The following is a 57,671-nucleotide window of genomic DNA, read 5'->3' as shown; positions in this document are numbered from 1 at the left end:
ATCGCCGACAGCGAACTGCAACTGCTGACCCCGGCCAGTCGCGACAGCAATGGCCGGTTGATCCACGAATGCGAGCAGCGCTTGTCCGATGGCCGGGTCCTGGAGATCCGCACGCATCCACTGCCTACCGGCGGCTACGTCAACACCTTCACCGACATCACCGAGCGCTACCAGCACGCCGAGGCCCTGAGCGAAAGCGAGCGCTGGATTCGCCTGATCACCGACCATGTGCCGGCGCTGATCGCTTATCTCAATGCCGACCTGGTCTACGAATTCACCAACAAGGTCTACGAGCAGTGGTATTGCTGGCCCCGTGGCGTGATGCTCGGCCAGAGCCTGCGCGAAGCCCACAGCGAACAGCATTACCAGCGCCTGGAAGCCTATGTGGCCCGGGCCTTGGCGGGTGAGAGCGTGACGTTCGAATTCGCCGAGACCAACATCAACAACCAGGAGCGTTACATGCTGCGCTCCTATGTACCGAACCGCTTGGCCAACGGTGAAGTGGTGGGGATCTTCGTGCTGATCCGCGATATCACCGAACGCCGTCGTACCGCCGAAGCGCTGCACCAGGCCTACCAGAACCTGGAGCAGCGGGTCCAGGAGCGCACGGCCGAACTGACCACCCTCAACGACCAGTTGCTGCGCGAGATCGACGAGCGCAGCCGGGTGGAGTTGCGCCTGCGCGAGGCCAAGCGCGAGGCCGAGCAGGCCAACCTGTCGAAGACCAAGTTCCTTGCCGCGGTCAGCCATGACCTGCTGCAACCGCTCAACGCCGCTCGGCTGTTCACCAGTGCGCTGCTGGAGCGCCGCGAGCCGGTGGCCAACGCGCAGTTGGTGCGCAACGTCAGCAATTCGCTGCAGGACGTTGAGAATCTGTTGGGCACCCTGGTGGACATATCCAAGCTGGACGCCGGGGTGATCAAGGCCGATGTCGCGCCATTCGGCCTCAGCGAGTTGCTCGACAATCTCGCCGCCGAGTACGTCCAGGTCGCCCGTAGCGAAGGGCTGGCGCTGCACTATGTCGGCTGTTCAGTGTTGGTGCGCAGCGACATGCAATTGCTCGCGCGGATCCTGCGCAATTTGCTGACCAATGCCATTCGCTATACCCCCAGCGGCCGTGTCGTGCTGGGCTGCCGGCGGCATCGCCAGAGCGTTTCGATCCAGGTCTGGGACAGCGGCATTGGTATTGCTGAAAACCGCCTGGAGGAAATATTCCAGGAGTTCAAGCGCGGCGATGTGCAGCGGCCGAATCAGGACCGTGGGTTGGGCCTGGGCCTGGCGATCGTCGAGAAGATCGCCGGGATCCTCGGGCACCGGATCCAGGTGCGCTCCTGGCCGGGCAAGGGCTCGATGTTCGCCGTCGAAGTCCCCTTGAGCGCCACCGCGCCCAAGCCGCTGCCGTGCCTGGACATGAGCGAGCCGATGCTCGAACGACTGCGCGGAGCGCGGGTCTGGGTGCTGGATAACGATGCGGCGATCTGCGCCGGCATGCGCACCTTGCTGGAAGGTTGGGGGTGTCGGGTGGTGACCGCGCTGTCAGAGCAAGACCTGGCGCGGCAGGTGGACAACTACCATGCCGAGGTCGACCTGCTGATCGCCGATTATCATCTGGACCACGATCAGAACGGCGTCGATGCCGTGGCCCGGATCAACGCCCGCCGGGGTTCACCGATCCCGGCGATGATGATCACCGCCAATTACAGCAACGAGCTCAAGCAGCAGATCCGCGAGCGCGGGCATACCCTGATGCACAAGCCGGTGCGGCCGATGAAGCTGAAGATTGCGATGAGTCATCTGTTGGGCCAGACCCAGGGCCATTGAACCAAACCATCGCTTTTTGTGGTGAGGAGATTTAGCGAAACGTCGCACCGCCCCGCTGGGGCGCGAAGCGGCCCTAAAAACTGACAACTCGATCTGCCTGGCGGGTCCAGGGGGCTGCTTCGCAGCCCAGCGGGGATAAATCCCCTCGCCACAGGGATATGTGTCAACCCCCTCGCCACAGGGATGTGTGTCAACGCCGCAGATAAGCCCCGAAATCAATATCCCCGGCACTGAGGATCGCCTGCACCCGGTTATGTACGTTGAGCTTGCGCAGGATCGCCGAGACGTGGGCCTTGACCGTGGTTTCGGCGATGTCCAGGGTGTAGGCGATCTGCTTGTTCGACTCGCCCTTGGTCATGCGTTCGAGTACCAGCAGTTGCTTGCGGGTCAGGGCCTGGAGCAGTTCCGGCGGGAACGCCGGGGTTTCGTTCAGGCGCCGGCCCATCGGGCTTTTTTGCGTGCGAATGATGTCGGGCGGCAGGTACACGTTGCCGTTGAGGATCTGCTCGATGGCGTCGGTCATCTGCGAGCGTGGCGAGGATTTGGTGATGAAGCCCACCGCGCCATAGGTGATGGCCTGCAGCACCACTTGCTTGTCCTGCTCGGCGGAGACGATCACCACCGGAATGGTGGGCGCCTCGTTGCGCAGGTTGATCAGGCCATTGAGCCCGTGCATGCCGGGCATGTTCAGGTCCAGCAGGATCAGGTCCAGGTCGTCGTGCTCGGCAGTCAATGCCAGGGCACTGTCCAGGTCGGCGGTCTCCATGACCTCGCTGCCAGGAAAACCGTCGCTGATGACGTTGTGGATGGCTTCGCGAAACAGTGGGTGATCGTCGGCTATCAGGATTTTATACATGGCCATTCACCTCGTTATTGTCGTGTGGGGCAGGGCAGTTGCAGGCACTTTTTTGCAAGATCATGGAAAGGGCTCGGGCCGGGCCGCTTGCAGGGGCAGGTTGGCCGCCTCCCAGGCATCGAGGCCATCGCGGTACCAATACACATGGTTATAGCCCATGGCCGCGGCGCGTTTTACCGCGTTCCAGCTCAGCCAGCAATCGGCGCGGCAATAAAAGACCAGCGGTAGATCCAGCCGCCCGCCGGTGGCAGTGCGCAGGTGATGGCTGAAGTAGGCCTGCCAGGTGGGGTCGAGATCGCCGTCACCGGTATTGGCCAGCCACAGGCTGCCGGGGAGGTTGGCATGGGGTTCGCTGTCGATGAAACGTCCCTGGACCCAGGGACGGCGATAGACGTCGATCAGGATCGGGGGTGAGGCTTGGTCGAGCAGGCGTTGCAGGGCCTGGGTGTCGAGGGTCTGGCCGCCGTCGACGGTGGCGGGCGTCGGGCTGCGGTATTGGGCGATGCGATAGCCCTGTGCTGAAAACAGCGCGGTATCGGCCTGCGCGACATTCAGCGCCAGGCCCAGCAGGAGGATCGGCAGCAAACGGGGCATAGGATTTATCCTTTTTGTTATGCGCCCATTACATGCCAGGGTCGAGGTCTTGTGAATGCGACCATAGACAGGAAAACCAGTACTAAAGTAGTAATTTGGCTTTAAAGACAAGCATGGTCGCGAAGTCATGCACAGCCTCTGTGGGAGCGAGCCTGCTCGCGATTGCGGTCTACCAGTCACATCTTTACTCGCTGAACCACCGCAATCGCGAGCAGGCTCGCTCCCACAGGGGAATCCACCCACAGGAGGATTTGCATGGGGCAGCCTCAACTGGCCTTGCGCAACGCCGCATGCTGCGGATTGAACGTCCACACTGCCAGCAGTGCGAACACCAGGGTCAACCCCACGCACACCACCATCGCCAGCAGGTTGAACCGCTCATACAGGGCAAAACGCACCAATTCCACGCCATGGGTGAACGGGCTGACTGCGCAGAGCCAGTACAGCCAGGGGCTGGCTTCCTGCATTTTCCACAGCGGGTACAGTGCCGAAGACAGGAAGAACAGCGGGAAAATCACGAAATTCATCACCCCGGCAAAGTTCTCCAGTTGCCGGATGGCATTGGACAGCAACAAGCCCAGGGCGCTGAGCATCAGCGCCACCAGCAGCAGCGCCGGCAGGGCCAGCAGCAGGCCCATGGCCGGCGGCTGGATGCCGTACAGCCAGGCGATGGCGAGGAAGGCATAGACCTGCAGCAGCGAAATCAGCGAGGTCGCCAGTAACTTGCTCGCCAGCAGGAACGCCCGGGGCAGGGGGCTGGTGAGCAGGACGCGCATGCTGCCCATTTCCCGGTCATAGACCATCGACAGCGAGCCCTGCATGCCGTTGAACAACAGGATCATGCAGGCCAGCCCCGGCACGATGTACACCTCGTAGGGGATGTAGGTGTCGTAGGGGGCGATGATGGCGATGCCCAGGGCCGCGCGAAAGCCGGCGGCGAACACCAGCAGCCACAGCAGTGGCCGTACCAGGGCGCTGAGTAGCCGTGTGCGTTGCAGCACGAAGCGCAGCCATTCGCGCGTCACGATGCCGCTGAAACAATACCAGTGCGCGCTCATGGGTGGACTCCCTTGGCGGTCAAGTGTGTGAAGGCTGAGCCGAGGCTGCCGCCGTGTTCCAGGCTCACGGCATCGGCGCGGCCACTGGCGACCAGGCGGCCTTGATGCACGATCAACAGGTCGTCGCTGGGCTGCACTTCGTCCAGCAGGTGAGTGGTCCAGAGCACGCTGATGCCTTGTTCGCTGCACAGTTGCCGGATGTGCAGGCCCAGGGCGAGGCGGCTAGCCGGATCGAGGCCGACGCTGGGTTCGTCGAGCAGCAACAGGCGCGGTTCATGGAGCAGGGCGCGGGCGATTTCCACTCGACGCCGATGGCCGCCATTGAGGTCGCGCACCCGCTCGTGGCGCCGCTCGGTCAGGTGCTGGCGGGTCAGTTCGGCGTCGATGCGGACGGCGCCCTGGCGTCGCGAGAAACCGTGCAGCGCCAGGTGATAGCGCAGGTTCTGTTCAATGCTCAGGTCCAGGTCCAGGGTGCTCTGTTGGAACACTACGCCCAACTGGCGCAAGGCCGGTCTTGGCGCTTTTCGCAAGGAGTGGCCGCCAACGCGGATATCGCCGTGTTGCAAGTCATACAGCCGGGTGAGCAGGGCGATCAGCGTCGACTTACCGGCCCCGTTGGGCCCCAGCAGCGCGGCGAACCGTCCGGCGGGCAGGCTGAAACTCATCTGCTTGAGGGCCTCGCGCGCCCCATAGGCGAAGCTCAGGTCGCTGACCTCCAGGGCGTTCATGGCGTGACCACCACGCCCCAAGGGTAGCGCCCGACTTTCACCGACTTGAGGACCTTGCGGCTCTCCACATCGATCACCGAGACGTCACCGCTGACGCCGTTTGTCGCCAACAGTTGCTTCTGGTCCGGGGTAAACGCCAGTTGCCAGACCCGCCGGCCCACCAGCAGGTAGTCCAGCACTTCGAAGGTCTTGGCGTCGATCACCGCCACATGGTTGGCCGGGCCCAGGGCGACGAACGCCAGCTTGCCGTCGGCACTGAGCTTGATGCCCACCGGCTGGACCTTGTCCGGATGCACGCCCTTGATCTGGAACGTCAGGGTCTTGAGGATTTTACGCGTAGCCACATCGAGCACGGTCAACGTGCCGCCGATCTCCGCCGAGGCCCAGAGCTGCGTACCGTCGCGATTGAACTCGACGAAACGCGGCCGCTGGTCCACCAGGGTGTTGTCGGCCAGGGTCTGGGTGCTGGTGTCGATCCAGTGCAGCATGTTGGTGGTTTCACTGGTGTTGACCGCCCATTTGCCGTCAGGGCTGACGGCCATGCCTTCGGGCTCGACACCCACGCCGATCTGGCCCAGCACTTCGGAGGTCTGGGTGTCGATCACGGTCACCAGCGCATCGTCTTCGTTGGACACGTACAGCCAACGGTCGTTGGGGTGCAGGGCGAATTGCTCGGGGTCCTTGCCGGAGGGCAGTTCCTTGATGATCTTGCGGGTGGCGACGTCCATCACCTGGACCCGGTCCGAATCGCTGGCGCAGATGTACAGCAGGCGATTGTCGTGGGACAGCAACAGGCCTCGGGGGCGCTGGCCCACCGGCAGGGTGTCGATGACTTCCAGGCTTTGCATGTCGATCAGGCTCAGGCTGTTGTCTTTCTCGTTGGAGACCCAGGCGATGCTGGCAACGGCAGGGCCAGCGGCCAGCAGGGCAGCGCCCAGGGCGAGGGCTTGGCAGAGCCGGGCCGGGTAAATCAGGGAGCGACGCATGGCGGTTTCCTTATTGTTGTTATCGATCAGGGGTAACGGCAGCTCACTTCGGGCTGGTCATAGCCCAGGCTGTCCATTTCATTGGTAGGGTGGAGGAAACCGTCCTGGGGCGAGGTACTGACCAGCGCCCGGGGCTGGACCAGGGGAATGGGTTGGCGCAACTGGCCGTTCCAGGGCCGATAACTGAGCTTGCGGCCTTTGAAACCGTCCAGGGGCAATTGGTCGCTGAGGGCCAGTTGGCGGATGGCGAGGGGGTCGTCCTGACGCAACTTGCTCACGGCGCTGGCGATGCTGCGCACGGCGATCCAGGCGGCGAAGTCGCGGTCGTTCATCCAGCGTCCGGCCAGGGCCTCGAAGCGCTTTTGCAACTGCGCCGCGCCGTAGGTTTCCACGGTCTTGTGCCAGCCAGTCGGCGTCAGCCCTTGAGTGCCGGCCACCGGGCGCGGGTACCAGGTCTGGTAGGGCAGGTATTCGCCGAAGTCGCCGCGCTCATCGGCCACCAGCACCACGTCGTATTCGGCGGTCTGGGTGAACAGCGGCATGTCGGCCTGGGCGCTGCGGCGCTGGTCGTTGTCGAACTGCCAGGTTTTCTCGGCGACGATCTTCATGCCGAAGCGTTTCATGGCCCGGCGCAGTGCGGCGGCATAGGCCTGGTCCTCGGGCGTCTGGCCGACGATCAACAAGGCCCGCTGCCATTTGCGCACGACGCTGAACTGCACCAGGGCATCGGCGAGCGTGGCGCGGTCGGGCAGGCTGTGCAGCACATTGCCCAGGCAGTCGGTGGTACGCAGGCTGTCGTCGGGGCTGCCGGCGTTGAACAGCAGGCTGTCGGGAAGGGCGGCGCTGAGCTGGCGCAGGCTAGCGGCCGGTGCGTTGACCACGAACAATCGCAGGCCCTGGTCGTGTTGGGCGCGGGCGGCCTGGAGCAGCGCTTCGGGAGTGTCGACTCTGGCGGTTTCCAGGCGGTAGTCGTGCTTGAGAAAACGTCCGGTGCTGTTGCTGTCGATGATCGCCAGTTCAGCACCGCGCAAGCCGGCATCGGCCGGTTCGGCAATGACGTTGGACAGCAGCGGGCCGGGGTCGGGGCGATAGCCAAGGTAGCCGATGCGCACTTGCAGCGGTGTGGCATCGCCAGCGTGAGCGGTTGCCGCTGCCAGCAGAGAAACCAAGGCGTAACTGACGAGCCGGCGCATGACATCCTCCATTGCGGGTAGCGCCAGCATAGGAAGCCAGGGGGCCTGGGGAAATATGTAGAAAGTACCGCCGGGGCAGTACCAAGGTAGTAACTCGCCTTGGCGGCCGGGGTTTTAGCATGCAAGGCATCGTCATTGACCAGGAGGGACAGACCATGCGGATTCTCAAAGCGCTGCTGCTGCCGTTTCTGCTGATCCTGAGCCTGGTTGGCGTTGACCGGCTGGCGGGTAAAAAAATCGGGTGCAATGGACATAAAAGCTGCGGCCACCCCGTAACCCCGGTGGGAGCGAGCCTGCTCGCGATAGCGGCCTCTCATCCAACATTATTGTCGACTGAACCGCCGCTATCGCGAGCAGGCTCGCTCCCACAAGGGATTTGTGTCCGGCGCGGATGTGAGTTCATCCCGGCAATGGGCCGCTAACCATGTCAGCCCTCTGGCGCATCAACCTCTGGGTGTCAGCCTTTTTCGCCCTGGTCACCCTGGCCTGTGCCGTCCTGTTGTTGCACCAAGCCACGACCGATGTGAAACGAGAGTTGCAATCGGCCGAGTCGGTGGTGCATTACCTGCGCGAAACCGCCGAGCGCGACCCGGCCAGTCTCCAGGTGCGCTTGACCGGTAGCTTGCGTCATGTGCGGGTCCACTGGTTGGCCCCTGGGGAGCTGTTTCCGGCGGATGAGAAAGGGATAAAGGCCTGGTTCGGGCGTCGACTCCTGGAGGACGGGCCCGCCGCCCAGGTGGTGGATTTGCCTGACGGTCGGCGGGCCTGGATTGCCGTCGATCCTCGGGATGAAATCGACGAGATTCTCGATTCATTGGTGCAACTGCTGGGCGTTTGCGCCCTGGCGCTGTTGCTCAGCCTGCTGGTGATCCGCTGGGCGGTGCGCCGGGGCATGCGTTTGCTCGATGAGTTGCTGCAGGCGCTGCGTCAGGTGTCTGCCGGAAACCTGCAGGTACGCCTGGGCACTGAGGGACTCCCGGAAGCGCAGCAACTGGCGGGGCACTTCAACCGCATGACCGCCGCCCTGGCCGAGGCCCAGGCTGACAACGCCCGGCTCACCCAGGCCTTGCTGGCGGTGCAGGAACAGGAACGCACCCGGCTGGCCCAGACCCTGCACGATGACCTGGGCCAATACGTGGCCGGCATTCGCGCTCACGCCTGCCTGTTGCGCCTGGTGACAAACCAGCCGCAAGCGCTGGAGCAGACCGTCAGCCAGCTCGAAGACCATTGCGAGCACTTGCAGCATGGCTTCCGGGCGCTGGTGCATGACTTGTACCCGGTGGTGTTGCAGCACTTGTCGTTGAGCGATGCCATAGGGGTGTTGGCGGGGCAATGGCAAAAGACCCAGGGCATTGCCTGCCGGGTGTCGATCGATGAGGTGTTGCCGCCGTTGTCCGGCGCCGACAAGACCCATCTGTATCGCTTGTTGCAGGAAGCCCTGACCAACGTCGCTCGCCATGCTGGTGCCAGCGAGGTGCGCATTCGCCTGCAACACCGTGCCGGACGCCTGCGTCTGCTGGTGCGTGACAACGGCCGTGGGGCCGCGCAACCGGCGCGTGCGGGCGTTGGTTTGCACTCGATGTCCGAGCGGGCCCGCAGCCTGGGAGGTGAGTTGCGTATCGTCAGCCAGCCTGGCGCCGGTTGGGCGCTGGCCTTGAATATTGCCTTGGAGGCTTGATGAACATTTTGTTGGTGGATGACCACGCGGTGGTACGGCAGGGCTATGCCAGCCTGCTGCGGGTGTTGATGCCGGACCTGCTGGTCCGCGAAGCGGCCACCGGAGAGGAGGCCTTGAGCCTGGTGCAGGAGCAGGTGCCGCACCTGGTGATCATGGACTTCGGCCTGCCCGGTATCAGCGGCCTGGAAACCACCCGGCGCTTGCGTCAGCGCCTGCCGCAACTGCGCGTGTTGTTCTTCAGTATGCACGATGAATTGCCATTGGTGCGCCAGGCGCTGGACGCCGGTGCTATGGGCTATCTGACCAAGAATTCGGCGCCCCAGGTGCTGGTGGAAGCGGTACGCCGGGTGCTGGCCGGCCATGCCTACATCGAGCAGTCCCTGGCCACGCAACTGGCCTGCGCCAGCTCCAGGCACGATGTCGACCCACGCCTGCAATGCATGACCCAACGGGAGTTGGAGATCTTCGTCATGCTCGCCAAGGGCACCCCCGCACGCACCATCGCCGAACAGCTGTGCATCAGTGCCAAGACCGTGTCCAACCACCTGACCCTGCTCAAGAGCAAGTTGCAGGTCAGCTCCCATGCCGAATTGGTGCACTTGGGGATCGACCTCGGAGTGGTGCGGGTGGCCGGTTGAAACCCTTATTTCCAGGCGATGACGATCAACTGTCGCGAGGGGATTTATCCCCGTTGGACTGCGCAGCAGCCCCAGTACATTCAATTGAGTGAATCTGACACTGTGAGGTGTTGGTCTTGGGGCTGCTGAGCAGCCCAGCGGGGATAAATCCCCTCGCCACAAGAACTGTGTGTAGCTGGAAATTTTACTGATCCCAGGACGCCGGGCACCCCGTGCAGCCCTGCATATTCGCATCCTGAAAATTCCCGTAATGCTGGCGAGAGCCACTGAGATTGGCCTGTTCCAGGTTGCTTTCGCCAAGCTTGGCTTCTTGCAGGTTGGCGTCACGCAGGTCAGCGCCCTTGAGGTCGGCCTTGCTCAGCCAGGCCATTTCCAGGTCAGCGGCTTGCAGGTTGGCCTCGTGCAGTCGCGCGCCGGACAAGCGAGCGAACTGAAGATAGGCGGCGGTCAGGTCGGCACGCTGGAACTGCGCACCCTGGGCGAACAGCCCCCAACCCTGGATCGCCTTGAGCGTCGCGCCAGTGAAGTCGGCCAGGCGCAGGTTGCTTTGTTGCAGGCTGGCACGGGTCAGGTTGGCGCCCTGTAGCTGGGCTTTTTCAAGGTTGGCCAGGTCCAGTCGCGAATGGCGCAGGTCGGCGTCGCGCAGGTCGGCACCGCTGAGGTTCATTTTGCGCAGGTCCTGGTTCGCCAGTTTTGCGCCACGCAGGTTGGCGCCGGGGCATTGACTGGCTTCGGCGATGAGGCAGCCGTTGATGGTCAGAGGTGTTTCGGTGTTGTCGGCGTTGGCATGGACGCAGATGAGCAGAAGCAGCAGAGGGAGAAATCTCATGGCAGTAAACTCGGTTGACTGTGGGAGCGAGCCTGCTCGCGATAGCGGCGGGACATTCAACATCACCGCTGACTGAACCATCGCTTTCGCGAGCAAGCCCGCTCCCACAAGGGATCTGCAGCGGACACAGATTTTGTGTCCGACAACCATCAACTGTGGGAGCGGGCTTGCTCGCGAAGCCGTCGGCACATTCAACATCACTGCCAACTGAACCACCGCCATCGCGAGCAGGCTCGCTCCCACAAGGGCTATTGGCGGGCCACCTTGTTATCCCAACTCGGAATCTTGAACACCCAGAACGACCCGCCCTGGGCCACCGGCTTGGTCAGTTCGGCCATGTCGCCACCCCACAACGGCACGGCGCCGCCGTAGCCGACGGTCACGCCGATGTACTGCTCGCCGTCCTGTTCCCAGGTGATGGGCGGGGAGACGATGCCGCTGCCGGTCTGGAATTTCCACAGCTCCTGGCCGGTCTTGGCGTCGAAGGCCTTGAAGAAACCGTCGCCGGTACCGGTGAACACCAGGTTGCCCTTGGTCGCCAGCACGCCGGCCCACAACGGCAATGCTTCCTTGTGCTCCCAGACCACTTTGCCGGTGGTGGGGTTCATCGCCCGCAGGCTGCCGACGTGATCGTCGTACATGCGCTTGATGCGAAAGCCCATGCCCAGGTAGGCCGAGCCCTTCTTGTAGTTCACTTCCTCGGTCCAGTACTCCTCTTTCCATTGGTTGCCGGGGACGTAGAACAGCCCGGTGTCCTGGCTGTAGGCCATGGGGTTCCAGTTCTTGCCGCCGAGAAACGGTGGCGAGACCTCCACCGGTTTGCCCTTGGTTTCACCCGGCAATGGCTTGGCCGGACGCTGGCCGGGGTTTTCCACTGGGCGACCGGTCTTCAGGTCGATGTGGCTGGCCCAGGTGATGTTGTCGACGAAGGGGAAGGCGTTCTGCAGCTTGCCGTTGTTGCGGTCCACCACGTAGAAGAAACCGTTGCGGTCCGCGTGGGCGGTGGCCTTGACCACCTTGCCGGCCTTGTCCTTGTAGTCGAACAGCACCAACTCGTTGTTGCCGGAGAAGTCCCAGGCATCGTTGGGCGTGTGTTGGTAGAACCACTTCACCTCGCCGGTGCTTGGGTCGACACCGACCTGGCCGGAGGTGTAGAGGCTGTCGTAATCGTGGGGGTTGCCATCCTTGGCCGTGCGCGCCCAGGTGTTCCACGGGCCGGGGTTGCCCGCGCCGACGATGATGGTGTTGGTCTCGGCGTCGAAACTGGCGCTCTGCCAAGGTGCACCGCCGCCGTGGCTCCAGGCTTCGACCTTGCCGGTTTCAGTGGTCTTGTCGTCGGGCCAGGACGGCGCCTTGACGTCGCCGGTCGGCGTGCTGTCCTTGCCGTTGAGGCGGCCCATGTGGCCTTCGACGAAGGGACGCATCCAGACTTCGTCACCGGTGTCCGGGTCGCGGGCGAACAGTTGCCCGACCACCCCGAACTCGTCGCCGGAACTGCCGTGGATGAGCAGCACCTTGCCACTGGTCTTGTCCTTGATCAGCACTGGAGCGCCGGTCATGGTATAGCCGCCGGCGTGGTCGCCGAACTTCTTGTTCCACACCACCTTGCCGGTGTTTTTATCCAGGGCGACCACCCGTGCGTCCAGGGTGCCGAAGTAGATCTTGTCGCCATAGATGGCCGCGCCGCGGTTGACCACGTCGCAGCACGGGCGAATGTTGTCCGGCAGCCGGTGGTTGTAGGTCCACAGGCGTTTACCGGTCTTGGCGTCGAGGGCGAACACCCGCGAGTACGAGCCGGTGACGTACACCACGCCGTCGCTGACGATAGCCTGGGACTCCTGGCCGCGCTGCTTCTCGTCGCCAAACGAGTAGGACCAGGCCGGGGTCAGTTTGAACACGTTCTTGTCGTTGACCTGGGCCAGCGGGCTCCAGCGCTGGGCGTTGGTGCCCATGCCGTATTGCAGCACGTCCTTGGTGGTCAGGTGATCGTTGGCGATGTCTTCCCAGGTGACGGCAGCGCTGGCCAAGGGGCTCAGCGACAGACTACCGGCCAGTAGCAAGGCAACGGTCAAGGAAGAGAGGGCGGGTAGCGTTTTTATTCTCATGGTGGCAGTTCCCAGTGAAAGGTTTTGGCCTGACTAGGGTGAGTCGTGCCACGACCTTGCCGATACGGAAAAAGTCCCGCCTTCGCCGGGAAGACTTCCCGAACCGCCTGTCTTTACGACCTGCGTCGGATGGCTTGCTACCAAGGAACTAGAACGCGGCCACCAAAGCAGCATTCGGCTGGGGCAGGGGGGTTCCTAAGATGACGGCACGGCTTCTTCACAGAGGTCTTGCGTGCAATCTGAGAGGGCATAACAATGACAACAAAACGCAACGCCATCATCGCTACCGCACTATTGATGGGGCTGATCGGCGCAGGCTCCGCATGGGCCCATGGCAACGTAGTGCCCCAGGCAGTGGAAACCAAGGGTCTGACCCCGATCAAGGACGCCAACTTGCCGTTGGACGCTGATGGGTGGGCTTCCCAGAACCCGTATCGCAACTCCCCCGAGCGTGACAAAGCCGTGGAAATCGGCGCCTCGGCCTACAACCAGAACTGCGCGGCTTGCCATGGCCTGGAGGCCAAGTCCGGTGGGATCGCCCCGGACCTGCGCATGCTTGACGCCGCCGAAGCCGGCGATGAGTGGTTTGTCGAGCGCGTCCGCCACGGCGCGGTACGCGACGGTCGGGTCTACATGCCGAAAATGGCCGACTACCTGAGTCAGGAAGCCTTGTGGGCGGTGCGCACCTATCTCGACAGCGTGCACGTCGAGGAGTGATCGCCATGCGCCTGTTCGCGTGGGTAATGTGCAGCTTGCTCTTGTGTGGCCAAGCGGTGCAGGCGCAGGTGCGCAGCTACGACCAGATGATCGCCGCCGGCGAGTTGAAGGTCGCGGTCTACAAGGACTTCGCGCCCTACAGCTTCGAAGACCACGGCCAACCCAAGGGCGTGGACGTGGAGCTGGCCCAGGCCTTGGCCGAGGCGCTTGGCGTGCGCCTGCAATTGATCTGGGCACCGCCCGGGGAAAAGCTCGATGACGACCTGCGCGATTACATCTGGCGCAGCAGTCCGTTGCACGACCGGCAATTGGCCGACTTGATGATGCGCGTGCCCTACGATCACGACTACGTGCAAAAGCGCAACGATATCGGCGAACTGGCAAACGCCCAGGTGGTGATGTTCGGGCCTTATCAGCAAGAGTGCTGGCAGGTGGCATATGACCGCCGCCGACTGGATTCGGTGGGCAGCGTCGCGGTGTTCCAGCAACACCCCATTGGCGTTGAAGTCGACAGCGTGCCGTCGTTCTACCTGACGTCAGTGTTCAACGGCATGCTCAGCGCCAAGACCCACCATTATCCCGGTGTCGGCCAGGCCTTCAAGGCCATGCAGGCCGGGGAAGTCGACGCCGTCATGGCCATGCGTGGGGAAATCGACTGGCAGGTGCACGAGGCCGCTGATCCACAATTGGCGTTGGCGGAAAATGCCTACCCGAACATGGGCAAGCAACGCTGGGAAATCGGCATGGCGGTGCACGAAAGCAACCGTCAGTTGGCCTATGCGGTGGAAGAGGCTCTGGAAGGCTTGATCCGCGACGGCAGCGTCAAGACCGTCTATGCCCATTACGGCCTGCGTTACGACGTGCCCGAGATGTATCAATAGGAGCGCAGGGATGAAATGGGCCATGTGGTGCCTGCTGTGGTGCGGCCTGCCGATGATCGCGTGGGCGGCCGGCGAGCCAGGCAAGGATCCGGTGCCGTCGGTGATGTGGGCCTTTTATCACAAGCAACTGTTGGACGATGCGCCGTTCGTGTTCGACGATCGGGTGCGGTTGCTGGCCCCGCCTTTTGCCGAAGACGCGCGCCAGGTCCCACTGGAAATCGATGCCCGGGCCTTCGCCGGCGATGTCGTACGGGTGCTGGCCTGGGCCGAGTTGAACCCGTTGCCGAAAATCGTCGACTTCCAACCCGGAGAGCGGGTGCTGCCCTGGCTGTCAATCCGCATTCGTATCGAGCAAGCCACCCCGTTACGCGCCGCGGTGCAGACCCGCGATGGCCTGTGGCACGTCGGTTCGACCCTGATCGATGCGGCCGGTGGTGGCTGCACCGCGCCCAGCGTAGTGCGCACCCAGCCGGGGTGGGAGGAGCACTTGGGCGAGGTGCTGGGTGCCCGCTATCCCCGGGGCGATTCGAGCCGCCTGCGTCTACAGGTGGCCCATCCAATGGATAACGGCCTGGTGAGCGGCATCCCGGAATTCTTCCTCAACCAGGCGCAACTGCTGGACGCCGAGGGCCAGGTGTTGGCGCGCCTGGAGTTGTTCCCGGCGGTCAGCGAAAACCCCAACCTGGGCTTCGACATACAAGGCCCAGGGCAGACTCGCCTGTTGCTGCGCGACAACAGCGGCAACACGTTCGAGGCGGCGATCCCCTGACCACAAGGAGCGCACCATGCGCTGGTTGTTGCTGATATTCGTGAGCCTGTGCTGGCCGACCTGGGCCGCGACAGACTACTCGCTCAAGCCCCGGCAGATCGCCGAAGGCACCTGGCTGCTGGAAGGCAGCACCGAAAATTTTGCCAAGGCCAACGGCGGCAACATCGTCAACACGGCGTTCATCGTCACCGATGCCGGCGTGGTGGTGATCGACACCGGGCCTTCGAAGCGCTATGGCGAGGCGCTACGCCAGGCCATTGCCGCGACCACCGATAAGCCAATCATCCAGGTCTTGCTGACTCATCATCACCCCGACCATGTACTGGGCAATCAGGCTTTCAGTGACGCGCCCATCGGGGCGTTGGCGGGCACCGCGGACCTGCTACGGCAACAGGGCGATGCGCTGGCGGAAAACATGTACCGGCTGGTGGGCGACTGGATGCGCGGCACCGAGGTGGTGTTGCCAACCCAGGTGTTGGAGCCCGGTGTGTTGAAGGCGGGTAACCATACCTTGCGCCTGCTGCAACTGGCCGGGCACACCGGGGCCGACCTGGCGATCTTCGACGAAACCACTGGCGTGCTGTTCGCCGGCGACCTGGTGTTCTACGAACGCGCCCTCACCACCCCCAACAGCCCGGGGCTCGAAGTCTGGCTCAGGGATCTGGACACCTTGCAGGCCTTGCCCTGGAAGCAGATCGTGCCCGGCCACGGCCCGGTCGCGACCGATGCCCGGCCTTTCTTGCAGATGCGCGACTACCTGGGCTGGCTCGACCAACTGATGCGCGACGGCGCGGCCCGGGGCGACGACATGGCCGAGATGATCCGCAGCCCCATTCCCGAGCGCTTTGCGGGGATCAGTTTGAGTCGCTATGAGTTGATTCGTAGCGTCAGCCATCTCTATCCATGTTACGAGCGAGCGGGGATGAAGCGGGTGGACACCAAACCCGAATGATTCAAGCTGTCCCGTGGCGAGGGAGCTTGCTCCCGCTGGGCTGCGCAACTGCCTGAAGCATCCAAAAGCGCGGTGTTCCAATTCGCTCACCTAACAGTTCTGTTAGTGGTCGCCTGATGCAGTTACCGAATACCCTTCAATTGCACGTTAAAACTTACGAGGGTGTCATCTCATGTCTCCCCAACACGAACCGCTACTCTGTCGATACCATTACGACCCGCTCGACCGATTGATCGGCTGTACGCTGCTGGATGAGCCTGAATTTCAGCGTTTCTACTGTAAAAAACGTCTGGCCACAGAGATTCAAGGCACGATAAAAAATTCAATATTCCAACACGATGACCAGCTACTCGCGCAACAGCGTCACGGCGATAAGTTTGACGCTACGCTGCTGATAACCGATTGCCAGCGGTCGGTGTTGCACACGCTCGGTGAGAACAGCCAGCGACAATCCATCGCCTATTCACCTTACGGCCATCGTCCCATTGATCGCGGTATAGCCAGTTTACTGGGATTCAACGGTGAGCGAGCGGACCCGGTGACCGGGCATTATTTATTGGGTAATGGGCGTCGGGCGTTCAGCCCGGTGTTGATGCGATTTAACAGTTCAGACAGTTTTAGTCCGTTTGGGGAAGGTGGGCTAAATGGGTATACATACTGCTTGGGTGACCCGATTAATAGAAGAGATCCTACAGGGAACACTCCACAGGCATTGTTAGGCTTGAAAAAAACTTACGTAGGTCAAAGTCTTTGGACAAAGGGAGGGGTCGCCAGTTCTGACGGATTTCGTGCGTTAAAAAGGATTAATGCTTTAGGTGAAAAGATTGAGAAAATTACACTTGATGCTCAGAGGCAGATCTTCACAGCAGATAAGAATGTATTGGACGCGGGGGGCGACATCCAAAACACCACCACGCCAAAAACCGGAATCCGACTTGATAACCTTGCTTATAAGGTAGCGCGCCCTGAAACACATCCGTTTTCTTCATTGACAGACAAATTTCCAAAACCTTATTTAGACCTCATGCAGCGCCAAGCGACCATCGATCAAGCTAACTACTATGATGTCTTTAAATATTTGGAGGGAGTGGTGTCGGATGAGGGTATGCATCTTGCGGGTGCCCTGGAAAGCAAAACTCTCAAATTCAACAAGGAAATAGTTGCCTCGTATAAACTTAGGTTGCGATTGTTTTCATTAGAGGAGGTTTCTAAGTTGGTTGCAGAGCAAGATCGAATTCGCGACAAATACTTGACTTATTTGCCTCCATAATATCGCCCCCGGAAATAGTTGAGTCCGTATCGAGCTAGACTGCAATCAGCCACATTTCAAGAGGTTGCTAAATTGGTGAAGGAGCGCAACCGAACTCGCGCAAAGTACTTGCGCGGTAGATAGAAAGACCTTAAGCAGACTACATTGGATGCCCAAGGAGTTGTGGTTTTTACCGGCGAGACCGCCGCACAAGCGTCAGGGTGCTCAAATAAGAGAGGCAGTTGCTCACTCCCTCGCCACGGGGCGTTGTGTAGGCCGACCAAGCCGCCTTTGACATGTACCAAGGAACTAGAAAACTCAACACAGCGGGCAATTGTTGCCGGCGGCCCCGAGCCCAAGAATCTGTGGCAGACCGGGAAAAATTCCCGGGTATAACAATAACCGCAGAGGTAGCCGTCATGAGTCATCCCGCACGTCGCCAACCCTTCGCCGTGAGCCTGCTGCTCAGTGCCATGCTGCTGTCCGGTTCGGCCCTTGCAGCCGTGACCGATCAGGAAATTCTCCAGGACCCGAAGAACCCGCAGCAGGTCGTGACCAACGGCCTGGGGGTCCAGGGCCAGCGCTACAGCCCGCTCGATACCCTCAATGTCAATAACGTCAAGGACCTGCGCCCGGTCTGGGCGTTCTCCTTCGGCGGCGAGAAGCAGCGTGGCCAGCAAGCCCAGCCGATGATCAAGGACGGGGTGATGTACCTCACCGGTTCCTATTCGCGGGTATTCGCGGTGGATGCGCGCACCGGCAAGAAACTGTGGCAGTACGATGCGCGCCTGCCTGATGACATCCGCCCTTGCTGCGACGTGATCAACCGTGGCGTGGCGCTGTATGGCGACCTGGTGTTCTTCGGCACCCTCGACGCCAAGCTGGTGGCCCTGAACAAGGACACCGGCAAAGTGGTGTGGAGCAAGAAAGTCGCCGACCACAAGGAAGGCTACTCCATCAGCGCCGCGCCGTTGATCGTCAACGGCAAGCTGATCACGGGCGTGGCCGGTGGCGAGTTCGGCGTGGTGGGCCAGATCAGCGCCTATGATCCGAAAAATGGCGAACTGCTCTGGACCCGCCCAACCGTGGAAGGCCACATGGGCTACGTCTACAAGGACGGCAAGGCGGTCGAGAACGGTATTTCCGGCGGCGAGGCCGGCAAGACCTGGCCGGGCGATCTCTGGAAAACCGGCGGTGCCGCGCCTTGGCTGGGCGGTTACTACGACCCGGAAACCAACCTGCTGCTGTTCGGCACCGGCAACCCGGCACCGTGGAACTCCCACCTGCGCCCTGGTGACAACCTCTATTCCTCGTCGCGCCTGGCCCTGAACCCGGACGACGGCACCATCAAGTGGCACTTCCAGAGCACGCCTCACGACGGCTGGGACTATGACGGCGTCAACGAGCTGATCTCGTTCAACTACAAGGAAGGTGGCAAGGACATCAAGGCTGCCGCCACCGCCGACCGCAACGGCTTCTTCTATGTGCTCGACCGCACCAACGGCAAGTTCATCCGTGGCTTCCCGTTTGTCGACAAGATCACCTGGGCCACTGGCCTGGACAAGGACGGTCGGCCGATCTACAACGAGGCCAGCCGTCCGGGCGCGCCGGGCAGCGAGGCGAAGGGCAGCTCGGTATTCGTGGCACCGGCCTTCCTCGGCGCGAAAAACTGGATGCCGATGGCCTATAACCAGGACACCGGGTTGTTCTATGTGCCATCCAACGAGTGGGGCATGGACATCTGGAACGAAGGCATCGCCTACAAGAAAGGTGCGGCGTTCCTTGGCGCCGGTTTCACCATCAAGCCGCTGAACGAGGATTACATTGGCGTGCTGCGGGCGATCGATCCGAAGACGGGTAAGGAAGTCTGGCGCCACAAGAACTATGCGCCGCTGTGGGGCGGGGTGCTGACCACCAAGGGCAACCTGGTGTTTACCGGTACGCCTGAAGGTTTCCTGCAAGCGTTCAACGCCAAGACCGGGGAAAAGGTCTGGGAATTTCAGACCGGTTCCGGTGTGCTCGGCTCGCCCATCACCTGGGAAATGGACGGCGAGCAATACGTCTCCGTGGTCTCTGGCTGGGGCGGCGCGGTGCCGTTGTGGGGCGGCGAAGTGGCCAAGCGCGTGAAGGACTTCAACCAGGGCGGCATGCTCTGGACCTTCAAGTTGCCAAAGGATTTGGTGGCCAAGCGCTGAGCTGAAATAAAGCAGGGTGCTGCCCTTGTGGCGAGGGGATTTATCCCCGCTCGAGTGCGCAGCGCTCGCAGAGCTTTTTTGGGGGGCTGCTGCGCAACCCAGCGGGGATAAATCCCCTCGCCACAAGGGCAGAGCCAGTCCCCGTTCTTCTTGCTCCTGAAATCCAGAACCTACGACCAAATAACGAGAGCCCCCCCTGCCAACGACGCATTCGTCCAGCCGGCGGGGCTCTCTACCATCGGCCTATCGCCTGTCCCGTGACAGGCATCGACCAGGCAGAGGCCCATCATGATCTACGCACAACCCGGAACCCCAGGCGCCGTCGTTTCCTTCAAGCCGCGCTATGGCAATTTCATCGGCGGCGAATTCGTCGCGCCGGTCAATGGCGAGTACTTCACCAACACGTCCCCGGTCAACGGCGAAGTCATCGCCGAGTTCCCACGCTCCAGCGCCGCCGACATCGACAAGGCCCTGGATGCCGCCCACGCCGCAGCAGACGCCTGGGGCAAGACCTCGGTGCAGGACCGTTCCCTGGTGCTGTTGAAAATCGCCGACCGTATTGAGCAGCACCTGGAAGTCCTCGCCATCAGCGAGACCTGGGACAACGGCAAGGCCGTACGCGAAACCCTCAATGCCGACGTACCGCTGTCGGCCGACCATTTCCGTTACTTCGCCGGCTGCATTCGCGCCCAAGAGGGCGGGGCAGCCGAAATCAACGAACTGACCACGGCCTATCATTTCCATGAGCCGCTGGGCGTGGTCGGGCAGATCATTCCGTGGAACTTCCCGCTGCTGATGGCCGCCTGGAAACTCGCCCCGGCCCTGGCCGCCGGTAACTGCATCGTGCTCAAGCCGGCGGAGCAGACGCCGCTGTCGATCACGGTCTTCATCGAACTGATCGCCGACCTGCTGCCGCCCGGTGTGTTGAACATCGTCCATGGTTTCGGCCGTGAAGCCGGTGAAGCCCTGGCCACCAGCAAGCGCATCGCCAAGATCGCCTTTACCGGTTCCACCCCGGTCGGCTCGCACATCATGAAATGCGCCGCCGAGAACATCATTCCGTCCACCGTGGAACTGGGCGGCAAGTCGCCGAACATCTTCTTCGAAGACATCATGCAGGCCGAGCCGGCCTTCATCGAAAAAGCCGCCGAAGGCCTGGTGCTGGCGTTCTTCAACCAGGGCGAAGTCTGCACCTGCCCATCCCGCGCCCTGGTGCAGGAGTCGATCTATGCGCCGTTCATGGCCGAGGTGATGAAGAAAATCGCCAAGATCAAGCGTGGCAACCCGCTGGATACCGAGACCATGGTCGGTGCCCAGGCGTCCCAGCAGCAATACGACAAGATCCTCTCCTACCTGGAAATCGCCCGGGAAGAGGGCGCCGAACTGCTGACCGGCGGTGCGGCCGAGCATCTGGAGGGCGACTTGTCGAGTGGCTATTACATCCAGCCGACCCTGCTCAAGGGCCACAACAAGATGCGTGTGTTCCAGGAAGAAATCTTCGGCCCGGTGGTGGGTGTGACCACCTTCAAGGACGAAGCCGAAGCCCTGGCCATCGCCAACGATACCGAGTTCGGCCTCGGCGCCGGCCTGTGGACCCGCGACATCAACCGTGCCTACCGCATGGGCCGGGCGATCAAGGCCGGTCGTGTGTGGACCAACTGCTACCACCTGTACCCGGCGCACGCCGCGTTCGGTGGCTACAAGAAGTCCGGCGTGGGTCGTGAGACGCACAAGATGATGCTCGACCACTACCAGCAGACCAAGAACCTGCTGGTGAGCTACGACATCAATCCGTTGGGGTTCTTCTAACCCAGCAACACTGCAAAACCCAATGTGGGAGCGGGCTTGCTCGCGAAAGCGGCGGCACAGTCACTCGATCAGTGTCTGATCCACCGTCTTCGCGAGCAAGCCCGCTCCCACATTGTTGGATTTGTGCAGGCCAAGCATTGCTACCAACGCACCCCACCCACCGCTTCGAAAGTAGCATTCGAACGCCGGGTACAGCGTGCATTAATGACCTTGCCGGAATCGCCCGGTACAAGAAGAGGAAAGACCCATGTGGACTAAACCCGCGTACACCGACCTGCGTATTGGCTTTGAAGTGACGATGTACTTCGCCAACCGATGAGTGCCGGCCCGGCCTGGAGCGTTCAGGCCGGGCTACCCATTGGTCTGATTGCAATCGCGGTGGGATGCTTTAGGCTCAAGGTATTCCACGACAATAACAACAGGCTTACCGATGAGCCACGTACCTGAAAAAATGAGCCTCAGCCCGCTACGCAAGTTCGTTTCCCCTGAAATCATGTTCGGTGCCGGTTGTCGGCACAATGTCGGCAATTACGCCAAGACCTTCGGTGCACGCAAGGTGCTGATCGTCACCGATCCCGGGGTCATCGCCGCCGGTTGGGTGGCTGACGTCGAAGCCAGCCTCCAGGCCCAAGGCATCGATTACTGTGTCTACAGCGCGGTCTCGCCCAATCCGCGGGTCGAGGAAGTGATGCTCGGCGCCGACCTTTACCGGGAAAACCATTGCGATGTCATCGTCGCGGTGGGTGGTGGCAGCCCCATGGATTGCGGTAAAGGCATCGGCATCGTCGTTGCCCACGGCCGCAACATTCTTGAGTTCGAAGGCGTCGATACCCTGCATGTACCCAGCCCGCCGCTGATCCTGATTCCCACCACGGCGGGGACGTCGGCTGACGTGTCGCAGTTCGTGATCATCTCCAACCAGCAAGAACGGATGAAGTTTTCCATCGTCAGCAAGGCGGCGGTACCGGACGTATCGCTGATCGACCCGGAAACCACCCTGAGCATGGACCCGTTCCTGTCCGCCTGTACCGGCATCGACGCCTTGGTACATGCCATCGAGGCCTTCGTGTCCACCGGCCACGGCCCGCTGACCGACCCCCATGCGCTGGAAGCGATGCGCCTGATCAACGGTAACCTGGTGCAAATGATCGCCAACCCGGCGGACATTGCCCTGCGGGAAAAGATCATGTTGGGCAGCATGCAGGCCGGGTTGGCGTTCTCCAACGCGATTCTCGGTGCAGTTCACGCGATGTCCCATAGCCTGGGCGGTTTCCTCGATTTACCCCATGGCTTGTGCAACGCGGTCCTGGTGGAGCACGTAGTGGCGTTCAACTACAACTCGGCGCCGGACCGTTTCAAGGTGATTGCCGAGACGCTGGGCATCGATTGCCGGGGGCTCAACCACCGGCAGATCCGCACCCGGCTGGTGGAGCACCTGATTGCCCTCAAGCACACCATCGGTTTCCACGAGACCCTGGGCCTGCATGGCGTGAGCACCTCGGACATTCCGTTCCTGTCGCAACACGCGATGGATGACCCGTGCATCCTTACCAATCCTCGGGAGTCGAGCCAGCGGGATGTCGAGGTCGTCTATGGCGAAGCCCTCTGACGAGCAGCAAAAAGCCCTGGCCGGGCTGCTGGGGCTGGGCAACCATTCAACGCGCAAGAGTCACTACCCGGAACTGGCGGCGCGCCTCGATGAGCTGGAACAGGCCCGGCAGCACCTGCAACAGCTCAATGATCAGCTGGAGCAGCGAGTGGCCGAGCGCACCGATGCGTTGCTGGAGGCCAACCACAACCTGCAGCAGCAGATCGCCCAGCGCGAGTTGATCGAACAGCAGTTGCGCGATGCCCGGGACGCCGCCCAGGCCGCCAATCGCAGCAAGGACAAATACCTGGCCGCCGCCAGTCATGATCTGTTGCAGCCACTCAACGCGGCCCGCCTGCTGATCGCCACATTGCGCGAACGCCAGTTGCCTAGCGCCGAGCATGTGCTGGTGGAACGGACCCACCAGGCGCTCGAAGGGGCCGAAGACCTGCTCACCGACCTGCTGGACATCTCCCGGCTGGATCAGGCCGCCGTCAAGCCCGACTTGGCGCCGTATCGGCTGGATGAGTTGCTGGGGCCGCTGGTTTCAGAGTTTCAATCGGTGGCCGGCGCCGCCGGGTTGGACCTGCGGGCGCGGTTTGGCGACGAAGCGGTGCTGACCGACTTGCGATTGATCAGCCGTATCCTGCGCAACCTGCTGAGCAATGCCTGCCGCTATACCGATCAGGGCGGTATTCTCCTGGCGGCCCGGCGCCGGGGAGGGCAATTGAGCATTGAAGTCTGGGATACCGGGCGTGGTATCGCTGCCGATTGCCTGGAGTCGATTTTCCTTGAATTCAACCAGCTCGACGTCGGCCGGGCGGCGGACCGCAAAGGCGTGGGCCTGGGCTTGGCGATTGTCGAACGCATCGCCCACATCCTCGGCTATCGGGTCCAGGTGCGCTCTCGGCCGGGACGTGGTTCGGTGTTCAGTATCGAGGTGCCGCTGTCCAGCGAAAAACCCTTGCCCGTATCGCAGCTCCCCGTACAGGCGGTGGCCGGCAACCCGTTGCCAGGGCGGCGTTTGTTGGTAATCGACAACGAACTGAGCATTTTGCAAAGCATGGCTGCGCTGTTGGGGCAGTGGGGCTGCGAAGTGTTGACCGCCACCGACGAAGCGGGCGCCCTCGACGTGCTACAAGAACGCGCGCCGGAGTTGATCCTGGCGGATTTCCACCTGGATCATGGGGTTGTGGGCTGTGAAGTGGTTAAGCATCTGCGCGAGCATTTCCACCAGGCGATCCCGGCGGTGATCATCACCGCCGACCGCAGCGACCAATGCCGCCGCGCCCTGCGCAAACTGGGAGCGCCGCTGCTCAACAAACCGGTCAAGCCTGGCAAGTTGCGGGCGGTGTTGAGCCAGATGCTCGGGTAGCGGTCTCATAAGGATCACCGAAATCGCAACTACCACAAACCCTTGTGGGAGCGAGCCTGCTCGCGATAGCAGTTTCGTGTTATGTTATCCGCTTTCGTTTGGCAGGAATTCTCATTTCCCGCCTTGCATGGACCAACGACCCTCCATCCGAGTAATGCCATGAGCCTACCTTCAAGCGTGACGAGCCCGTCCGGCGTCATCGCGCCTTCACTTGTGACCAGCGCCGCCAAAATCCATGTACGCATGCTTGCCATCGACGCCCTGCGCGGTTTCGTCATGTTGCTGATGCTGGTGGATCACGTTCGCGAGACGTTCCTGCTGCACCGTCAGGTGACTGATCCCATCGATGCGCTCAGCGTGACCCCTGACCTGTATTTCACCCGTCTGCTCAGTACGCTCTGTGCCCCGGTCTTCATTTTCCTCACCGGTCTGTCGGCCTGGCTCTACAGCCAGAAACACACCGCCGGCCAGACCTCGTTGTTCCTGCTCAAGCGTGGCCTGTTCCTGGTCTTCCTGGAATTGACCTTCGTGTGTTTCGCCTGGAACGCCGAGTTCCCGCCCAAGATCCTGTGGCTGCAAGTGATCTGGTGCATCGGCATCTGCATGATCGTCCTGGCCGCGCTGCTGCACCTCAAGCGCAGTTGGCTGATCGTCCTCGGCGTTGCCATCGTCGCCGGGCACAATCTGTTGGACGGTGTGGTGCTGGGGCCTGATTCTCCGTTTTTCGTGCCGTGGTCGATTCTTCATCAACGGGCATTCATCGATATCACCGAGTTCACCCGGGCCCGCACCACGTATCCGGTGCTGCCGTGGATCGGCGTGATCCTGCTGGGTTGGGCCATCGGGCCGTGGTTTGGCAAGGATGTCGAGCCCGCTGTGCGCCTGCGGCGGTTGTTCAAGACGGGCCTGGGCCTGCTGCTGGCCTTTGTGTTCATCCGTTACCTGAACGTATACGGCGACAAACCCTGGGTCCAGACCGGCGACGCGCTGCGTACCTACATGAGCTTCATGAGTGCGACGAAGTATCCGCCGTCGCTGATGTTCCTGATGCCGACCCTGGGAATAGGGCTGATGTTGTTGGCACTCTTTGAAAAAGCCCAGGAGCGGGGTGCCATTGCGCTGTTGGCGATCTATGGTGGCGCACCGATGTTCTTTTACCTGCTGCACCTTTACGTGCTCAAGGCGCTGTACCTGATCGCGGTTGCCATCTGGGGCACCAACCAAGGGACCTATTTCGGGTTCGATGATTTGCCCATGGTGTGGTTGTGGAGCGGGCTGCTGGGCGTCGTGCTGTTTTTTCCTACACGTTGGTTCGCCGGGTTCAAGCAACGGCGGCGTGACATCGCGATCCTCAAGTATCTTTGACCCGCAGGGGCTCTGGTCGCGCGAACGGTGCCGATCAGGGCCATTAAAATGCCGTCATTTGGTCGGCGTTTTTGCCTGGAATGTAAAAAGACGCTTCGGTCTGTTTATTTCCTTATGTAAACTGCCCCCCGCTGCGACAATCGGGCACGGCCACGCCAGGCCCGATGAACACCGTTCGCAGCGTCCCTCACCCCAGCTGAAGCCAAGACCTACAAGAAGTCAGCGCCGGAGAGACATAAACGAGAGGCCGACGTATCGCTCGGCCCTGTAGGTCCATCCTCCAGTCCGTCTCGATACCCATCCTGCTGGCGTTGCCGGTGGCCGATGAGGTCTATCCTTGACCAGGGCAGGTGGACGGAATGGCGTTCATCCTAGGGATACACACATGTTGAAGAAAACACACACGGCGCTACTGGGCCTGGCGATGGCGATGGGTCTTGCGACCACGCACGCCGCCGAGCCAAAAAAAGTGGATGTCTTGCTCATTGGTGGGGGCATCATGAGCTCGACACTCGGCGTCTGGCTCAATGAGCTGGAGCCGGGCTGGACCATGGAAATGGTCGAGCGCCTGGACGGTGTTGCCGAAGAGAGCTCCAACGGCTGGAACAACGCCGGTACTGGCCACTCCGCGCTGGCCGAGTTGAACTACACGCCGGAAGACAAGAATGGCAAGGTCGATATCTCCAAGGCCATCGAAATCAACGAAGCCTTCCAGATCTCCCGTCAGTTCTGGTCCTGGCAGGTCAAGAACGGCGTGTTGAAGAACCCGCGTTCGTTCATCAACTCCACGCCACACATGAGTTTCCTGTGGGGCGACGAGAACATCGCGTTCCTGAAGAAGCGCTACGAAGCCCTCCAGGCCAGCCCGTTGTTCGCCGGCATGCAGTACTCCGAAGATCGCGAGCAGATCAGCAAGTGGGTTCCGCTGATGATGCAAGGGCGTGACCCGAGCCAGAAAGTCGCGGCCACCTGGAGTCCCCTGGGTACTGACGTGAACTTCGGCGAAATCACCCGCCAATTCGCAGCTTATCTGCAAACCAAGCCGAACTTCTCCCTCAAGCTGTCCAGCGAAGTGGAAGACATCACCCGCAACGAAGACGGCACCTGGCGCGTTTCCTACAAGAACCTGAAAGACGGTACCGAAACCGAGACCGACGCCAAGTTCGTGTTCATCGGCGCCGGCGGCGGTGCCTTGCACCTGCTGCAGAAGTCCGACATCCCGGAAGCGCGTGAATACGCAGGTTTCCCGGTGGGTGGTTCGTTCCTGGTCACCGAAAACCCGACGGTTGCCCAACTGCACCTGGCCAAGGCGTACGGCAAGGCTTCGGTCGGTGCTCCGCCAATGTCGGTTCCGCACCTGGACACCCGTGTGCTGGATGGCAAGCGCGTGATCCTGTTTGGCCCGTTCGCAACGTTCTCCACCAAGTTCCTGAAGAACGGTTCGTACTTCGACCTGCTGACCAGCACCACCACCCACAACGTGTGGCCGATGACCAAGGTGGGTATCGAACAGTACCCACTGGTCGAATACCTGGCCGGTCAACTGATGCTGTCAGACGAAGACCGCTTCAATGCCTTGAAGGAATATTTCCCGGAAGCCAAGCAGGAAGACTGGCGCCTGTGGCAGGCCGGCCAGCGCGTACAGGTCATCAAGCGTGACGAAGAGAAGGGCGGTGTCCTGAAGCTCGGCACCGAAGTGGTCGCTTCCCAGGACGGCAGCATCGCCGGCCTGCTGGGTGCTTCGCCAGGCGCCTCGACCGCTGCGCCGATCATGCTGAGCGTGCTGGAGAAGGTCTTCAAGGACAAGGTCGCCAGCCCGGCCTGGCAGGAAAAACTGCGCCAGATCGTGCCGAGCTACGGCACCAAGCTCAACGATAGCCCTGAGCGTGTTGCCCAGGAATGGGCCTACACCAGCGAGGTCCTGCAACTGGATCCGCCGCCGGCGATCGGCAAGCCTGGGACCCCTGCGGCACCGGCCAAGCCGGCGGCTGCTCGTGAAGCCAACCCAGCGGCTGACATGGCGCTGTAAACCGGACACTGTCTGGTGAGATAAGAAGAACGCCGCTCATCGAGCGGCGTTTTTTTTCTCCCATCACAAGCCGCTCGGGCCATACCGACATCCACTGTGCGGGCTTGCTCGCAAATCGGCAGCCCATCCAACATCATCTCGAACTGATCCACCGCTTTCGCGAGCAAACCCGCTCCCGCAGAACGCCTGAGGCGAGCATCAGATCTGAAAACACCCGAGAACCCCTGTGGGAGCGAGCCTGCTCGCGAAGACGGCAGCCCATTCAACATCCCGCCAACTGATCCAGCGCCATCGTGATCGCGATCAGGCTCGCTCCCACCAAACCGCACGCTTCATACCCTTCCAAATGAAGCTTTCATGACAAAAGTTCGGTAGCACATCGCCATTCCCGTCATGCCTGTGTGACGTGTTCGAGGGGACCTTTCAGGTCGTTTGGAGCCGGGGCGCGAAGCCGGGAGTGAGGCGATGGGGACTATGGAACGTTATTCGAAAGTGGGCATGCAGGAGCTTGACCAGCGGTTGTCGAAGATCGTCGAGGCGGCGCGCAAGCAGCCGGTCTCGGTGTATCGCTACGGCGCGCCATGGGTCTGGATCGTTTCCCAGGATGACTGGCAGGGCGCGCTCAAGGAAGTGTCCAGCTACATCCCGCAGGGCCATTCACTGGTGTTGCTGCGGCCACAGATCGATGACCTGCTGGATGAGCATCGCGAGGTGCTGCAAGGCCTCAACGCCAGCGCCCAGATGCTGATCGCACCGCAAACCGCCATGCACATCCTCCTGCTGCAACTGCTCTATTCAGTGCCCAGCGAGCAGCAACTCTACGAACAGCTCAACTACAACCTGCTGTTCCGCTGGTTCGTCGGCCTGGACCTGAACCAGAAGGTCTGGAGCTTCAACGTCCTGAGCAAAGACCTCGCCACGCTGCTGGGCGACGCGCGGGCGGTGCGGCTCATCCAGAAAATCATTGGTGAAGTGTTCTGTGGCGCCTTGCTGCAAATGCCGGAGTTCTCCTTGAATTTCGCGCTGCTGCATACCTGGCTGGCCCGGCACGCCACGACATCGACCGCAAGCAATTGAGCCGTACTTTGAATTCAGGGGGTGGTGTGGAGCATTTCTTCAAATCGCGGCCAGCGCTGTGGGGCTGGCTGCTGCTGGCGGTCGGGGGGCCGTCGGCATTCGCCACGGAAGGAGGGCAGGAGGCCGAAGCGGCGCCGGTTCGCCTGGTGGACGTGAATGAGTATTTCGTGCGTGGCAATACCGTGCTCGATGCCCGGGCCATCGAAGAAGCGGTGTATCCGTTCCTCGGCCCGCAAAAGGCCTTGAGCGACATCGAAGGCGCCCGGGAAGCGCTGCAAAAGGCCTATCAGGCGCGTGGTTATCAATCGGTGTTCGTCGAGTTGCCGGAGCAGAAGGTCGAAGACGGCATCGTCTACCTGCAAGTCAGCGAAACCAAGGTTGGCCGGGTGCGCGTGGTGGGGGCCAAGCACTATTCGCCCGTGGAAATCCGTGACGACGTGCCAGCGCTCAAGGAAGGCGAGGTACCGGATTTCGCCCAGGTCCAGGCAGAACTGGCGCAGTTGAACAAGACCCCGGGGCGCCAGGTCATGCCGCTGGTGCGCGAAGGCCAGCGCCCCGGAACCATGGACGTCGATTTGCAGGTCGAAGACCAGAACCCCTGGCAAGCCAGCCTGGGGCTGAACAACGATTACAGCGCCGACACCGAAAAGCTGCGTACGGTCGCGAGCCTGGGCTACAACAACCTCTGGCAGTTGGGCCACAGCGTTTCGCTGACTTTTTTCACCGCGCCCCAGGACACCGAAAACGCCAAGGTCTGGTCGGGTTCCTACACCGCACCGTTGAGCGAACGCTGGAGCGTGCAGTTCTCGGGTTACCAATCCGACAGCAACGTGGCGACCGTCGGCGGTAGCAACGTGTTGGGCAAAGGTCATTCCTACGGGGTGTCGGCGATCTACAGCCTGCCGTCCAGCGGGGCATGGGCCAACAGCTTTTCGGTCGGGGTGGACTTCAAGGATTTCGACGAGGAGCTCAACTTAGGCGGTGCCAGCGACAAGGCACCGCTCAAGTACGCGCCATTCACCTTTGCCTACAACGGCTTTCGCTATACCGAAAACAGCCAGTTGGGCCTCGGCCTGAGCCTGGTGGCGGGGACTCGTAGCCTGCTGGGCTACGGCAGTACCGACGAAGAGTTCGACTACAAGCGTTATCGCGCCAGCCCCAGCTTCGCCGTGCTCAAGGGCGACGGCAATTACACCTTCACCTTCGCCAATGACTGGCAGACCGCCTCCAAGGCGGCCTTCCAACTGGCCTCAGGGCCGCTGGTTTCCAACGAACAATTCTCCGCCGGTGGCGCCACTTCGGTGCGCGGCTACCTGGCCGCCGAGCGCACCGCTGATGACGGCTACTTGCTGTCCCAGGAGCTGCGCACGCCGTCGCTGGCCAAGTTTCTCGGCAGCTATGTCCAGGAATGGCGTTTCTATGCCTTCGCCGAAGGCGCGCAGTTGTACCTGCGTGACGAACTGCCCGACCAGGAAGCCGATTACAGCCTCGCCAGCGTCGGCCTCGGCACCCGCGCGAGCCTGAGCAAATGGCTGTCCGGCAGCCTCGATTGGGGCTATCCGCTGCTCGAAGGGCCGAACACCTCGAAACAGGAATCGCGCCTGCACTTCAACCTGCAAGCGACGTTTTGAACCCAGGAGTCATGTCCATGCAACGCTTATTGTTATCCCTGTTGATCTGCCTGGGGCTGGTGCTTCCGGCGACCGCCAACGCCTGGTGGCAGGACGACTGGCACTATCGCAAACAGATTTCGGTGGACACCACGCCCCAGGGCGCCGCTATCGCCCAGGCCCTGGGACGCACCGCGTTGCTGGTACGCCTGCACACCGGCAACTTCACCTTCGACGGCGTCAAGGACGATGGCTCGGACCTGCGTTTTGTCAGTGCCGATGACAAGACCGTGCTCAACCACCAGATCGAAAGCTTCGACCCGCTGATGGGCATGGCGCTGATCTGGGTCGATGTGCCGAGTGTGGAGGGCGGTCAGCGTCAGGACCTGTGGATGTATTACGGCAACCAGAAGGCGCCGGCCACCGGCAGCGGCCAACTGACCTTCGACCCGGATTACACCGCGTTATACCACTTCGACGGCGCCACCGGCGTACCGCCCAAGGACACCACCGCCTACGGCAACAATGCCCAGGGCGCGGCCGGCACCAGCATCGACGGCGTGATCGGGCGTGCCTTGCAGTTCAACGGCCAGCCGCTGTTGTTGCCGGCCAGCCCTTCGTTGCAACACAGCGCGGGCGCGGCGTTCACCTTCAGTACTTGGCTGCGCCAGGACCAGGCCAGCGGCGAGCAAATCGTCCTGGCCCGTCGCGAAGCCGCCAGTCACTTGCTGATCGGCGTGAACCAGGGTGTGCCGTTCGTAGCGATCAACGACCAGCGCGCGGTCTCGACCCAACCGCTGAATCCCGGTCAATGGCAGCACCTGGCGTTGACCGCCTCGGGCGACCGGGTCGTGCTGTACGTCAATGGGCGTGAAACCGCGAGCCTGGCGGTGGCGATGCCTGCGTTCAATGCGCCGATTGCCTTGGGCGCTGACGTTTCCGCCGGTGCTTTCGCGCCCTTCAGCGGCGCCATGGACGAAGCGCGCCTGTCCAAGGTCGCCCGTCCGGCGCCGTTGCTATTGGCCGACGCCAATGCCCAGGGCGCCGAATCGAAACTGGTGGCCTACGGGGTCGATGAAGAACAGTCCGGCTTCGGTTTCGGCAGCCTGGGTTTCCTGCTCAAGGCCGTGCCGCTGGACGCTTGGGTGATCATTGGGGCGTTGGTGCTGATGATGTTCCAGTCGTGGATCATCATGATCCGCAAGAACCGCATGGTCAGCCGTCTCAGCGCGGCCAACGAAGCGTTTCGCGAGCAGTTCGCCAGGATCGGCACGCGCCTGGAGATGTTCGCCGATGACCAAGACCTCGCCCAGCGCCTGCAACACTCGTCGCTGTGGCGCCTGTACCTGGTGGCCGTCAAGGAAATCCGCACCCGCCGTGAGCAGGGCGCCGATACCTCGTCGGTGTCCGCCGCCACCATCGAGGCGATCCGCTGCTCCATGGACGGCGTGCGTACTCGGGAAAACCAGCAACTGAGTTCGAAACTCTCGACCCTGTCCAACGCCATTGCCGGTGGCCCCTACATTGGTCTGCTCGGCACGGTATTGGGGATCATGGTGGTGTTCCTCGGCACGGCGATGGCCGGTGACGTCAACATCAACGCCATCGCTCCGGGCATGGCCGCGGCCTTGCTCGCCACCGCCATGGGCCTGTTCGTCGCGATTCCGGCGCTGTTTGGCTACAACCGCCTGATCACCCGCAACAAGGAAGTCAGCGCCGACATGCGGGTTTTCGTCGACGAGTTCATCACGCGTCTGGCGGAGATGCACGGCGAAGGCCAGTCCGGTGAAGCGGCCCAGCGCCGCAACCACCACGTCCAATCGTCCGTACCGGCCTGAGGAAATCGCCATGGCTAGCGTAAACGCTTCACACGATGACGACGATGATGCGGCGGTCGACAGCATCAACATCACGCCGCTGGTGGACGTGCTCATGGTGGTGTTGGTGATGTTCATCCTCACCGCCACGGCCCAGGTGTCGGGGATCCAGATCAACCTGCCCAAGGCCAGCGCCTCGGTGTCGTTGTCCGAGGCCAAGACCAAGGCGATTTCGGTGAATGACGGCGGGCAGGTGTTCCTCGATGCCTACCCGGTGACCCTGGCCGAGCTGGAAGAGCGCCTGCGCATCGAGAAGGCCCAGAGTCCGGATTTTCCGGTGATCGTGCGCGGCGACGCGACGGTGCAGTACCAGAAAGTCATTGAAGTGCTGGATCTGTTGCGGCGCCTGGAACTGTCCCAGGTCGGTCTGGTGACCGGCAAACCGAGCCAGGGCTGATCATGACCGCCAGACTTCCCATCGATCCGCCTCCCGTGAAGCCCTCGCCGTTGCGCCTGCTCAAGTGGGCCGTCGGCCTGCTGTTGGGCGCCGTGGCGGCCTGGCTGCTGTGGCAGTGGGCCAATGACATGAGTGGCGTGCGCCGCGAAGCACCGAAGGTGCCGACGATCATTCCGCTGCCGCCTCCGCCCCCACCACCGCCGGAGAAACCCAAGGAGCCGGAACCCCAGGTCGAGGAAAAGGTGGTCGAGCCAGAGCCGACCCCGGAACCCGAAGAGGTCAAGCCCGAGGAAGAGGCGCCGCCATCGCCCGTGGATGACCTGGCGAACCCGATGCAAATGGACGGCGATGCCCAGTCCGGCAACGACGCCTTCAACATCGGCGCCGGCAAGGGCGGCGGTATGGCCGGGGCAGGGGGCGGGCGCTTGGGCAATGGCACCTACAGCCAGTTCCTGGCGTTCACCTTCCAGCGCTTGCTACGGGAAAACCCCGACCTGCGCAGCCTGGCGTTCTCGCTGCAGGCCGACGTCTGGCTCAGTGCCGCGGGCGAAATCACCCGGGTGGAGCTGGTCAAGTCCAGCGGCAACCCGCAAGTCGATGAACAGGTGATTTCCGCGCTGCGTGCCGCGCCCCATTTGAGTGAACGGCCACCGGCCTCCCTGACCTTGCCCGTGCGTCTGTCCTTGCAAGGGCGCCGACCGGGTTAATCGAATTTTTAGAAAGTTTGCCAACAGGAGTTGTGTGCAGATGATTTCCAATGTGAATCGATTGTCGTGGGCGATCGGCCTGGTGGTCCTGAGCCTGGCCGGGCACGCGGTCGCCGCCCCGGCGCCTTCGGAAAACGCCACGATCAATCTGATCCGCCTGCTGGTGCAGCAGGGCGTGTTGAAGCAGGACCAGGCCGATGGCTTGATCGCCCAGGCCGAACGCGAAGCCCTGCAGGCCCGCCAGGCAGCCACGGCGGTTGCCGCAGCGCCGGCCGGTGCGCCGGGGGACGTGCGGGTGCAATATGTACCGAACATTGTGCGTGAGCAGATCCGCGACCAGGTCAAGGCTGAAGTCATGGCCACCGCCAAGCAGGAAAACTGGGCCCAGCCCAACATCTTCCCGGATTGGGTTTCGCGCATCAGTTTCGATGGCGACATTCGCCTGCGGGATGAGTCGCGCTATTACTCGGGCACCAACAGCAACGAAATCGTCGACTTTGCCCGGCTCAATGACAAGGGGCCGTACGACGTCAACCCCAACAGCAGCTCCAGCCTGCCGCCATTGCTCAACACCCGCGAAGACCGGGAAAACCTGTTCCGCCTGCGCGCACGCCTGGGCATGAAGGCCGTGATCGCCCCGCAATGGACCGCGGGCATTCGTATCGGCACCGGCTCGGACAACAACCCGGTATCCACCACCCAGACCCTCGGTGGCGGTTTCGGCAAGAAAGACATCTGGCTCGACCAGGGCTACCTGACCTGGAAGCCCTCGGACGAACTGACCCTGACCGGCGGGCGTTTCGCCAACCCGTTTTTCTCCACCGACCTGTTGTATTCCGGTGACCTGAACTTCGATGGCGTGGCGGCGAATTTCAACCACAAGCTCAATCAGGACTGGGGCGTCTTCGGCACCGTCGGCGCGTTCCCGGTGGAGTACACCAACGACACCAGCACCAGCAACGGCAGCGACAAGGAAGAGAGCGACAACAAGTGGCTGTACGGTGCGCAACTGGGGGCCAACTGGGCGATCAACGACAGCAACCGGATCAAGGGGGCCTTGGCCTATTACCGCTTCGACGACATCGAAGGCCAGCGCTCTTCGCCGTGCCAACCTTGGGCCGGTGATCCAGGCTGCGATAGCGACGGATCGCGGGTGGCGTTCATGCAAAAGGGCAACACCGTGTTCCTGCTGCGCGACATCACGCCCAACCCCCTCAACCCGTCCACCACGCCACAGCCGCAATACGTCGGCCTGGCCTCGGAGTTCAACCTGCTGGACCTGAACCTTGCCTGGGACACCGATCTGCCCGAAGACCTGAAGCTGCGCAGCCAGGCCCACTACGTCCACAACCTGGGCTACGACGAGGGCGAGATGCGCAAGCGCTCGGCAGGGCAGTTCGCCAACAACCTGGACGAAAACGGCGAGGTGGAAAGCGGCGCCAACGCCTGGATGCTCCAGTTCACCCTGGGCAACTCGCTGGAACTCAAGCGCGAAGGCGACTGGAACCTGTTCGCCGGCTACAAGTACATCCAGCCGGACGCCTTGCCCGACGGCTTCAACGATTCGTCGTTCCATCTGGGCGGCACCAACGCCAAGGGTTACTTCCTGGGCGGCAACTATGGCCTGGCGAGCAACGTCTTCGCCACCGGTCGCTGGTTGAGTTCCGAAGCGGTGTACGGCGCGCCGTACGACATCGATGTCTTGCAGCTTGAAATCAACACGCGCTTCTAAGCGCAGGGAGGCCTCATGAAAAGGCGAGCCAAACACCAATGCCCGGCCGCGTTGCTGGTGCTGGGCCTGCTGCTCAGCGGCATGGCTCACGGCGAAGGGCTGGAGGAGCGACTACGGGCACAACTGCGCAGCACCACCGCGCAGTTGCAGGCCCTGCAAAGCGAGCAGGCCCAAGCCAGCGCCGCTCGTCAGGCTGCGGAGGGCCAGGCCAAGGACGCCCAGGCGCAGATCAAGCAATTGACCGCGCAACTGACCAAGGCCCAGGCCCTGATCGACCAACTGTCCGGGCAGCAGCAAAACCTGCAAAGCCAGGCCCAGGCCCAGGTGGCGGCCAGCAACGAACAGGTCGGCAAATTCAAGAAAGCCTATGAAGAGCTGTTGACCCTGGCCCGTGGCAAAGAGACCGAGCGGGCTCGGCTGGAGGGGCAATTGAGCGAGCGTGACACACAAGTGCAGCAATGTTCGGTCAAGAATCAGCAAATGTACGAAGTCGCCAAGACGCTGCTGCATGCCTACGAAACCATCGATGTGACCGACATCATGAAGATCCGCCAGCCGTTCGCGGCCAAGGCCCGGGTGCGTTTCGAGGAGCTGGCCCAAGGCTTTGGCGATGACCTCTACAAGAACCGTTTCGATGCGCCCCAGGCCTCGATCACTCACTGAACAGCACAAGGAAGAATCGAGCATGACCTCAATGATTGAACACGTCGGCGCAAAATCCCTGACCGAGTTGTTGCAGGCCGCCGGCTATCGGGTCAACGAAACCGAGCAGAACGGCATCGTGCAACTGCTCAGCGCCAGCCAGGGCATCGGCTTTGCCGTGCGCTTGGGCAATCCTGCGCCGACAGCGGGCGAATACCTGGACTTCACCTTCAGCTGTGCCTTGCGGGTGCAGGGCGAGTTGCCGGCTGGATTGGCAGAACAATGGAACGCCTCGCGCCGCTTTGCCCGATTGTCGCTGCAAGGTGGATTCCTGGTGATGGAAATGGACGTGGTGGTGGCGGCAGGCGTGAGCGCCGATCATTTGCGCAGCCATCTGGAGCTGTGGGATCGCCTGTTGCAGGAGTTCATTGTCTACCTGCGTGAGTTCAGCCAGAACGCGGCGCGCTTGCAGACCCCGGCCGAGCCGGTCGAGGCCTCCCTGGAGGAGGCCGTCGCATCGTGAAAAAGCCGACCTTCGTCATCAGCGCCGCAGCGCTGGGGCTGATCGCCGTGGCACTGGTGCTTGGCCTGCGGCCGGGAAGCGATCCGGTCGCCGCGGTACAGACCGTCAGCGTTGTTTCGGTCGACTCTCCGAGCCTGGCCCGATTGGGCAACCAGCAGGTCAGCCCCGATGAACTCAAGGCGTTGCTGGCCGCACTGGCCCCCGAGGTTCGCCAGCAAATGCGTGGTAATCGGGCTGCGTTGGAAGGCTGGATCCGTGCCCGCCTGGCGGAAAAAGCCGTGTTGGAGCAAGCCGATGCCCAGGGCTGGCGCCAGCGGCCCGAGGTGGAGCGGCAGACGCGAGCGGCGGCCGAGCAGATCGTGTTTCGTGATTATTTGCAGTCGGTCAGCCAGGTGCCGGCCGGGTATCCCAGTGAAGACGAGTTGAAGCAGGCCTACGACGCCGGGAAAGCCAATTGGACCGCGCCGGCGTTGTACCGCGTCAGCCAGATTTTCCTGGCCGCGACCGAGCCGCAAACGGTGGAGGCGGTCCGCCGGCAAGCGCTGGAGTTGAGCAAAAAGGCCCAGGCGTCGCCCGCCGAGTTCGCCGCCCTGGCCAGCCGTTTTTCCCAGGATCGCACCAGTGCCGAGCGGGGCGGCGACAGTGGTTTCCAGCCATTGCAGCAACTCGTCCCGCCGGTGCGTGAGGCGGTGGCGCGCTTGAAGGTCGGCGCGGTGTCGGATCCGGTGCAGAGTGCGGCGGGCTTTCATGTCATCAAACTCACCGAACAACAACCGGCCCGGGAAGCGACCCTGGACGAAGTCCGCGAACGCCTGACCCAGGCCCTGCGCGCCCAGCGCCAGGAGCAGATCGCCAAGGCTTACCTGGACGGCATGCTCGACACGGCCACGTTGAGCATTGATGGCGCGCAGTTGAGCAAGGTGCTGGAGGGGCTTTAACCTCGACAATGCTTAGATGTGAACACCTTTGTGAGGTGAACACCTTTTGTGGCGAGGGGATTTATCTGTGGGAGCAAAGCTTGCTCGCGATACAAACGCCTCGGTTCCAGGGAGACCGCGTCATCTTCATCGCGGGCAAGCCTTGCTCCCACAGATAAACCCCTCGCCACAGGGAGCCGCGCTGTATCTGGAACGCCGGCGCAGCTCCACGTATTCGTACAACCGACAGGGAGTCACCCATGACCTTCATCGAGCCCGCAGGACGCCAGGCTGTCACCGCATACCGAACACCGTTGCATGCCCCCGACCCTTGGTTGGCAATGGCCAGTGGTATCGAACCGCAGGTGGCGCAGTGTTTCCTGGTCAGTGCCCGTTGCGGCTGCTTCATGCAAGCGGCCCGCAGTCTCAACGTCAAGGCGACTTGGCTGCGCAAGCAGTTGGCGCAGTTGGAGACGCGCTTGCAACGCTCGTTGTTCAGCTTCCAGGGTAGCGCCTTGATCCTCAGCCGCGAAGGCCGGCAGTTGCAGGCGCGATTGATCGCCCTGGCCCACGAAAGCGCGCCACCGCTGAATGATCAACCCTTGATTCGTCTGGCCGTGGCCGAGTCGATCCTGCATGACATCCTGGGGCGTGACTTGATCTCGCTGCTGCGGCGCAACGCCAGTGTGCGATTGCAAATCCTCACCCTGGACAGTGAACTGGCATTGCAAGCCGTCAGCGCCGACCTGGTGCTGTGGTTGAGCGATGCCCACGGGGCGGCGCCAGGGCCGAGCTTCGCCACGTTGCCAGCGGATCGGCTGGCGCGGCTGGATTATGTGCCACACATCGCCAAGCGCTACTCACGAGCGGCCACGCGCCCGGATTGCCTGGACGACCTGAATGACTACATGCTGGTGCAATGGCAGGCGGATCGACACGTGGACGGCTTTGCCCCGTGGAACGCCTTGATAGAACAACGCCGTGCCGGTGTGGTGCAGGTGCAATCCTACGAACTGATGCTGGAAATGATTCGCTGCAGTGCCTGCATTGGCCTGTTGCCACAGTACATGAGCCGCTTCGACCGAGGCTTGGTGGCGTTACCGGAAATATTCGGCCTGTCGATGCAGCGGCACTTGTGGCTGGCCGTCAATACCCAGACCGAAGGCTCGCCAGAGGTGCGGATGCTGCGTGAATTGATCCAGCACACGCTGGATGAGCGCCGGGATTGGTTCCAGGCGTAACCGAAACTGAGTGTAACCCCCTGTGGGAGCTTGCCTCGCAACCACCCCAAGAGCTTTTGTTGGGAGCAGGTTTCCCCGCCGCTTGGCGCGACTTATAGTGATCGGCCTTGTCACGCCTCCAGGAAGGAGCCCCATGTCCGAGTCTTCGATCGCCCTCGAACGCTTCACCGAAGCCCACATCGCCGGAGTCACCGCGCTCTACAATGACCCGGCGGTGACGCGCCAGGTGCTGCAGATGCCTTTCCAGTCCACTGAAACCTGGCGCAAACGCCTGGTGGTGGATGACGAGCGCTTGTTGAAACTGGTGGCCCTGCACGAGGGTGAAGTCATCGGCAACCTGGGGCTGGAGCAGTTTTCGCGGGTGCGTCGTGCCCATTGCGGCAGCCTCGGCATGGGCGTGGCAGTCGCCTGGCAGGGCAAGGGCGTGGGTTCGATGCTGCTGGCTGCCGCGCTGGATGTCGCGGACAACTGGATGAACCTGCGGCGAGTCGAGTTGACGGTGTACGCCGACAATGAGGCGGCCATCGGGCTGTACCGCAAGTTCGGCTTCGAAACCGAAGGGTTGATGCGCGACTATGCCGTGCGTGACGGGCGCTGGGTGGACACCCTGGCCATGGCGCGGCTGCGTTGAAGGACTGGCTGTTAAGGTAAACGGGGTTTTGCGTACGCCGGCCTCTTGAACCTGTCATCATCCAGCTCCGCAGCATGCCTTGATAGAGGAACAGCCCATGGACGATATACGGCAATTGGGCGAGATGCTTCGTCACTACGCAGACAGCGAAGCGCACAAGAAACAACAGCACCAGGCCCAGTCGTTGGTCTGGGCAGAACAGATCGAGGCGTTGTACGGACAAATCGAGCAATGGTTGGCGCCAGTCCTGGCTCCCGACCTTTTGACGTTGAGTCGTGAGACCTATGTGGCTCATGGGCCGAGCGTTCCGGTAGAGACGTCCGATTTCAAGACTGAAAAACTGACCTTGACCATCACCGGTAAACCGGTGGAGTTCGTGCCGGATGTGATGGGCGTGGGCGGGCTGGTTTCCTTGTCGATCATGGGTCTGGCCTCGACCCGCCATGGGAGCATTTCCTTGGTTTGCCAGCCACCATCGGTGCAATGGCAATGGCGGCGGACCAATGGATTGAAAGAACCCGATACGTTCGCTTTCGACGCAGACTTTCTCGCACAACAACTACAGAGCCTGATACCGCGCGATCGGGGCTGAAGACGTGTGGCGGAACGTCATCTTTATCGACCTTCTTTCAGGGCAGGCAAAAAATGGTTCATTGGCTATACCTGTAGTTCCGGCCCCGCCTCGTGTGGCTTACAGGAGTGACAGCATGAAGTTTTCGTCGATGATCGGCACTGTTTGCATTGCCTCGCTCGCTTTGGCGGGTTGCTCTAGCAAAGTTACCCAGCCGGATGAGTATTCCGGGTTCCTGGGCGATTACAGCCGGCTCAAGGAAGAAAAGTCGCCGTCGGGGGCCGAGGTCATGCGTTGGGTCGATCCGAAGATTGATCCGCGCAAGTACACCCACCTCTATATCGAGCCGACGCAGCTTTATCCCAAGCCGCAGCCGACCGTGAAGATCCCCGCGGCCACGCTGTACGGCATCACCGCCTATTACGATCAGGCCCTGAAGCGCGAAGCGGGGAAATCCTTGCCCCTGGCGAGCAGTCCAGGGCCGGGTGTATTGGTGATGCGGGCGGCCATCACGGCTGTCGGCAGCAAGACCGAAGGCTTGAAACCTTATGAGGTGATCCCGATTGCCCTGGTGGCGGCCGCTGTTAGCACTGCCAGCGGCATTCGCGACCAGGAAACCACGTTGGGTACCGAAGCGGTTTTTATCGACGGTGGCAACAACGCAGTGGTCGCCCAGGTGGTGCGCAAAGGGACGGGCAAACCGTTGTCCAACGAGTCCCAGGTCATGAAGCCCGATGATGTCAAAGGGGTCATCGATGGCTGGGCGTCGGATTTGCATCAGTCGTTCCTGAAGCTCAAGGCTAAATAGCCACGGATGTCTCCTGTAGACGCTGGTGACGTCATGTCTTTTTATGTCCGGGCATAGGTCGCGGCTCCATTTCATGGTTAACTCCGGCCTTCACCTTTTTCAAACCTGTCAGAAGGAATCCGTTCATGGCTACAGTCACCCTCAAAGGCAACCCAGTCCAAGTCAACGGCCAATTGCCACAAGCCGGTTCCAAGGCACCAGCCTTTTCCCTGGTGGCCGGCAATCTGTCCGACGTTTCCCTGGCGAGCTTCGCCGGCAAGCGCAAAGTGCTGAACATTTTCCCTAGCGTCGACACCCCGACCTGCGCCACCTCCGTGCGCAAGTTCAACGCCCAGGCCAACGAGCTGAACAACACCGTGGTGTTGTGCATTTCTGCCGACCTGCCGTTCGCCCAAGCGCGTTTCTGCGGCGCCGAAGGCCTGGAAAACGTCCAGAACCTGTCGACCCTGCGCGGTGCCGAATTCATCCGCGACTACGGCGTGGAAATTGCCGACGGCCCGCTCAAAGGCCTGACCGCCCGTGCCGTGGTGGTGCTGGACGAAAACGACACCGTGTTGCACAGCGAACTGGTCAAGGAAATCGCTGAAGAGCCGAACTATGACGCGGCCCTGGCTGTTCTGAAATAAGTGGAATGAAATAAGGTCTTTATTACAATTGTTAACGGCCTGGCCCTGCCCAGGCCGTTTTCTTTTGTGCTTCAAGGTCTTAGCCGACTATTCAAAAGGTAAGCCCAACGTAAATTGCCGGTAAAGGCGCTTTGCTAAACACCCGCCAGTGCTTATCGTTCAGCCTCCCGTAAAAGAAGTCCACGCGCCCAATGGTTGATCACTCCATGCAATCCTCTGTATCCCGCAATCCCCGTCGCTGGCTGTTCGGCCTGTTCATCGTATTGGTCGTCGCGGCGCTGGCCTGGAAGTTCTGGCCCAGTGGCTCGGCCGAGAAACCAGGGGCAGGGGAGAAGGCCGCGGCGGGGCACGTGGGGCGCTCCGGTAGCATGCGGCCAGGGTTCGGTGGGGCGACGGGGCCGATCCCGGTTCGGGTGGCGCCGGTGGTGAGTGGGGATTTCCCGCTGTACTTCAAGGCGCTGGGCACGGTCACGGCCCTCAATACCATCAACGTGCGCAGCCGTGTGGGCGGCGAACTGGTCAAGATCGCCTTCGAAGAGGGGCAAATGGTCAAGGCCGGGGACTTGCTGGCCGAGATCGACCCGCGTCCCTACCAGAACGCCTTGCTCCAGGCCGAAGGCACGCTGTTGCAGAACCAGGCCCAGTTGAAAAATGCCCAGGTAGACCTTGAGCGGTATCGCGGCCTGTATGCCGAAGACAGTATTGCCAAGCAGACCCTCGACACCGCCGCGGCGCTGGTAGGCCAGTATCAGGGCACGGTCAAGACCAACCAGGCGGCGGTCAACGACGCCAAACTCAACCTGGAATTCACCAAGATCCGCGCGCCCATTGCCGGTCGCGTAGGCTTGCGGCAACTGGACATCGGCAACCTGGTGGCGGCCAACGACACCACGGCCCTGGCGGTCATCACCCAGACCCAACCCATCAGCGTCGTGTTCACCTTGCCGGAGAACAATCTCGACACGGTGCTCGCCCGTTACCGCAGCGGGGCGAAACTGCCCGTCGAAGCCTGGGACCGGGGCGACGTGAAGCTCCAGGCCAGCGGCGTGCTGCAAAGCCTGGACAACCAGATCGATGTCACCACCGGCACCTTGAAGTTCAAGGCTCGCTACGAGAACCGCGACCAGTCGCTGTTCCCCAACCAATTCGTCAATGTGCGCCTGCTGGCCGATACCCTCAAAGGCGTGACCCTGGCGCCGACGGCGGCCATTCAGTTCGGCACCAACGGCACCTTCGTCTATGCCCTTGATGGCGACAAAAAAGTCACCATCAGAAAGCTGAAGATCGGTGCCAGTGACGGTGACAACACCGTGATCACCGAAGGCCTGGCGGCAGGGGATCGGGTCGTGCTCGAAGGCACCGATCGCTTGAAAGAGGGCAGCGAGGTGGAAGTGGTCAACGACAGCCAGGACGTGCCCACCACGCCGACCGAGCACCTGCAGGGCAAGTCCGCGGCGGCGCCCACTGAGTCGGCTGCGGCCGACAAGGCGAAAAAGGGCGGCGCATGAATCTCTCGCGGCTGTTCATCCTTCGCCCGGTCGCCACCACCCTGAGCATGCTGGCGATCATCCTGGCCGGCCTGATCGCCTATCGGCTGCTACCGGTGTCGGCACTGCCCCAGGTCGACTATCCGACCATCCGTGTGATGACCCTGTACCCGGGCGCCAGTCCCGATGTGATGACCAGCGCAGTCACCGCGCCCCTGGAGCGCCAGTTCGGGCAGATGCCGGGCCTGACGCAAATGGCCTCCACCAGTTCCGGTGGCGCGTCGGTGATTACCCTGCGCTTCAACCTCGACATCAACATGGACGTCGCCGAACAGCAGGTGCAGGCTGCGATCAACGCCGCCACCAACTTGCTGCCCAAGGACCTGCCGGCGCCGCCGGTGTACAACAAGGTCAACCCGGCCGATACCCCGGTGCTGACCCTGGCGATCACCTCCAAGACCATGCTGCTGCCCAAGCTCAATGACTTGGTGGACACCCGCATGGCGCAGAAAATCGCCCAGATCAGCGGGGTCGGCATGGTCACCATCGCCGGTGGCCAGCGCCAGGCCGTGCGAATCAAGGTCAATCCCGAGGCCTTGGCGGCCAACGGCCTGAACCTGGCGGATGTGCGCACGCTGATTGGTGCTTCCAACGTCAACCAGCCCAAGGGCAACTTCGACGGTCCGACCCGGGTCTCGATGCTCGACGCCAACGATCAACTGACCTCGCCAAAGGACTATGCCGAACTGATCCTGGCCTACGCCAACGGCGCGCCGTTGCGGCTCAAGGATGTGGCACAGATTGTCGACGGCGCCGAAAACGAACGACTCGCCGCCTGGGCCAATGAAAACCAGGCCGTGCTGCTGAACATCCAGCGCCAACCGGGGGCCAATGTCATCGAGGTCGTGGACCGGATCAAGGCCCTGCTGCCGAGCATCACCGACAACCTGCCGGCCGGCCTGGATGTCACCGTGCTGACCGACCGCACCCAGACCATCCGCGCCTCGGTCACCGACGTGCAGCATGAGTTGCTGATCGCCATCGCCCTGGTGGTCATGGTGACGTTCCTGTTCCTGCGTCGGGTCAGTGCCACGATTATTCCGTCGGTGGCTGTGCCGCTGTCGCTGATCGGCACCTTTGGCGTGATGTACCTGGCCGGTTTCTCCATCAACAACCTGACCCTGATGGCCCTGACCATCGCCACCGGTTTTGTGGTGGACGATGCCATCGTGATGCTGGAGAACATCGCCCGCTTCATCGAGGAGGGCGACAGCCCGTTGCAGGCGGCGCTAAAGGGTGCGAAGCAGATCGGCTTCACGCTGATTTCCCTGACCTTGTCGCTGATCGCCGTGCTGATTCCGCTGTTGTTCATGGCCGATGTGGTTGGGCGCTTGTTCCGCGAGTTCGCCATCACCCTGGCGGTGGCGATCCTGATTTCCCTGGTAGTGTCCCTGACCCTGACGCCGATGATGTGCGCCCGGTTGCTCAAGCGCGAGCCCAAGGCAGAAGAGCAGGGCCGTTTCTATCGCGCCAGCGGCGCCTGGATCGACTGGCTGATCGCCGCCTACGGCCGCAAGTTGCAATGGGTGCTCAAGCATCAGCCGCTGACCCTGCTGGTGGCGGTGGCTAGCCTGGTGCTGACGGTGGTGCTTTACCTGGCCGTGCCCAAGGGCTTCTTTCCGGTGCAGGACACCGGCGTGATCCAGGGCATTTCCGAGGCGCCGCAATCGATATCCTTTGCCGCCATGAGCGAGCGCCAGCAGCAACTGGCGAAAGTGATCCTCGCCGATCCGGCGGTGGAGAGCCTGTCGTCCTACATCGGTGTGGACGGCGACAATGCCACGCTCAACAGTGGTCGCCTGCTGATCAACCTCAAGCCCCACAGTGAACGGGATGACAGCGCCAGCCAGATCATTGCCCGCTTGCAACCACAGTTGGACCGATTGGTGGGCATCCGCCTGTTCATGCAACCGGTGCAGGACCTGACCATCGAGGATCGGGTCAGTCGTACCCAGTACCAGTTCAGCCTGTCGTCGCCGGACGCCGAATTGCTCAGCCTCTGGAGCGGTCGGCTGGTCGAGGCCCTGGCCCGGCAGCCGGAACTGACCGATGTGGCCAGCGACCTGCAGGACAAGGGCTTGCAGGTTTACCTGGTCATCGACCGCGACGCTGCCTCACGCCTGGGCGTCTCGGTGTCGAACATCACCGATGCGCTGTATGACGCTTTCGGCCAGCGGCAGATTTCCACCATCTACACCCAGGCCAGCCAGTACCGCGTGGTGCTGCAAGCCCAGGCCGGGGAGCGGATCGGGCCGCAGGCGCTGGACCAGATTCACGTCAAGACTACCGATGGCGGCCAGGTGCGGTTGTCGAGCCTGGCCCGGGTCGAAGAACGCCAGGCACAACTGGCGATTGCCCACATTGGCCAGTTTCCGGCGGTGATGATGTCGTTCAACCTCGCGCCGGGCGTGGCCCTGGGGCACGCGGTGGATTTGATCGAGAAGGTCCAGCACGACATCGGCATGCCGTTGGGCGTGCAGACCGAGTTCCAGGGCGCGGCCCAGGCGTTCCAGGCGTCGTTGTCGAGTACCTTGCTGCTGATCCTGGCGGCGGTGGTGACCATGTACATCGTCCTGGGCGTGCTGTACGAAAGTTACATCCACCCGATCACCATTCTTTCCACGCTGCCCTCGGCGGCCATCGGCGCCTTGCTGGCGTTGATCCTCAGCGGCAATGACCTGGGCATGATCGCGATCATCGGCATCATCCTGCTGATCGGCATCGTCAAGAAAAACGCGATCATGATGATCGACTTCGCCCTCGACGCCGAACGCAACCAGGGCATGGACCCGCAGACGGCGATCTACCAGGCTGCACTGCTGCGCTTCCGGCCGATCCTGATGACCACCCTGGCGGCCCTGTTCGGTGCGATACCGCTGATGTTCGCCACCGGCTCCGGCGCCGAACTGCGCCAGCCCCTGGGCTTGGTGATGGTGGGTGGGTTGTTGGTGAGCCAGGTGTTGACGTTGTTCACCACGCCGGTGATCTACCTGTATTTCGACCGTTTGGGGCGGCGGTTTGCCCGGCCGGAAGGGAAAGAGGTGCGGGTATGACGGTGGCGCCCGGCATCCTGGGGCATGAGCGCTTTCTGTGGCGAGGGGATTTATCCCCGTTGGGCTGCGTAGCAGCCCCTTTGGTGAGTGCTGCGCACTCAAGCGGGGATAAATCCCCTCGCCACAACAGCCTAGCCGTCTCTTGTATCCAGCGGCTTGAAGCCTGGAGCGGTGGGCGATGAACTTGTCCGGCCCCTTCATCAAGCGTCCGGTGGCGACCATGCTGCTGAGCTTCGCCATCATGCTCCTCGGTGGCGTGTGCTTCGGCCTGCTGCCGGTTTCACCGCTGCCGCAGATGGATTTCCCGGTGATCGTGGTCCAGGCCAACTTGCCCGGGGCCAGCCCCGAAGTGATGGCTTCCACCGTGGCGACCCCGCTGGAGCGTTCCTTCGGCGCCATCGCCGGGGTCAACACCATGAGCAGCCGTTCCAGCCAGGGCTCGACCCGGGTGATCCTGCAATTCGACCTGGACCGTGACATCAACGGTGCCGCCCGGGAGGTGCAAGCGGCAATCAATGCCTCGCGCAACTTGCTGCCCAGCGGCATGCGCAGTATGCCGACCTATAAGAAGGTCAACCCGTCCCAGGCGCCGATCATGGTGCTGTCGCTGACCTCGGATGTATTGGAAAAAGGCCAGCTCTACGACCTGGCGTCCACCATCCTCTCCCAGAGCCTGTCCCAGGTGTCGGGCGTCGGCGAGGTGCAGATCGGCGGCAGTTCGTTGCCGGCGGTGCGCATCGAACTGGAGCCACAGTTGCTCAATCAGTACGGGGTAGCCCTGGACGATGTGCGCACCGCCATTGCCGATAGCAATGTGCGCCGGCCCAAAGGTTCGGTGGAGGACGACCAACGCATGTGGCAGGTCCAGGCCAACGACCAATTGGAAAAGGCCAAGGACTACGAAACGCTGGTCATCCGCTACCAGGACGGCTCGGTGCTGCGGCTCAAGGACGTGGCGAAAGTCACCGACAGCGTCGAGGATCGCTACAACAGCGGTTTCTTCAACAACGATGCCGCCGTGCTGCTGGTGATCAACCGCCAGGCCGGGGCCAACATCATCGAGACGGTCAACGAGATCAAGGCACAACTGCCGGCATTGCAGGCCGTGCTGCCGGCCAGCGTCAAGTTGAACCTGGCGATGGACCGCTCGCCAGTGATCAAGGCCACCCTGCATGAAGCGGAAATGACCCTGCTGATCGCCGTCGCCCTGGTGGTGCTGGTGGTGTTCCTGTTCCTCGGCAACTTCCGAGCCTCACTGATCCCGACCCTGGCCGTGCCGGTGTCGCTGGTCGGCACGTTTGCGGTGATGTACCTGTACGGTTTTTCCCTGAACAACCTGTCGTTGATGGCGTTGATCCTGGCGACCGGGCTGGTGGTGGACGATGCCATCGTGGTGCTGGAGAACATTTCCCGGCACATCGACGAAGGCGTGCCGCCGATGAAGGCCGCGTACCGGGGCGCCGAGGAAGTCGGCTTTACCCTGTTGTCGATGAACGTCTCGCTGGTGGCGGTGTTCCTGTCGATCCTGTTCATGGGCGGGATCATCGAGAGTCTGTTCCGCGAATTCTCCATCACCCTGGCGGCGTCCATCGTGGTCTCGCTGGTGGTCTCGCTGACCCTCACGCCGATGCTCTGCGCCCGCTGGCTCAAGCCGCACGTGCCGGGGCAGGAAAACCGCTTGCAACGCTGGAGCCAGCGCATCAATGAGCGGATGGTCCGTGGTTACGCCACCAGCCTGGACTGGGTGCTGCGCCATCGACGCCTGACCCTGCTGAGCCTGCTGGTGACCATCGGCGTGAACGTCGCGTTGTATGTGGTGGTGCCGAAGACCTTCATGCCGCAGCAGGACACTGGGCAACTGATCGGTTTCGTGCGGGGCGACGATGGGCTGTCGTTCAACGTGATGCAGCCGAAGATGGAAATTTTCCGTCGCGCCGTGCTCAAGGACGAGGCGGTACAAAGCGTCGCCGGTTTCATCGGTGGCAACAACGGCACCAACAACGCCTTCATGCTGGTGCGCCTCAAGCCGATCAAGGAACGCAACATTTCTGCGCAAAAGGTCATCGAGCGCCTTCGTAAGGAAATGCCCAAGGTGCCCGGCGCTCAGTTGATGTTGATGGCCGACCAGGACCTGCAGTTCGGTGGCGGTCGCGAGCAGACCACTTCGCAGTATTCCTACATCCTGCAAAGCGCCGACCTGGCGTCGCTGCGCACCTGGTACCCCAAGCTCGTGGCGGCTTTCAGGGCCTTGCCGGAGCTGACCGCCATCGATGCCCGCGACGGTGGCGGGGCGCAGCAGGTAACGCTGGTGGTGGATCGCGACCAGGCCAAGCGCCTGGGCATCGACATGGACATGGTCACCACGGTGCTCAACAACGCCTACAGCCAGCGGCAGATTTCTACCATCTACGACAGCCTCAACCAGTACCAGGTGGTGATGGAGGTCAATCCCAAGTATGCCCAGGACCCGAGCACCCTCGAGCAGGTCCAGGTGATCACCGCCGATGGTGCGCGCGTGCCGCTGTCGGCCATTGCCCACTACGAGAACAGCCTGGAGGACGACCGGGTCAGCCATGAAGGCCAGTTTGCTTCCGAGAGCATTTCCTTCGACATGGCCGAGGGGGTCACGGTGGAGCAGGGCACCGCGGCCATCGAGCGGGCGATCGCCAAGCTTGGGATGCCCGAGGACGTCATCGTGAAAGTGGCCGGTACCGCCGATGCGTTCGCCGCCACCCAGAAGAGCCAGCCGTTCATGATCCTCGGGGCGTTGCTCGCGGTGTATCTGGTGCTGGGGGTCCTGTATGAAAGCTACATCCATCCGCTGACCATCCTGTCTACCTTGCCATCGGCCGGGGTTGGCGCATTGCTGTCGATCTATGCACTGGGCAGCGAGTTCAGCCTGATCTCGTTGTTGGGGCTGTTCCTGCTGATCGGCGTGGTGAAGAAAAACGCCATCCTGATGATCGATCTGGCGCTGCAACTGGAACGTGCCGGGCAGACGCCGCTGGAGTCGATCCGCAGCGCTTGCCTGTTGCGGTTGCGGCCGATCCTGATGACCACGCTGGCGGCGATCCTGGGGGCCTTGCCGCTGCTGCTCGGCGCCGCCGAAGGCTCGGAAATGCGCCAGCCGCTGGGCCTGACCATCATCGGTGGGTTGGTGTTCAGCCAGGTGCTGACGCTCTACACCACGCCGGTGGTTTACCTTTATCTCGACAAGCTGCGCCATCGCTTCAATCGCTGGCGCGGCGTGCGTACTGATGCTGCCCTGGAAACTCCGCTATGACCGACCGTTCGCCTTTCAATCTTGCCGCAGCGCTGGCGACCGCCCGTGGCTCGCGGGTGCTGAGCCTGGCGCTGTGCGTAGCGATGCTCAGCGCCTGCGCCATCGGCCCGGATTACCAACGCCCCCAGGCCGCCGCCCCGGTGCAATACAAGGAGGCCCAAGGTTGGCGCCAGGCCAACCCCAGCGATGCGCTGGCCCGTGGCGCCTGGTGGGAGCTGTACGGCGATGCGCAACTCAATGGCCTGGTGGACAAGCTCAATGCGTCCAACCAGACCGTGGCCCAGGCCGACGCGCAGTACCGTCAGGCCCGGGCACTGGTGCGCAATGCCCGTGGCGCATTTTTCCCAAGCGTGGATCTGACCGTTGGCAAGACGCGCTCCAGCCGGGGCACCGGTAGCAGCAATTCGAGCCTGAGCAGTTCGTCCAGCGGCATTCGCGACACCTACAGTGCCCAGGCCGGCGTCAGTTGGGAGGCGGACGTGTGGGGCAAATTGCGCCGAACCCTGGAAGCCAACGAGGCCAGCGCGCAAGCCAGTTTCGCCGACCTGGCGGCGATGCGCCTGAGCCAGCAATCGGAACTGGTGCAGAATTACTTGCAGTTGCGGGTGATCGATGAGCAGAAGCGCCTGTTGCAGACCACAGTCGACAACTATCAGCGCTCCCTGAAAATGACCGAAAACCAGTACCGCGCCGGAGTGTCCGGCAAGGACGCGGTGGCCCAGGCGCAAAACCAACTCAAGACCACCCAGGGCGATCTGATCGACCTGATCTGGCAACGGGCCCAGTTCGAGAACGCCATCGCTGTGCTGATCGGCCTGCCGCCGGCCGAATTCAGCCTGGCCGAAACCCAGGACATTCCGTCACTGCCACAGATCCCGGTGGCATTGCCATCGCAATTGCTCGAGCGCCGGCCGGACATCGCCTCGGCAGAGCGCTCGGTGATGGCCGCCAACGCCAACATCGGCGTGGCGAAGGCGGCGTATTACCCGGACCTGACCCTGAGCCTCAGCGGGGGCTACAGCAGCAGTACCTACGACAACTGGGTGAGCGTGCCGAACCGCTTCTGGTCGGTAGGGCCGCAACTGGCGATGACACTGTTCGATGGCGGCCAGCGTTCGGCAGAGGTCGACCGTACCGTCGCGGCCTACGACCAGACCGTAGCCACCTATCGCCAGACCGTGCTCGACGGCTTGCGCGAAGTGGAAAACTACATGATCCAGCTCAAGGTGCTGGAAGACGAAGCCCGCGTGCGCCAGGAAGCCCTGGACGCCGCTCGGGAATCCCTGCGCCTGACCCAGAACCAGTACAAGGCCGGGCTGATCGCCTACCTCGACGTGGTGACCGTCCAGGCCACCGCGCTGAGCAACGAACGCAACATGCTGAGCCTGCAACAGAGCCGGTTGATTGCCAGCGTGCAGTTGATTGCGGCGTTGGGTGGTGGGTGGGATGGGCAGTTGCAGGCGGATGAATAAGCCAGGGTGAAGCAAGTCCCTGTGGCGAGGGGATTTATCCCCGCTGGGGTGCGCAGCAGCCCAAATACTACTGCCACTGCGGTGTGTCAGGCAGGATGAGGGGGGCGCTTCGCAGCCCAGCGGGGATAAATCCCCTCGCCACAGGTGAAGCCTTCACAGATAAATCCCCTTATACAGGTGCGCTTTTGCTTGGTCGCCGGTCAGTCCCGCTTTTGGCCGATGCACTGCCTACGTCCTGGCGCCATGGCTTGTTATAGTTCAGGCCTCTTTCAACCGGTAAAGGATCACTGCCATGTCGCAATACCAAGCGTTCACCGTCGAACTTGCAGACAACATCGCCCATGTGCAGATCAATCGTCCGGAAAAGATCAATTCGATGAATGCCGCGTTCTGGAGCGAGATCATCGAGATTTTCCAATGGATCGACGACACCGACGCCGTGCGGGTAGTGGTGCTCAGCGGTGCCGGCAAACATTTCTCCTCAGGGATCGACCTGATGATGTTGGCAGGCGTGGCCAACGAGCTGGGCAAGGACGTAGGACGCAATGCACGGTTGCTGCGACGCAAGATCCTGCAACTGCAAGCCTCGTTCAACGCCGTGGACAATTGCCGCAAGCCGGTGCTCGCGGCCATCCAGGGTTATTGCCTGGGCGGTGCCATCGACCTGATTGCCGCGTGTGACATGCGTTATGCCGCCGAGGACGCGCAGTTTTCCATCAAGGAGATCGATATCGGCATGGCTGCCGATGTTGGCACATTGCAACGCTTGCCCCGGATCATCGGGGACGGCATGCTGCGTGAACTCGCTTATACAGGGCGCAACTTCGGTGCCGACGAAGCGCGCAGCATCGGCCTGGTCAATCGTGTCTACAGTGACACCGCCAGCCTGCTCGACGGCGTGATGGGCATCGCCCGGGAAATCGCCGCCAAGTCGCCGATTGCCGTGACCGGCACCAAGGCCATGATCAGCTACATGCGCGACCATAGCATCGACGACGGCCTGGGATACGTCGCCACCTGGAACGCCGCCATGTTGCAATCGACCGACCTGCGCGTGGCCATGGCCGCCCATATGAGCAAACAGAAACCCGAATTTCTGGATTGACTGACCATGATTTCACGCTGGACCACCGCAGTACTCGATACCGATCTTCCTGGCGGCTGGGCCGTGGCCCGCAGCCCGGAAGGCTTTCTGTTCGATGACAACGGCGCGCTGTTTCCCCGCGAATGGCTCAAGCGCCAAGACCTGTCGATCCTCGCCGAGCATGGCATCGGTCACCTGGATGGCGAGCCGGTCTACCTGTTGGAGCTGCACAGCCCGCTGGACATCCCCGGTTGCAACTGGAAAGGCCTGCGGGCCTTCATGCTCGAGGATGACCACACACTGTACAAAGTGCTGGGCTACGCCGCACAGATAGGCACCTGGGCTCGGGAGCATCGTTTCTGCGGCAGTTGCGGCAAGCGCATGAGTCAGATCCGGCTGGAGCGGGCGATGTATTGCGATGTGTGTGACCTGCGGCATTACCCACGGATCTCACCGAGCATGATCGTGTTGATTACTCGCGGCGATGAAGTCCTGCTGGCCCGTTCGCCGCGCTTCGTCACGGGCGTCTACAGCACCCTGGCCGGGTTTGCCGAGCCTGGCGAGTCGGCCGAGGATTGCCTGGTTCGAGAGGTGCGCGAAGAAGTCAGCATCGAGGTGAAGAATATCCAGTACATGGGCAGCCAGTGCTGGCCGTTTCCCCATTCGATGATGCTGGGCTTCCATGCCGAGTATGCCGGTGGCGACATCGTGCCCCAGGAAGATGAAATCGAGGACGCCCAGTGGTTCAACGTCCATGACTTGCCACCGTTGCCGGCCTCACGCTCCATCGCTCGCTACCTGATCGACCTCTATGTGGCGCGGCGTCTAGGCCACGCTGAACCAGTGCTGCCAGGCTAGACGTACAGTCAAGCCCAGCACCACGGTGATGAACACCGGTCGGATGAACTTCGCGCCGCCGCTGATGGCGGTGCGAGCACCGAAGAACGCACCGACCATCACCGACAGGCCCATGCTCAGGCCGATGATCCAGTCCACCTGTCCCGAAAAGATGAACACCGACAGCGCTGCGATGTTGCTGACGAAGTTCATGCTGCGGGCCACGCCACTGGCCTTGACCAGGTCGATGGGGTAGAGCAGCAGGCTGCTGACGGTCCAGAACGCTCCCGTACCCGGCCCAGCCACGCCGTCATAGAAACCCAGGCTGAAGCCCTGGGGCGCTTGCCACGTTTTCTTGATCGGCGCATCGCTGTCCAGCGGCGCCTTGGGCGTGCCGCCGAACAAGAGGTAGAGGCCGCAGGCGAAGACGATCACCGGTAGCATCTTGTTCAGCCATTCGGCAGGCAGGTAATGGGCGACGATGGCGCCGGTCAAGGCACCCACCAACGTGCCGACGAGGGCGTGGGTCCACTGGCGGGGATGGAACAGCTTGCGCTTGTAGAAGGTAAAACTGGCCGTGGCCGAGCCGAAGGTCGAACTGAGCTTGTTGGTACCCAGGACCAGATGTGGCGGCAGGCCAGCGGTCAACAGCGCCGGCGTGGTCAGCAGGCCACCGCCACCGGCGATGGCATCGATGAAGCCGGCAATGAACGCGACAATGGCGAGGATAGCGAGGGTAGTGAGGTCAACACTGAGTTCGAAAGGCATGGAATGACTTATTTGGCAGGTCGCAGAAGGGCTGCGGGGAAGGCCGGTATGTTACCCATTATGGTGCACGGCTGCGACTGCCTCGAAGACTCCTGAGATTACCCATGGCGAGGCTTGCCTGCGCTGGGGTGCGCAGCCGCCTCAAAAGCCTTCCGTCATCCATCTGATACACCACTGGGGCTGTCTGGAGAATGCGAGCCGTTGGACGAATTTTTTTTGAAATCAAGGGGTTGTCAGTCTCGGCAAATGAGTACATAATTGCGCCCATCGAACGCACTGAGACGTAAAAAATCTCAATGTTTTCAAGGAGATAGCGACGCATAGGTGTCCTGTTTTCCTGATCAGGTTTGTATGCGGTTGATGTGGCTGAATCTCATCAAGCGTTCTGAGGCCGAATAGCAAAATGGTTATGCAGTGGATTGCAAATCCACCTACGCCGGTTCGATTCCGACTTCGGCCTCCACTTTTAAAAAGCTCTGTAGATCTATGATTTACGGAGCTTTTTTTATTTCGAAGCATTGAAAGGTTTTGTGTTGAAAAGGGCACAAGCTACCTTGCTTCACAGGGGAGGGATGTATATATTCCCCCTCTTGCTGCACCAGCCAGGACTTCGGCCCATTGGATTTTGCCGACGCTTCGATGGCTAACCGCGCTACCGCCCGAATGGCGAAACTGGTAGACGCATGGGACTTAAAATCCCCCGCTCGTAAGGGCGTGCCGGTTCGATTCCGGCTTCGGGCACCATCTAATATCAAGGGTTTGCGAGCGAAAGCTAATGCAAACCCTTGTTCGTTTGCGGTCTGCAATCTTGATGTTGGTCCGCAATGCGTGGCCGTTAGTCACTTTGTAGGGGTGACCTTCATCCCCTGTCGCATCCGGATGTACGGTGTGCAGAAGTCGCGCATGAAACAGCACGTTCGCTCAATCAGTACTGCCGCCTGGATGGGCACCCATCCAGGATTTGTATATTCAGGTGCCTGTCAGAAAATTATCGCTCTACGGCGACGCATTTGATTTCCACGAGAAGACCAGGTCGGGCCAGTTCACCGACACCTATGCATGTCCATGCACACGTGCTCCTAGGAAAGACTTCATCCTTCACGCGTCTAAAAATTGGCATGTGGCGGTGCATATCGACGTGGTAAGTTGTCATTTCGACAACATCTTCAAATGTGCAGCCACCGGCTTCCAAGACCAGTCGGAGATTGTCCCATGCTGCCAAAAACTGCTGCTCAGGGTCTTCGATAACTGATAATTCCGGCGTCCGGCCTACCTGACCAGCGCAGTAAAGAGTTTTTCCTACCTTTACAGCTGGTGCATAACCAGCCTGCTCGAAGAGCAATCTCATGCCATCAGGAACAATGATCTGACGATCAGTCATGGTTGTGGCCCAAAGTATAAACGGATACGCAAGCTAACCCAGGTGCCAGAGTGGCGTCCATTCGGGGCACTACTCATTAATCCTTGTTCTTGTGACTCATTAGCTATAGCGGCGCCCTCGATCGACGCAGAAAGCATGAGCGCAAGTCATTATTGATCAGAAGAATTTCGGGTCTTGGTCCACTGTTATGCTTGCTTATTAGTCAACCATGATTGTGTCGTCATCACCTTGAAATATCTCTGCGTAAAGCCGAGCGACTTTAGGAGTGAGGTTTTGAACGGAAGGAATCAGGAAGTCTGAGGGTGGTGCGAGTCGTTTTACGTAGATGACTTCGTAAACCCTGCGCACGGTTCCAGGCTCTGTTTCTTCTTGGTCGAAACCAGGCATTATCCCTACGGCTTTGTAACCTGCGTGCTCCAATGCCTGTTGCATATACGAAGCGCTGGTTGTCGCCATGCCATAGATCAAGCCCGCCCCCATGAACGTTCCCATTTTTTCTCCCAGGTCCTGGGCGGCAATGGCCAGTCTTGTCTGCCTATGGGGTTTGGCTACCGCGCCCACTCGCCCGAAGATGACATCAGCGCCATCAATTTTTTCCCACGTTGCTATGGCGACAATGTCATGGTTCTGACGAACCACGATAGCGAATATTCCACGCTCCAGATTACCTTCGAACACCACGTTGTCTACATAGAATTGTCGGTCCAGGAAGTGGCTTCCTAGCCCTACCGAAATGGAGGGAAACCACGTACGGAAAAAATCTATCGCGACATCGATCTCTGCGCATTTCAGGTAATCCCATGTGTAGCCAGAGGGCAAAACAGTAAAACTGCGAATTTGATCGATCGTTGGCCATTTCATGTGGTTTTCTCGTTTCGGTTGTCTGATTGCGTCTGGTGAAGGGAGGGGTTTTTCAGGCCAGAGGGGTAGCGTCATTACAGAGTTGCTGGTCATGCCTGGTCGCGAATTGTCTGTGACGATCGACTACTTCGCTGATGACAAACTGCATCAGCCTCTGAACGAAGGCCGTATCCAGGTTGGCCTTCTGGGCGAGTGCTGTCAGACGTTCGTATTGATGCCGCTCTCTATTTGCATCTACCGCAGGCAACTGATGTCGAGCTTTGAGTAAGCCGATCTCATCAGTACAGCGGAACCGTTCAGCGAGCATGTGGATGAGTGCGGCGTCGATATTGTCGATGGTTTGTCTGAATGCCGAGAGTTGACGCGTGATGTCGGGGTTTTCCATGGATGACCTCGTGGCAGTTGTTCTAAGGGTCTTGTCTGTGTCCCTTTATGATTGGATGGAGAACCTGAGCAGGCGCTTTACGCGGGATCGGGCATGCCCAACGATTTTTCCAGCCACTGCGTGACTACCTTGAAAGCCGAATCTGAATTGCGTTCATAGATCAGTCCGTGGCCGTTGCCGTGTATACCCAGTGCCGGTAGATCCAGGTGGTGAATGTTGGCACCGGCATTTCGCAGGAAAGGGACGATGCTGGATGCGTAAGAAGCAAACGCTGATGTCTCGCCTGTCACCAGCGCTACCGGAACGCCCTGCAATCCGGGAATTTTCAGGGTTGATGGTTCTGCTGTGCGGACTTGCTCCGGTGTTTTGCGAGGCGGATCGAAGGTCAGAGGGGCGGCGGTCAGTCCCCAGTCGAGGCTGCCTATACCCGGTGTGTGGCCAAATACCGGACCCATAGGCTCCACCGCCACAATCCCTGCGATCAGGTCGGGTCGACGATCGGCGACCAACCAGCCACTGGGCCCGGAAGCGGAGTGTGTAACGATGATGGCCTTGCCGATTCTGTCGAGCAGTTCGGCCAGTCGATTCGCGTCGAGAGTCTGCGAGGCCGCAAGGTCAGCCGGCATGGGGCCGTAAGCTGCAATGAAGGCGTCAAACGCTGCTTCGTCATCCGGCTCAAACGGCCATTGCGTTTCTCCGCCTCCCTCTGGAAAGTACACTTCGCGGGCGCGCTCATAGGAAAACGCCGGCCCCATCGGGCCCATGATGTCGGGATGATAGGGTGATCGCCCGTGACCCGGACGGTCGACGCGAAAGACTACGAAGCCCGCTTCGACGAACCGCTGGGCCCAGCCCGGGCGACCATCGGGGGTATCCAGCCATTCGGTGCCCTGTAGCGTGCCACCGTGCACCAGCACCACGGGATAGGCTTGAGTGATGTGCTCGGGGGATTCCCAGGCTACGTACATCGGACCTTTCTGGAAGCTTTTACCGTTCTGGGTAATGCGCGCTCCGGTCACCCAGAAGTTGCCACGCCGCGAGCGTTTTACCGGTGCGGTTCGCCAGGGTTGCTCGGAATGATCGGTTGAATGGGTAACGGTCTGCGTAGCGAAAGCCGACCAGTCCTTGTCGCCGTACCCCCGGGCCACCGCCGACGTCATTTTCGATTGCACAGCAGCCGCCGCAGGCAGTTCCAGGTCCTTGAGACGGCCCGTATCAATAGCCAGATTTATATCCTTGAGACCAAGAGACAGTTTGAAGCCCGGTTCAAAGCTGCTGTTGATGATGTTCTGCCCATACCGTTGATAACTGGGGCAGGCGAACAGCGTCTGGGTCATGAAGTTGATGAAAATCGAAGGGCTCAGTCCGTGGCGTTGGACGAGTCCGCTTGCTTCGCCCAGCGACTGGATGGCTTGAGTGATCATCATGTTGCCGGCGATTTTTGCGATAGACGCGTGATCAGGTTGATCGCCCAAGTACCAGGTCTTTTTCCCGAGCAGGTCAAACAGCGGTTGAACCGTCGAGACAGCTGCCTGAGATCCGGCCGCCAGGATATTCAACTCGCCGTTCGCCGCCACGGCGGGCACGCCGAAGACCGGTGCCGCGATCAATGCAATGCCGATTGCATCATGTACGCGCTGCAACTCCATCATGAGCGAAGGCGACAAGGTCGACATCACGACATGCACGCAAGCCTTGTCTGCATGTTCCAGAGCTGCGCCGGACAGTAGCACCTCCCTGACGGCGGCATCATCGGCAAGCATGCTGATAACGACCTCTTGTTGAAATGCCGAGGCCGGCGATTCGAGAACGCTGACGCCTTCGAGATCCATGATCGCCGCGTGACTGCGATTCCATGCCGAGAGCTGATGGCCATCCCGGACGAGCAATGGAATGATCGCTCTGCCCATGCTTCCCACACCGATAAAGCCAATCTTCATTCGCAGTCTCCGGTTGGTGTTCGACGAAGGTGAATGGAGACAAGTATGTCGGGCCTGGGATTGCTACGGCACTGCCATTGCTGCACTCTCACTGTTCATTTTTGTTCGGGGTAGAGCATGGACTGGAGTGACGTGCGGGTCTTTCTCGCGATTGCCCGAAGCGGGTCATTGGGCGCTGCCGCCAAGCAGTTGGGTGTTAGCCATCCGACCGTGGGGCGGCGCTTGCAGGTGCTTGAACAGTCCAGTGGCCAGCCCATTTTCCTTCGTACCACCCAAGGCCTGGTAC

At 61.5% G+C, this 57,671-nt stretch carries 50 protein-coding genes and 2 tRNA genes (2 of these 52 running past the window's edge); 39 read left to right on the top strand and 13 right to left on the bottom strand.

Features of this window, described 5'->3' with window-relative positions; genetic code table 11:
- Nucleotides 1-1,821, top strand: partial view of a hybrid sensor histidine kinase/response regulator NahK/ErcS' gene (nahK, locus tag AC30D9_RS02110; protein ID WP_373459176.1) — the 3' portion only. The gene continues 822 nt to the left of window position 1, outside the view; 1,821 of the gene's 2,643 nt are visible here — the last part of the coding sequence; the start codon falls outside the window, past its left edge; the stop codon is at nt 1,819-1,821.
- 190 nt (nt 1,822-2,011) lie between these two features.
- Here the strand turns inward: nahK and AC30D9_RS02105 are convergent, their stop codons facing one another.
- From AC30D9_RS02105 to AC30D9_RS02080, 6 genes are all read right to left on the bottom strand, one after another.
- The gene (locus AC30D9_RS02105) at nt 2,012-2,677 is read right to left on the bottom strand and encodes a response regulator transcription factor (protein ID WP_053122521.1); all 666 of its coding nucleotides are present in this window, start codon (nt 2,675-2,677) and stop codon (nt 2,012-2,014) included.
- 60 nt (nt 2,678-2,737) lie between these two features.
- The gene (locus AC30D9_RS02100) at nt 2,738-3,271 is read right to left on the bottom strand and encodes a PQQ-dependent catabolism-associated CXXCW motif protein (protein WP_134924514.1); all 534 of its coding nucleotides are present in this window, start codon (nt 3,269-3,271) and stop codon (nt 2,738-2,740) included.
- Nucleotides 3,272-3,537: 266 nt separating this feature from the next.
- Nucleotides 3,538-4,329: an ABC transporter permease gene (locus AC30D9_RS02095; protein ID WP_490143308.1), complete on the bottom strand. Its 792-nt coding sequence runs from the start codon at nt 4,327-4,329 to the stop codon at nt 3,538-3,540.
- A complete protein-coding gene (locus AC30D9_RS02090) occupies nt 4,326-5,057 on the bottom strand; it encodes an ABC transporter ATP-binding protein (protein WP_134924512.1) in 732 nt (243 codons plus the stop codon). Before AC30D9_RS02090 ends, AC30D9_RS02095 begins: the two co-directional genes overlap by 4 nt.
- Nucleotides 5,054-6,043, bottom strand: coding sequence for a YVTN family beta-propeller repeat protein (locus AC30D9_RS02085; RefSeq protein WP_134924511.1), 990 nt, complete (start codon nt 6,041-6,043; stop codon nt 5,054-5,056). Before AC30D9_RS02085 ends, AC30D9_RS02090 begins: the two co-directional genes overlap by 4 nt.
- A 26-nt stretch (nt 6,044-6,069) precedes the next feature.
- Nucleotides 6,070-7,236 (bottom strand): ABC transporter substrate-binding protein, encoded by a 1,167-nt coding sequence (locus AC30D9_RS02080; RefSeq protein ID WP_490143307.1) that lies wholly within the window; start codon nt 7,234-7,236, stop codon nt 6,070-6,072.
- A gap of 119 nt (nt 7,237-7,355) precedes the next feature.
- Between AC30D9_RS02080 and AC30D9_RS02075 the strand changes: the two genes are divergently transcribed.
- From AC30D9_RS02075 to AC30D9_RS02065, 3 genes are read left to right on the top strand one after another with little or no spacing between them, the layout of a single operon-like run.
- Nucleotides 7,356-7,658 carry a hypothetical protein gene (locus AC30D9_RS02075; protein ID WP_307572440.1) on the top strand — a complete coding sequence of 101 codons (303 nt, stop codon included), beginning with the start codon at nt 7,356-7,358 and terminating at the stop codon, nt 7,656-7,658.
- Nucleotides 7,659-7,660: 2 nt separating this feature from the next.
- Nucleotides 7,661-8,914, top strand: coding sequence for a HAMP domain-containing sensor histidine kinase (locus AC30D9_RS02070; protein WP_307572140.1), 1,254 nt, complete (start codon nt 7,661-7,663; stop codon nt 8,912-8,914).
- Nucleotides 8,914-9,552 carry a response regulator gene (locus AC30D9_RS02065; protein WP_134924508.1) on the top strand — a complete coding sequence of 213 codons (639 nt, stop codon included), beginning with the start codon at nt 8,914-8,916 and terminating at the stop codon, nt 9,550-9,552. Before AC30D9_RS02070 ends, AC30D9_RS02065 begins: the two co-directional genes overlap by 1 nt.
- Nucleotides 9,553-9,736: 184 nt before the next feature.
- Here AC30D9_RS02065 and AC30D9_RS02060 read toward each other — a convergent pair whose 3' ends face one another.
- Nucleotides 9,737-10,381, bottom strand: coding sequence for a pentapeptide repeat-containing protein (locus AC30D9_RS02060; RefSeq protein WP_134924507.1), 645 nt, complete (start codon nt 10,379-10,381; stop codon nt 9,737-9,739).
- 248 nt (nt 10,382-10,629) lie between these two features.
- Nucleotides 10,630-12,486, bottom strand: coding sequence for a quinoprotein ethanol dehydrogenase (gene exaA, locus AC30D9_RS02055; protein ID WP_490143306.1), 1,857 nt, complete (start codon nt 12,484-12,486; stop codon nt 10,630-10,632).
- Nucleotides 12,487-12,741: 255 nt separating this feature from the next.
- On the opposite strand from exaA, the gene pedF reads away from it, so the two are divergent.
- The 32 genes from pedF (at nt 12,742) to nudC (ending at nt 52,071) form a co-directional block, all read left to right on the top strand.
- The gene (gene pedF / locus AC30D9_RS02050; RefSeq protein WP_109754245.1) at nt 12,742-13,203 is read left to right on the top strand and encodes a cytochrome c-550 PedF; all 462 of its coding nucleotides are present in this window, start codon (nt 12,742-12,744) and stop codon (nt 13,201-13,203) included.
- A gap of 5 nt (nt 13,204-13,208) precedes the next feature.
- A complete protein-coding gene (locus tag AC30D9_RS02045) occupies nt 13,209-14,084 on the top strand; it encodes a substrate-binding periplasmic protein (protein ID WP_490143305.1) in 876 nt (291 codons plus the stop codon).
- A gap of 10 nt (nt 14,085-14,094) precedes the next feature.
- Nucleotides 14,095-14,853, top strand: a complete 759-nt coding sequence (locus tag AC30D9_RS02040; RefSeq protein WP_134924504.1) for a quinoprotein dehydrogenase-associated SoxYZ-like carrier — start codon at nt 14,095-14,097, stop codon at nt 14,851-14,853.
- 16 nt (nt 14,854-14,869) lie between these two features.
- Nucleotides 14,870-15,805, top strand: a complete 936-nt coding sequence (locus AC30D9_RS02035) for a quinoprotein relay system zinc metallohydrolase 1 (RefSeq protein WP_490143304.1) — start codon at nt 14,870-14,872, stop codon at nt 15,803-15,805.
- 172 nt (nt 15,806-15,977) lie between these two features.
- Entirely contained in the window at nt 15,978-17,075 is a 1,098-nt protein-coding gene (locus AC30D9_RS02030) for an RHS repeat-associated core domain-containing protein (RefSeq protein ID WP_307572144.1), read from the top strand.
- 398 nt (nt 17,076-17,473) lie between these two features.
- The gene (locus tag AC30D9_RS02025) at nt 17,474-19,249 is read left to right on the top strand and encodes a PQQ-dependent methanol/ethanol family dehydrogenase (RefSeq protein WP_134924502.1); all 1,776 of its coding nucleotides are present in this window, start codon (nt 17,474-17,476) and stop codon (nt 19,247-19,249) included.
- A gap of 288 nt (nt 19,250-19,537) precedes the next feature.
- Nucleotides 19,538-21,058 carry an acetaldehyde dehydrogenase ExaC gene (gene exaC / locus AC30D9_RS02020; protein WP_116832538.1) on the top strand — a complete coding sequence of 507 codons (1,521 nt, stop codon included), beginning with the start codon at nt 19,538-19,540 and terminating at the stop codon, nt 21,056-21,058.
- A 247-nt stretch (nt 21,059-21,305) separates the two neighbouring features.
- Nucleotides 21,306-21,377 (top strand): pyrroloquinoline quinone precursor peptide PqqA, encoded by a 72-nt coding sequence (gene pqqA, locus AC30D9_RS02015; protein ID WP_003243383.1) that lies wholly within the window; start codon nt 21,306-21,308, stop codon nt 21,375-21,377.
- A 132-nt stretch (nt 21,378-21,509) separates the two neighbouring features.
- Nucleotides 21,510-22,667, top strand: coding sequence for an alcohol dehydrogenase-like regulatory protein ErcA (gene ercA / locus AC30D9_RS02010; protein WP_109754282.1), 1,158 nt, complete (start codon nt 21,510-21,512; stop codon nt 22,665-22,667).
- Nucleotides 22,651-24,021, top strand: a complete 1,371-nt coding sequence (locus tag AC30D9_RS02005; protein WP_490143303.1) for a hybrid sensor histidine kinase/response regulator — start codon at nt 22,651-22,653, stop codon at nt 24,019-24,021. The genes ercA and AC30D9_RS02005 overlap by 17 nt, the downstream gene beginning before the upstream one ends.
- A 159-nt stretch (nt 24,022-24,180) precedes the next feature.
- Nucleotides 24,181-25,386 (top strand): acetyltransferase domain-containing protein, encoded by a 1,206-nt coding sequence (locus tag AC30D9_RS02000; RefSeq protein ID WP_490143302.1) that lies wholly within the window; start codon nt 24,181-24,183, stop codon nt 25,384-25,386.
- Between the two features lie 385 nt (nt 25,387-25,771).
- Nucleotides 25,772-27,415, top strand: a complete 1,644-nt coding sequence (mqo, locus tag AC30D9_RS01995) for a malate dehydrogenase (quinone) (protein ID WP_134924499.1) — start codon at nt 25,772-25,774, stop codon at nt 27,413-27,415.
- A gap of 474 nt (nt 27,416-27,889) precedes the next feature.
- Nucleotides 27,890-28,492, top strand: a complete 603-nt coding sequence (locus AC30D9_RS01990; protein WP_116832535.1) for a transposase — start codon at nt 27,890-27,892, stop codon at nt 28,490-28,492.
- 68 nt (nt 28,493-28,560) lie between these two features.
- On the top strand, nt 28,561-30,123 hold the full coding sequence (locus AC30D9_RS01985; RefSeq protein WP_490143722.1) for a ShlB/FhaC/HecB family hemolysin secretion/activation protein: 1,563 nt from the start codon (nt 28,561-28,563) through the stop codon (nt 30,121-30,123).
- A 17-nt stretch (nt 30,124-30,140) separates the two neighbouring features.
- The gene (locus AC30D9_RS01980) at nt 30,141-31,940 is read left to right on the top strand and encodes a DUF2341 domain-containing protein (protein WP_490143301.1); all 1,800 of its coding nucleotides are present in this window, start codon (nt 30,141-30,143) and stop codon (nt 31,938-31,940) included.
- 10 nt (nt 31,941-31,950) lie between these two features.
- The gene (locus tag AC30D9_RS01975; RefSeq protein WP_003201710.1) at nt 31,951-32,376 is read left to right on the top strand and encodes an ExbD/TolR family protein; all 426 of its coding nucleotides are present in this window, start codon (nt 31,951-31,953) and stop codon (nt 32,374-32,376) included.
- Nucleotides 32,377-32,378: 2 nt separating this feature from the next.
- Nucleotides 32,379-33,083, top strand: coding sequence for an energy transducer TonB family protein (locus AC30D9_RS01970; protein WP_307572150.1), 705 nt, complete (start codon nt 32,379-32,381; stop codon nt 33,081-33,083).
- 40 nt (nt 33,084-33,123) lie between these two features.
- The gene (locus AC30D9_RS01965; protein WP_490143300.1) at nt 33,124-34,815 is read left to right on the top strand and encodes a putative porin; all 1,692 of its coding nucleotides are present in this window, start codon (nt 33,124-33,126) and stop codon (nt 34,813-34,815) included.
- 15 nt (nt 34,816-34,830) lie between these two features.
- Nucleotides 34,831-35,478 (top strand): DNA repair protein, encoded by a 648-nt coding sequence (locus tag AC30D9_RS01960; protein ID WP_490143299.1) that lies wholly within the window; start codon nt 34,831-34,833, stop codon nt 35,476-35,478.
- A gap of 22 nt (nt 35,479-35,500) precedes the next feature.
- Nucleotides 35,501-35,980 carry a YbjN domain-containing protein gene (locus AC30D9_RS01955; RefSeq protein WP_307572153.1) on the top strand — a complete coding sequence of 160 codons (480 nt, stop codon included), beginning with the start codon at nt 35,501-35,503 and terminating at the stop codon, nt 35,978-35,980.
- Nucleotides 35,977-36,918, top strand: a complete 942-nt coding sequence (locus AC30D9_RS01950) for a peptidylprolyl isomerase (protein ID WP_307572155.1) — start codon at nt 35,977-35,979, stop codon at nt 36,916-36,918. The genes AC30D9_RS01955 and AC30D9_RS01950 overlap by 4 nt, the downstream gene beginning before the upstream one ends.
- A gap of 239 nt (nt 36,919-37,157) precedes the next feature.
- Nucleotides 37,158-38,138: a LysR family transcriptional regulator gene (locus tag AC30D9_RS01945; RefSeq protein ID WP_134924493.1), complete on the top strand. Its 981-nt coding sequence runs from the start codon at nt 37,158-37,160 to the stop codon at nt 38,136-38,138.
- Between the two features lie 133 nt (nt 38,139-38,271).
- Nucleotides 38,272-38,769, top strand: coding sequence for a GNAT family N-acetyltransferase (locus AC30D9_RS01940; protein ID WP_134924492.1), 498 nt, complete (start codon nt 38,272-38,274; stop codon nt 38,767-38,769).
- Between the two features lie 97 nt (nt 38,770-38,866).
- Nucleotides 38,867-39,361 carry a hypothetical protein gene (locus tag AC30D9_RS01935; protein WP_307572157.1) on the top strand — a complete coding sequence of 165 codons (495 nt, stop codon included), beginning with the start codon at nt 38,867-38,869 and terminating at the stop codon, nt 39,359-39,361.
- A 115-nt stretch (nt 39,362-39,476) separates the two neighbouring features.
- Complete coding sequence (locus AC30D9_RS01930; protein WP_134924490.1) at nt 39,477-40,148, top strand: DUF3313 domain-containing protein; 672 nt, start codon at nt 39,477-39,479, stop codon at nt 40,146-40,148.
- A 125-nt stretch (nt 40,149-40,273) separates the two neighbouring features.
- The gene (gene tpx / locus AC30D9_RS01925; RefSeq protein ID WP_134924489.1) at nt 40,274-40,774 is read left to right on the top strand and encodes a thiol peroxidase; all 501 of its coding nucleotides are present in this window, start codon (nt 40,274-40,276) and stop codon (nt 40,772-40,774) included.
- Between the two features lie 191 nt (nt 40,775-40,965).
- Nucleotides 40,966-42,282: an MdtA/MuxA family multidrug efflux RND transporter periplasmic adaptor subunit gene (locus tag AC30D9_RS01920; protein ID WP_307572159.1), complete on the top strand. Its 1,317-nt coding sequence runs from the start codon at nt 40,966-40,968 to the stop codon at nt 42,280-42,282.
- Nucleotides 42,279-45,374: an MdtB/MuxB family multidrug efflux RND transporter permease subunit gene (locus tag AC30D9_RS01915; protein ID WP_134924487.1), complete on the top strand. Its 3,096-nt coding sequence runs from the start codon at nt 42,279-42,281 to the stop codon at nt 45,372-45,374. The genes AC30D9_RS01920 and AC30D9_RS01915 overlap by 4 nt, the downstream gene beginning before the upstream one ends.
- Nucleotides 45,375-45,552: 178 nt before the next feature.
- Nucleotides 45,553-48,657: an efflux RND transporter permease subunit gene (locus tag AC30D9_RS01910; RefSeq protein WP_307572162.1), complete on the top strand. Its 3,105-nt coding sequence runs from the start codon at nt 45,553-45,555 to the stop codon at nt 48,655-48,657.
- On the top strand, nt 48,654-50,129 hold the full coding sequence (locus tag AC30D9_RS01905) for an efflux transporter outer membrane subunit (RefSeq protein ID WP_134924484.1): 1,476 nt from the start codon (nt 48,654-48,656) through the stop codon (nt 50,127-50,129). The genes AC30D9_RS01910 and AC30D9_RS01905 overlap by 4 nt, the downstream gene beginning before the upstream one ends.
- A 292-nt stretch (nt 50,130-50,421) precedes the next feature.
- A complete protein-coding gene (locus tag AC30D9_RS01900) occupies nt 50,422-51,234 on the top strand; it encodes a crotonase/enoyl-CoA hydratase family protein (RefSeq protein WP_490143298.1) in 813 nt (270 codons plus the stop codon).
- Nucleotides 51,235-51,240: 6 nt separating this feature from the next.
- Nucleotides 51,241-52,071 (top strand): NAD(+) diphosphatase, encoded by an 831-nt coding sequence (nudC, locus tag AC30D9_RS01895; protein WP_134924482.1) that lies wholly within the window; start codon nt 51,241-51,243, stop codon nt 52,069-52,071.
- Here the strand turns inward: nudC and AC30D9_RS01890 are convergent.
- Nucleotides 52,039-52,818 carry a TSUP family transporter gene (locus AC30D9_RS01890; protein ID WP_490143297.1) on the bottom strand — a complete coding sequence of 260 codons (780 nt, stop codon included), beginning with the start codon at nt 52,816-52,818 and terminating at the stop codon, nt 52,039-52,041. The two genes, nudC and AC30D9_RS01890, sit on opposite strands and share 33 nt — an antisense overlap.
- Before the next feature lie 389 nt (nt 52,819-53,207).
- Between AC30D9_RS01890 and AC30D9_RS01885 the strand changes: the two genes are divergently transcribed.
- Nucleotides 53,208-53,281: transfer RNA gene (locus AC30D9_RS01885), tRNA-Cys, on the top strand.
- A gap of 194 nt (nt 53,282-53,475) precedes the next feature.
- Nucleotides 53,476-53,562, top strand: a tRNA-Leu gene (locus AC30D9_RS01880).
- Nucleotides 53,563-53,806: 244 nt separating this feature from the next.
- Here the strand turns inward: AC30D9_RS01880 and AC30D9_RS01875 are convergent.
- From AC30D9_RS01875 to AC30D9_RS01860, 4 genes are all read right to left on the bottom strand, one after another.
- Nucleotides 53,807-54,199 carry a RidA family protein gene (locus tag AC30D9_RS01875; RefSeq protein ID WP_490143296.1) on the bottom strand — a complete coding sequence of 131 codons (393 nt, stop codon included), beginning with the start codon at nt 54,197-54,199 and terminating at the stop codon, nt 53,807-53,809.
- 198 nt (nt 54,200-54,397) lie between these two features.
- Nucleotides 54,398-55,060: a hypothetical protein gene (locus tag AC30D9_RS01870; protein ID WP_307572169.1), complete on the bottom strand. Its 663-nt coding sequence runs from the start codon at nt 55,058-55,060 to the stop codon at nt 54,398-54,400.
- Between the two features lie 52 nt (nt 55,061-55,112).
- Nucleotides 55,113-55,445: a chorismate mutase gene (locus tag AC30D9_RS01865; protein WP_305470953.1), complete on the bottom strand. Its 333-nt coding sequence runs from the start codon at nt 55,443-55,445 to the stop codon at nt 55,113-55,115.
- A 77-nt stretch (nt 55,446-55,522) separates the two neighbouring features.
- Complete coding sequence (locus tag AC30D9_RS01860; RefSeq protein WP_490143295.1) at nt 55,523-57,385, bottom strand: NAD(P)-binding domain-containing protein; 1,863 nt, start codon at nt 57,383-57,385, stop codon at nt 55,523-55,525.
- Nucleotides 57,386-57,502: 117 nt separating this feature from the next.
- Between AC30D9_RS01860 and AC30D9_RS01855 the strand changes: the two genes are divergently transcribed.
- Nucleotides 57,503-57,671, top strand: the 5' end (the start) of a protein-coding gene (locus tag AC30D9_RS01855) for a LysR family transcriptional regulator (RefSeq protein ID WP_307572171.1). Its footprint extends 692 nt past the window's final position; 169 of the gene's 861 nt are visible here — the first part of the coding sequence; its start codon is at nt 57,503-57,505; its stop codon lies beyond the right edge, outside the window.

The sequence above is a fragment of the Pseudomonas sp. DF11 genome (assembly GCF_058148565.1).
The sequence above is the reverse complement of the archived record's forward strand: the minus strand, read 5'-3'. Positions and strand labels throughout refer to the sequence as shown.

Bases quoted from the DNA above. Each gene is read 5' to 3' on its own strand.
- AC30D9_RS02105 (WP_053122521.1), bottom strand. From the start codon at position 2,677: ATGTATAAAATCCTGATAGCCGACGATCACCCACTGTTTCGCGAAGCC.
- AC30D9_RS02100 (WP_134924514.1), bottom strand. From the start codon at position 3,271: ATGCCCCGTTTGCTGCCGATCCTCCTGCTGGGCCTGGCGCTGAATGTC.
- AC30D9_RS02095 (WP_490143308.1), bottom strand. From the start codon at position 4,329: ATGAGCGCGCACTGGTATTGTTTCAGCGGCATCGTGACGCGCGAATGG.
- AC30D9_RS02090 (WP_134924512.1), bottom strand. From the start codon at position 5,057: ATGAACGCCCTGGAGGTCAGCGACCTGAGCTTCGCCTATGGGGCGCGC.
- AC30D9_RS02085 (WP_134924511.1), bottom strand. From the start codon at position 6,043: ATGCGTCGCTCCCTGATTTACCCGGCCCGGCTCTGCCAAGCCCTCGCC.
- AC30D9_RS02080 (WP_490143307.1), bottom strand. From the start codon at position 7,236: ATGCGCCGGCTCGTCAGTTACGCCTTGGTTTCTCTGCTGGCAGCGGCA.
- AC30D9_RS02075 (WP_307572440.1), top strand. From the start codon at position 7,356: ATGCAAGGCATCGTCATTGACCAGGAGGGACAGACCATGCGGATTCTC.
- AC30D9_RS02070 (WP_307572140.1), top strand. From the start codon at position 7,661: ATGTCAGCCCTCTGGCGCATCAACCTCTGGGTGTCAGCCTTTTTCGCC.
- AC30D9_RS02065 (WP_134924508.1), top strand. From the start codon at position 8,914: ATGAACATTTTGTTGGTGGATGACCACGCGGTGGTACGGCAGGGCTAT.
- AC30D9_RS02060 (WP_134924507.1), bottom strand. From the start codon at position 10,381: ATGAGATTTCTCCCTCTGCTGCTTCTGCTCATCTGCGTCCATGCCAAC.
- exaA (WP_490143306.1), bottom strand. From the start codon at position 12,486: ATGAGAATAAAAACGCTACCCGCCCTCTCTTCCTTGACCGTTGCCTTG.
- pedF (WP_109754245.1), top strand. From the start codon at position 12,742: ATGACAACAAAACGCAACGCCATCATCGCTACCGCACTATTGATGGGG.
- AC30D9_RS02045 (WP_490143305.1), top strand. From the start codon at position 13,209: ATGCGCCTGTTCGCGTGGGTAATGTGCAGCTTGCTCTTGTGTGGCCAA.
- AC30D9_RS02040 (WP_134924504.1), top strand. From the start codon at position 14,095: ATGAAATGGGCCATGTGGTGCCTGCTGTGGTGCGGCCTGCCGATGATC.
- AC30D9_RS02035 (WP_490143304.1), top strand. From the start codon at position 14,870: ATGCGCTGGTTGTTGCTGATATTCGTGAGCCTGTGCTGGCCGACCTGG.
- AC30D9_RS02030 (WP_307572144.1), top strand. From the start codon at position 15,978: ATGTCTCCCCAACACGAACCGCTACTCTGTCGATACCATTACGACCCG.
- AC30D9_RS02025 (WP_134924502.1), top strand. From the start codon at position 17,474: ATGAGTCATCCCGCACGTCGCCAACCCTTCGCCGTGAGCCTGCTGCTC.
- exaC (WP_116832538.1), top strand. From the start codon at position 19,538: ATGATCTACGCACAACCCGGAACCCCAGGCGCCGTCGTTTCCTTCAAG.
- ercA (WP_109754282.1), top strand. From the start codon at position 21,510: ATGAGCCTCAGCCCGCTACGCAAGTTCGTTTCCCCTGAAATCATGTTC.
- AC30D9_RS02005 (WP_490143303.1), top strand. From the start codon at position 22,651: ATGGCGAAGCCCTCTGACGAGCAGCAAAAAGCCCTGGCCGGGCTGCTG.
- AC30D9_RS02000 (WP_490143302.1), top strand. From the start codon at position 24,181: ATGAGCCTACCTTCAAGCGTGACGAGCCCGTCCGGCGTCATCGCGCCT.
- mqo (WP_134924499.1), top strand. From the start codon at position 25,772: ATGTTGAAGAAAACACACACGGCGCTACTGGGCCTGGCGATGGCGATG.
- AC30D9_RS01990 (WP_116832535.1), top strand. From the start codon at position 27,890: ATGGAACGTTATTCGAAAGTGGGCATGCAGGAGCTTGACCAGCGGTTG.
- AC30D9_RS01980 (WP_490143301.1), top strand. From the start codon at position 30,141: ATGCAACGCTTATTGTTATCCCTGTTGATCTGCCTGGGGCTGGTGCTT.
- AC30D9_RS01975 (WP_003201710.1), top strand. From the start codon at position 31,951: ATGGCTAGCGTAAACGCTTCACACGATGACGACGATGATGCGGCGGTC.
- AC30D9_RS01970 (WP_307572150.1), top strand. From the start codon at position 32,379: ATGACCGCCAGACTTCCCATCGATCCGCCTCCCGTGAAGCCCTCGCCG.
- AC30D9_RS01965 (WP_490143300.1), top strand. From the start codon at position 33,124: ATGATTTCCAATGTGAATCGATTGTCGTGGGCGATCGGCCTGGTGGTC.
- AC30D9_RS01960 (WP_490143299.1), top strand. From the start codon at position 34,831: ATGAAAAGGCGAGCCAAACACCAATGCCCGGCCGCGTTGCTGGTGCTG.
- AC30D9_RS01955 (WP_307572153.1), top strand. From the start codon at position 35,501: ATGACCTCAATGATTGAACACGTCGGCGCAAAATCCCTGACCGAGTTG.
- AC30D9_RS01945 (WP_134924493.1), top strand. From the start codon at position 37,158: ATGACCTTCATCGAGCCCGCAGGACGCCAGGCTGTCACCGCATACCGA.
- AC30D9_RS01940 (WP_134924492.1), top strand. From the start codon at position 38,272: ATGTCCGAGTCTTCGATCGCCCTCGAACGCTTCACCGAAGCCCACATC.
- AC30D9_RS01935 (WP_307572157.1), top strand. From the start codon at position 38,867: ATGGACGATATACGGCAATTGGGCGAGATGCTTCGTCACTACGCAGAC.
- AC30D9_RS01930 (WP_134924490.1), top strand. From the start codon at position 39,477: ATGAAGTTTTCGTCGATGATCGGCACTGTTTGCATTGCCTCGCTCGCT.
- tpx (WP_134924489.1), top strand. From the start codon at position 40,274: ATGGCTACAGTCACCCTCAAAGGCAACCCAGTCCAAGTCAACGGCCAA.
- AC30D9_RS01920 (WP_307572159.1), top strand. From the start codon at position 40,966: ATGGTTGATCACTCCATGCAATCCTCTGTATCCCGCAATCCCCGTCGC.
- AC30D9_RS01915 (WP_134924487.1), top strand. From the start codon at position 42,279: ATGAATCTCTCGCGGCTGTTCATCCTTCGCCCGGTCGCCACCACCCTG.
- AC30D9_RS01910 (WP_307572162.1), top strand. From the start codon at position 45,553: ATGAACTTGTCCGGCCCCTTCATCAAGCGTCCGGTGGCGACCATGCTG.
- AC30D9_RS01905 (WP_134924484.1), top strand. From the start codon at position 48,654: ATGACCGACCGTTCGCCTTTCAATCTTGCCGCAGCGCTGGCGACCGCC.
- AC30D9_RS01900 (WP_490143298.1), top strand. From the start codon at position 50,422: ATGTCGCAATACCAAGCGTTCACCGTCGAACTTGCAGACAACATCGCC.
- nudC (WP_134924482.1), top strand. From the start codon at position 51,241: ATGATTTCACGCTGGACCACCGCAGTACTCGATACCGATCTTCCTGGC.
- AC30D9_RS01890 (WP_490143297.1), bottom strand. From the start codon at position 52,818: ATGCCTTTCGAACTCAGTGTTGACCTCACTACCCTCGCTATCCTCGCC.
- AC30D9_RS01875 (WP_490143296.1), bottom strand. From the start codon at position 54,199: ATGACTGATCGTCAGATCATTGTTCCTGATGGCATGAGATTGCTCTTC.
- AC30D9_RS01870 (WP_307572169.1), bottom strand. From the start codon at position 55,060: ATGAAATGGCCAACGATCGATCAAATTCGCAGTTTTACTGTTTTGCCC.
- AC30D9_RS01865 (WP_305470953.1), bottom strand. From the start codon at position 55,445: ATGGAAAACCCCGACATCACGCGTCAACTCTCGGCATTCAGACAAACC.
- AC30D9_RS01860 (WP_490143295.1), bottom strand. From the start codon at position 57,385: ATGAAGATTGGCTTTATCGGTGTGGGAAGCATGGGCAGAGCGATCATT.